Source organism: Lelliottia sp. CFBP8978 (assembly GCF_034046055.2).
Lineage (GTDB): Bacteria > Pseudomonadota > Gammaproteobacteria > Enterobacterales > Enterobacteriaceae > Enterobacter.
In genome coordinates this window covers 517,123-574,793 of record NZ_CM188253.1, presented here as the reverse complement: position 1 = coordinate 574,793, position 57,671 = coordinate 517,123, and the positions used below count along the sequence as shown (strand labels likewise).

Annotated in this window: 49 protein-coding genes and 1 tRNA gene (2 of these 50 only partly in view); 34 read left to right on the top strand and 16 right to left on the bottom strand. The window is 53.4% G+C overall.

Going from position 1 to position 57,671, the window contains the following annotated elements; genetic code table 11:
- From SOM82_RS02660 to SOM82_RS02650, 3 genes are all read left to right on the top strand, one after another.
- Positions 1-2,548, top strand: the 3' portion of a protein-coding gene (locus tag SOM82_RS02660) for a conjugative transfer ATPase (RefSeq protein ID WP_320460850.1). Its footprint begins 107 nt before the window's first position; the window shows 2,548 of its 2,655 coding nt (coding positions 108-2,655); its start codon lies beyond the left edge, outside the window; its stop codon occupies positions 2,546-2,548.
- Between the two features lie 282 nt (positions 2,549-2,830).
- Positions 2,831-3,880 (top strand): SIR2 family protein, encoded by a 1,050-nt coding sequence (locus SOM82_RS02655; RefSeq protein WP_223861294.1) that lies wholly within the window; start codon positions 2,831-2,833, stop codon positions 3,878-3,880.
- Positions 3,880-4,908 (top strand): DUF262 domain-containing protein, encoded by a 1,029-nt coding sequence (locus SOM82_RS02650; protein WP_150342299.1) that lies wholly within the window; start codon positions 3,880-3,882, stop codon positions 4,906-4,908. The genes SOM82_RS02655 and SOM82_RS02650 overlap by 1 nt, the downstream gene beginning before the upstream one ends.
- Before the next feature lie 565 nt (positions 4,909-5,473).
- On the opposite strand, the gene SOM82_RS02645 is transcribed toward SOM82_RS02650, so the two are convergent.
- The 3 genes from SOM82_RS02645 to SOM82_RS02635 all read right to left on the bottom strand — a co-directional run bounded on the left by SOM82_RS02645 (position 5,474) and on the right by SOM82_RS02635 (position 7,649).
- On the bottom strand, positions 5,474-6,775 hold the full coding sequence (locus tag SOM82_RS02645; protein WP_320460824.1) for a hypothetical protein: 1,302 nt from the start codon (positions 6,773-6,775) through the stop codon (positions 5,474-5,476).
- A 124-nt stretch (positions 6,776-6,899) separates the two neighbouring features.
- Positions 6,900-7,226 carry a helix-turn-helix domain-containing protein gene (locus tag SOM82_RS02640; protein WP_320460823.1) on the bottom strand — a complete coding sequence of 109 codons (327 nt, stop codon included), beginning with the start codon at positions 7,224-7,226 and terminating at the stop codon, positions 6,900-6,902.
- Between the two features lie 78 nt (positions 7,227-7,304).
- Positions 7,305-7,649 (bottom strand): helix-turn-helix domain-containing protein, encoded by a 345-nt coding sequence (locus SOM82_RS02635; protein WP_320460822.1) that lies wholly within the window; start codon positions 7,647-7,649, stop codon positions 7,305-7,307.
- 77 nt (positions 7,650-7,726) lie between these two features.
- Here SOM82_RS02635 and SOM82_RS02630 point away from each other — a divergent pair, with 77 nt between their 5' ends.
- The 9 genes from SOM82_RS02630 (at position 7,727) to SOM82_RS02590 (ending at position 15,312) form a co-directional block, all read left to right on the top strand.
- Entirely contained in the window at positions 7,727-8,023 is a 297-nt protein-coding gene (locus SOM82_RS02630) for a helix-turn-helix domain-containing protein (RefSeq protein ID WP_320460821.1), read from the top strand.
- Between the two features lie 139 nt (positions 8,024-8,162).
- Positions 8,163-8,696 carry a PTS glucitol/sorbitol transporter subunit IIC gene (gene srlA / locus SOM82_RS02625; RefSeq protein ID WP_320460820.1) on the top strand — a complete coding sequence of 178 codons (534 nt, stop codon included), beginning with the start codon at positions 8,163-8,165 and terminating at the stop codon, positions 8,694-8,696.
- Positions 8,693-9,067 carry a PTS glucitol/sorbitol transporter subunit IIA gene (locus SOM82_RS02620; RefSeq protein WP_320460819.1) on the top strand — a complete coding sequence of 125 codons (375 nt, stop codon included), beginning with the start codon at positions 8,693-8,695 and terminating at the stop codon, positions 9,065-9,067. Before srlA ends, SOM82_RS02620 begins: the two co-directional genes overlap by 4 nt.
- Complete coding sequence (gene srlE / locus SOM82_RS02615; protein ID WP_320460818.1) at positions 9,064-10,065, top strand: PTS glucitol/sorbitol transporter subunit IIB; 1,002 nt, start codon at positions 9,064-9,066, stop codon at positions 10,063-10,065. The genes SOM82_RS02620 and srlE overlap by 4 nt, the downstream gene beginning before the upstream one ends.
- 11 nt (positions 10,066-10,076) lie before the next feature.
- The gene (locus SOM82_RS02610) at positions 10,077-11,093 is read left to right on the top strand and encodes a Gfo/Idh/MocA family protein (protein WP_320460817.1); all 1,017 of its coding nucleotides are present in this window, start codon (positions 10,077-10,079) and stop codon (positions 11,091-11,093) included.
- A gap of 184 nt (positions 11,094-11,277) precedes the next feature.
- A complete protein-coding gene (locus tag SOM82_RS02605; RefSeq protein WP_320460816.1) occupies positions 11,278-12,213 on the top strand; it encodes a TIGR03756 family integrating conjugative element protein in 936 nt (311 codons plus the stop codon).
- Between the two features lie 2 nt (positions 12,214-12,215).
- The gene (locus tag SOM82_RS02600; RefSeq protein WP_320460815.1) at positions 12,216-13,583 is read left to right on the top strand and encodes an integrating conjugative element protein; all 1,368 of its coding nucleotides are present in this window, start codon (positions 12,216-12,218) and stop codon (positions 13,581-13,583) included.
- Positions 13,580-13,837 carry a hypothetical protein gene (locus SOM82_RS02595; RefSeq protein WP_320460814.1) on the top strand — a complete coding sequence of 86 codons (258 nt, stop codon included), beginning with the start codon at positions 13,580-13,582 and terminating at the stop codon, positions 13,835-13,837. Before SOM82_RS02600 ends, SOM82_RS02595 begins: the two co-directional genes overlap by 4 nt.
- Positions 13,834-15,312, top strand: a complete 1,479-nt coding sequence (locus tag SOM82_RS02590) for a conjugal transfer protein TraG N-terminal domain-containing protein (protein WP_320460813.1) — start codon at positions 13,834-13,836, stop codon at positions 15,310-15,312. The genes SOM82_RS02595 and SOM82_RS02590 overlap by 4 nt, the downstream gene beginning before the upstream one ends.
- 23 nt (positions 15,313-15,335) lie before the next feature.
- Here the strand turns inward: SOM82_RS02590 and SOM82_RS02585 are convergent, their stop codons facing one another.
- The 5 genes from SOM82_RS02585 to SOM82_RS02565 all read right to left on the bottom strand — a co-directional run bounded on the left by SOM82_RS02585 (position 15,336) and on the right by SOM82_RS02565 (position 24,114).
- The gene (locus SOM82_RS02585; RefSeq protein WP_074729446.1) at positions 15,336-16,043 is read right to left on the bottom strand and encodes a M48 family metallopeptidase; all 708 of its coding nucleotides are present in this window, start codon (positions 16,041-16,043) and stop codon (positions 15,336-15,338) included.
- A complete protein-coding gene (locus SOM82_RS02580) occupies positions 16,040-19,306 on the bottom strand; it encodes a type I restriction endonuclease subunit R (RefSeq protein WP_320460812.1) in 3,267 nt (1,088 codons plus the stop codon). The genes SOM82_RS02585 and SOM82_RS02580 overlap by 4 nt, the downstream gene beginning before the upstream one ends.
- Entirely contained in the window at positions 19,299-20,573 is a 1,275-nt protein-coding gene (locus SOM82_RS02575) for a restriction endonuclease subunit S (protein ID WP_320460811.1), read from the bottom strand. The genes SOM82_RS02580 and SOM82_RS02575 overlap by 8 nt, the downstream gene beginning before the upstream one ends.
- Positions 20,566-23,106 carry a type I restriction-modification system subunit M gene (locus SOM82_RS02570; RefSeq protein WP_320460810.1) on the bottom strand — a complete coding sequence of 847 codons (2,541 nt, stop codon included), beginning with the start codon at positions 23,104-23,106 and terminating at the stop codon, positions 20,566-20,568. The genes SOM82_RS02575 and SOM82_RS02570 overlap by 8 nt, the downstream gene beginning before the upstream one ends.
- Positions 23,107-23,193: 87 nt before the next feature.
- A complete protein-coding gene (locus SOM82_RS02565) occupies positions 23,194-24,114 on the bottom strand; it encodes a COG2958 family protein (RefSeq protein WP_320460809.1) in 921 nt (306 codons plus the stop codon).
- A 412-nt stretch (positions 24,115-24,526) separates the two neighbouring features.
- On the opposite strand from SOM82_RS02565, the gene SOM82_RS02560 reads away from it, so the two are divergent.
- The 4 genes from SOM82_RS02560 to SOM82_RS02545 all read left to right on the top strand — a co-directional run bounded on the left by SOM82_RS02560 (position 24,527) and on the right by SOM82_RS02545 (position 28,650).
- Positions 24,527-24,814 carry a hypothetical protein gene (locus SOM82_RS02560; RefSeq protein WP_320460808.1) on the top strand — a complete coding sequence of 96 codons (288 nt, stop codon included), beginning with the start codon at positions 24,527-24,529 and terminating at the stop codon, positions 24,812-24,814.
- 85 nt (positions 24,815-24,899) lie between these two features.
- Positions 24,900-25,811 (top strand): ArdC family protein, encoded by a 912-nt coding sequence (locus SOM82_RS02555; protein ID WP_320460807.1) that lies wholly within the window; start codon positions 24,900-24,902, stop codon positions 25,809-25,811.
- A 303-nt stretch (positions 25,812-26,114) separates the two neighbouring features.
- Entirely contained in the window at positions 26,115-27,734 is a 1,620-nt protein-coding gene (gene mobH, locus SOM82_RS02550) for a MobH family relaxase (protein ID WP_320460806.1), read from the top strand.
- Positions 27,724-28,650 carry a tyrosine-type recombinase/integrase gene (locus SOM82_RS02545; protein ID WP_320460805.1) on the top strand — a complete coding sequence of 309 codons (927 nt, stop codon included), beginning with the start codon at positions 27,724-27,726 and terminating at the stop codon, positions 28,648-28,650. Before mobH ends, SOM82_RS02545 begins: the two co-directional genes overlap by 11 nt.
- 149 nt (positions 28,651-28,799) lie before the next feature.
- Here SOM82_RS02545 and SOM82_RS02540 read toward each other — a convergent pair.
- The 4 genes from SOM82_RS02540 to rraB form a co-directional block, all read right to left on the bottom strand.
- Positions 28,800-28,884 (bottom strand) — tRNA-Leu (locus tag SOM82_RS02540).
- Between the two features lie 106 nt (positions 28,885-28,990).
- Positions 28,991-29,722 carry a topoisomerase II gene (locus tag SOM82_RS02535; RefSeq protein ID WP_320460804.1) on the bottom strand — a complete coding sequence of 244 codons (732 nt, stop codon included), beginning with the start codon at positions 29,720-29,722 and terminating at the stop codon, positions 28,991-28,993.
- Positions 29,723-29,810: 88 nt separating this feature from the next.
- The gene (gene miaE, locus SOM82_RS02530) at positions 29,811-30,602 is read right to left on the bottom strand and encodes a tRNA isopentenyl-2-thiomethyl-A-37 hydroxylase MiaE (RefSeq protein ID WP_320460803.1); all 792 of its coding nucleotides are present in this window, start codon (positions 30,600-30,602) and stop codon (positions 29,811-29,813) included.
- A 170-nt stretch (positions 30,603-30,772) separates the two neighbouring features.
- Positions 30,773-31,198 carry a ribonuclease E inhibitor RraB gene (gene rraB, locus SOM82_RS02525; RefSeq protein WP_154127031.1) on the bottom strand — a complete coding sequence of 142 codons (426 nt, stop codon included), beginning with the start codon at positions 31,196-31,198 and terminating at the stop codon, positions 30,773-30,775.
- Here rraB and argL point away from each other — a divergent pair.
- Together argL and argF (SOM82_RS02515) are read left to right on the top strand one after the other, a co-directional pair.
- Positions 31,098-31,394: a putative translational regulatory protein ArgL gene (gene argL, locus SOM82_RS02520; RefSeq protein WP_414672120.1), complete on the top strand. Its 297-nt coding sequence runs from the start codon at positions 31,098-31,100 to the stop codon at positions 31,392-31,394. The two genes, rraB and argL, sit on opposite strands and share 101 nt — an antisense overlap.
- Positions 31,364-32,368 (top strand): ornithine carbamoyltransferase, encoded by a 1,005-nt coding sequence (argF, locus tag SOM82_RS02515; RefSeq protein WP_320460802.1) that lies wholly within the window; start codon positions 31,364-31,366, stop codon positions 32,366-32,368. The genes argL and argF (SOM82_RS02515) overlap by 31 nt, the downstream gene beginning before the upstream one ends.
- Positions 32,369-32,788: 420 nt before the next feature.
- Here argF (SOM82_RS02515) and SOM82_RS02510 read toward each other — a convergent pair whose 3' ends face one another.
- Positions 32,789-33,241 carry a YhcH/YjgK/YiaL family protein gene (locus SOM82_RS02510; RefSeq protein ID WP_320460801.1) on the bottom strand — a complete coding sequence of 151 codons (453 nt, stop codon included), beginning with the start codon at positions 33,239-33,241 and terminating at the stop codon, positions 32,789-32,791.
- A gap of 674 nt (positions 33,242-33,915) precedes the next feature.
- Here SOM82_RS02510 and arcA point away from each other — a divergent pair.
- The 9 genes from arcA to SOM82_RS02465 all read left to right on the top strand — a co-directional run bounded on the left by arcA (position 33,916) and on the right by SOM82_RS02465 (position 41,866).
- On the top strand, positions 33,916-35,136 hold the full coding sequence (arcA, locus tag SOM82_RS02505; RefSeq protein WP_320460800.1) for an arginine deiminase: 1,221 nt from the start codon (positions 33,916-33,918) through the stop codon (positions 35,134-35,136).
- Between the two features lie 10 nt (positions 35,137-35,146).
- Positions 35,147-36,058 carry a carbamate kinase gene (arcC, locus tag SOM82_RS02500; RefSeq protein WP_320460799.1) on the top strand — a complete coding sequence of 304 codons (912 nt, stop codon included), beginning with the start codon at positions 35,147-35,149 and terminating at the stop codon, positions 36,056-36,058.
- A 557-nt stretch (positions 36,059-36,615) separates the two neighbouring features.
- Positions 36,616-37,620 carry an ornithine carbamoyltransferase gene (gene argF, locus SOM82_RS02495; protein ID WP_320460798.1) on the top strand — a complete coding sequence of 335 codons (1,005 nt, stop codon included), beginning with the start codon at positions 36,616-36,618 and terminating at the stop codon, positions 37,618-37,620.
- Between the two features lie 46 nt (positions 37,621-37,666).
- A complete protein-coding gene (locus SOM82_RS02490; protein ID WP_320460797.1) occupies positions 37,667-39,070 on the top strand; it encodes a YfcC family protein in 1,404 nt (467 codons plus the stop codon).
- 85 nt (positions 39,071-39,155) lie between these two features.
- Positions 39,156-39,635 carry an arginine repressor gene (locus SOM82_RS02485; RefSeq protein WP_154127024.1) on the top strand — a complete coding sequence of 160 codons (480 nt, stop codon included), beginning with the start codon at positions 39,156-39,158 and terminating at the stop codon, positions 39,633-39,635.
- A 100-nt stretch (positions 39,636-39,735) separates the two neighbouring features.
- Positions 39,736-39,840, top strand: a complete 105-nt coding sequence (locus SOM82_RS02480; protein ID WP_154127023.1) for a pyrBI operon leader peptide — start codon at positions 39,736-39,738, stop codon at positions 39,838-39,840.
- Positions 39,841-39,874: 34 nt separating this feature from the next.
- Complete coding sequence (gene pyrB / locus SOM82_RS02475; RefSeq protein WP_154127022.1) at positions 39,875-40,807, top strand: aspartate carbamoyltransferase; 933 nt, start codon at positions 39,875-39,877, stop codon at positions 40,805-40,807.
- A gap of 12 nt (positions 40,808-40,819) precedes the next feature.
- Entirely contained in the window at positions 40,820-41,281 is a 462-nt protein-coding gene (gene pyrI / locus SOM82_RS02470) for an aspartate carbamoyltransferase regulatory subunit (protein WP_320460796.1), read from the top strand.
- 198 nt (positions 41,282-41,479) lie between these two features.
- Positions 41,480-41,866 carry an enamine/imine deaminase gene (locus SOM82_RS02465; protein WP_100777818.1) on the top strand — a complete coding sequence of 129 codons (387 nt, stop codon included), beginning with the start codon at positions 41,480-41,482 and terminating at the stop codon, positions 41,864-41,866.
- Positions 41,867-42,138: 272 nt separating this feature from the next.
- Here SOM82_RS02465 and SOM82_RS02460 read toward each other — a convergent pair whose 3' ends face one another.
- A complete protein-coding gene (locus SOM82_RS02460; RefSeq protein WP_320460795.1) occupies positions 42,139-44,523 on the bottom strand; it encodes a beta-N-acetylhexosaminidase in 2,385 nt (794 codons plus the stop codon).
- A 213-nt stretch (positions 44,524-44,736) separates the two neighbouring features.
- Here SOM82_RS02460 and SOM82_RS02455 point away from each other — a divergent pair, with 213 nt between their 5' ends.
- Both SOM82_RS02455 and SOM82_RS02450 read left to right on the top strand, forming a co-directional pair.
- Positions 44,737-45,000, top strand: coding sequence for a type II toxin-antitoxin system Phd/YefM family antitoxin (locus SOM82_RS02455; RefSeq protein WP_320460794.1), 264 nt, complete (start codon positions 44,737-44,739; stop codon positions 44,998-45,000).
- On the top strand, positions 44,997-45,257 hold the full coding sequence (locus SOM82_RS02450) for a Txe/YoeB family addiction module toxin (RefSeq protein WP_320460793.1): 261 nt from the start codon (positions 44,997-44,999) through the stop codon (positions 45,255-45,257). Before SOM82_RS02455 ends, SOM82_RS02450 begins: the two co-directional genes overlap by 4 nt.
- Before the next feature lie 68 nt (positions 45,258-45,325).
- On the opposite strand, the gene mgtA is transcribed toward SOM82_RS02450, so the two are convergent.
- Entirely contained in the window at positions 45,326-48,034 is a 2,709-nt protein-coding gene (gene mgtA / locus SOM82_RS02445) for a magnesium-translocating P-type ATPase (RefSeq protein WP_320460792.1), read from the bottom strand.
- 428 nt (positions 48,035-48,462) lie between these two features.
- Between mgtA and treR the strand changes: the two genes are divergently transcribed.
- The 5 genes from treR to nrdG all read left to right on the top strand — a co-directional run bounded on the left by treR (position 48,463) and on the right by nrdG (position 56,105).
- Entirely contained in the window at positions 48,463-49,410 is a 948-nt protein-coding gene (gene treR, locus SOM82_RS02440; protein ID WP_154127017.1) for a trehalose operon repressor TreR, read from the top strand.
- A 125-nt stretch (positions 49,411-49,535) separates the two neighbouring features.
- Positions 49,536-50,954, top strand: a complete 1,419-nt coding sequence (gene treB / locus SOM82_RS02435; RefSeq protein WP_320460849.1) for a PTS trehalose transporter subunit IIBC — start codon at positions 49,536-49,538, stop codon at positions 50,952-50,954.
- 51 nt (positions 50,955-51,005) lie between these two features.
- Positions 51,006-52,661: an alpha,alpha-phosphotrehalase gene (gene treC, locus SOM82_RS02430; protein ID WP_320460791.1), complete on the top strand. Its 1,656-nt coding sequence runs from the start codon at positions 51,006-51,008 to the stop codon at positions 52,659-52,661.
- Between the two features lie 374 nt (positions 52,662-53,035).
- A complete protein-coding gene (nrdD, locus tag SOM82_RS02425) occupies positions 53,036-55,174 on the top strand; it encodes an anaerobic ribonucleoside-triphosphate reductase (protein WP_154127014.1) in 2,139 nt (712 codons plus the stop codon).
- Between the two features lie 466 nt (positions 55,175-55,640).
- Positions 55,641-56,105, top strand: a complete 465-nt coding sequence (nrdG, locus tag SOM82_RS02420) for an anaerobic ribonucleoside-triphosphate reductase-activating protein (RefSeq protein WP_320460790.1) — start codon at positions 55,641-55,643, stop codon at positions 56,103-56,105.
- 32 nt (positions 56,106-56,137) lie between these two features.
- On the opposite strand, the gene SOM82_RS02415 is transcribed toward nrdG, so the two are convergent.
- Positions 56,138-57,671: the 3' portion of a BglG family transcription antiterminator gene (locus SOM82_RS02415; RefSeq protein WP_320460789.1), read on the bottom strand. Its footprint extends 377 nt past the window's final position; only the last 1,534 of its 1,911 coding nucleotides appear in the window; its start codon lies off the right edge, out of view — the gene reads right to left on this strand; its stop codon occupies positions 56,138-56,140.

Sequence of the window (57,671 nt, the reverse complement as noted above, 5' to 3'; positions counted from 1 at the left end):
AACGCTGCTGCTGGATGACGGACGCTCGGTCGGCGCGGTGTATGACATCACGCCGTTTGGCACCGAAGGCCGCTCCCCGGCACGGCTGGAAGAACTGCGCGATATCCTGAAAGACGCGCTCCAGGACAGCTTCACGGAATATGACCGCCATCCGTGGGTGGTGCAGTTTTACTGCCAGGATGAGGACAATACCGCAGGCTGGCTGGCCGCGCTGCATGACTACGCCGTTCCTGAAGCGAAGGATTCCGATTTTACCCGCGCCTGGCTGAACGAGATGGAGCGCCACCTGCACGCGGTTTCCCGCCCGGAAGGCTACTTTCTGGACGATGCCGTCAGCCATACCCGCTGGCGTGCTCAGCAACGCCACACCCGGATGGTGGTCTACCGCTGGCTACCCAATAAATCCCGCGATCCGCTGGAAGACTCCCCGGAAGAGGCGCTGAACACCGTCTGTGAACGAATGATCTCCGCGTTGGCGGGCGCGGGTATTCACGCCCGCAGGCTGGAATGTGAAGCCATTCGCCACTGGCTGCTGCGCTGGTTTAATCCCGCCCCGCAGATGGCAGACTCACCCCAGAAGTTCTGGCAACAGATGGCGCAGCAGGATGACACGCCGGAGCTATACGACTTTGCCGAGAGCCTGCTGTGCGGTGAACCCCGGTCGCAGGCCGCACAGGGAACATGGCTGTTCGACCAGCGTCCGCATAAGATAGTCGTGCTGGACAGGCTGCGCAAATCGCCCACCGTCGGCCATATGACCGGAGAGTCTGCACGCGGTGACGGTGTTAACGCGCTGTTCGACCTGCTGCCGGAAGGGGTCATTATGGCGCTGACCATCGTCGTCTGGCCGCAGGATCGGCTGGAGGAACATTTAAGCCGCCTCAGCGACCGCGCCATCGGCGAGAGCGTCGAATCGGAGTACACCAAAAAAGACTGCCAGGAGGTGCGTCACTGGCTGAAGGACGGGCACAAACTCTACCGTAGCACACTGGCGTTTTACCTCTCCGCTCCGAATAACGGCGAACTGACCAGGCGTGTGCGTAGCCTGAATAGCCTGCTACTGAATGCAGGTATGGTTCCGGTGCAGGAGAATGACGAGCTCGCCCCGCTCAGTTCGTGGCTGCGCTGGTTGCCGATGTGCTTCGACCCGGCGCGGGACAAGCGCCAGCTTTATACCCGCTTCAGCTTTGTTCAACACCTCGCCAACCTGCTGCCGCTGTTTGGCCGCGAGAGCGGCACCGGGCATCCGGGTGTCAGCTATTTCAACCGGGGCGGCGGGATGCTGTGCTGGGACCCGCTCAACCGCGAGGACCGCGCCCAGAACGGCCACCTGTTGCTGCTCGGCCCGACCGGCGCAGGCAAATCCGCCACGCTGAACGCCAAAATCGCGCAGCTAATGGCGCTGCACCGCCCGCGCCTGTTTATCGTCGAGGCGGGTAACTCCTTTGGGCTGATGGCCGATTACGCCCGCGAACATGGCCTGACGGTAAATAAAATCAGCCTGAAGCCCAGTTCTGGCATCACGCTGCCGCTGTTTGCCGATGCCTGGAAACTGGCGGAAAGCGATGTACCGTCAGCAGAACCAGATGATGACGATCCCGAAGAGAGCGATAACGAGCAGCGCGACCTGTTGGGCGAGATGGAAATCACGGCCCGCCTGATGATCACCGGCGGCGAGCTGAAAGAGGACGCCCGCCTGACACGCTCTGATCGGGCATTAATTCGCGAAGCGATTCTGTACGCGGCCCGACTCACCGCTCGCGAGAAAAGACAAACGCTGACCCAGGATATCCGCGATGCCCTGTTCACGCTGGCACAGGATGCGGCGCTACCGGAATCCCGCCGTAACCGGCTGTGGGAGATGGGTGAAGCGATGAATATGTTCTGTTCCGGGTTTGAAGGAGAACTGTTTAACCGCGAGGGAGAGGCATGGCCGGAAGCGGATATCACTCTGGTGGACCTGGCGATGTTTGCCCGCGAAGGATACGAAGCACAACTGGCGATCGCCTATATCTCGCTGATTAACCACATCAACAACCTTGGCGAACGTGACCAGCATCTGGCCCGGCCCATCGTAAATATTACCGACGAAGCGCATATCATCACCGTCAACCCGCTGCTGGCGCGGTTTCTGACTAAGGGCTCGAAGATGTGGCGCAAGCTGGGGATTTGGTTGTGGCTGGCAACGCAGAACCTGAGCGACTTTCCGGATGACGCGAGAAAGCTGCTCAATATGATTGAGTGGTGGGAATTGCTGGTGATGCCGCCCGAGGAGGTCGAACAAGTCAGCCGCTTTAAATCTTTGACGCAGGAACAGCGCCAGCTCCTGCTCAGCGCGACTAAATCACCGGGGAAATACACCGAAGGCGTAGTGCTTTCGCCGCGTGTGGAAGCGCTATTCCGCGTGGTATCCCCTGCCCTGTGGCTGGCGTTGGGAATGACGGAGAAACACGAGAAGGCGGAGCGAATGCGGATTATGAAGGACTCTGGGTGTAGTGAGCTGGAGGCGGCGATGAGGGTGGCGGAAAGGTGTTTTTCCAGCGGTTGACGTAATCCTCTCTGAGTATAACCAGGACTGATGGGCCGTTCAGTGCCAGACATTCATAGCAAATAAACCTACACACTGATTGCTATACGCTCTAGTTGTTTAGGACACTTGTTCAGTTTAGTTTGGACTGACCCCACCCCGGTAGACGATCCTGCCCTATCACTGGGTGCTCAGGGTCAACATTAATAGCAGAAAACAACTAGAAATAAAAATTAAAAAGTTTTATTCTGTATTAATGACTATTTTTGTTTACACTTAACATGTTTGTAAGGATACCCTTTTTTGAGCAACGAACAAAAAAAGAAAGTTGGGTTAATGCTTGGGAACGGATTCACTATTGACCTGCTTAGCAAAATGGGCAAGCTTGATATAATTGATCCTTCAGATCTTTTTAAATATGGCGATATGGTTAAGTGGCCCGCTACTGGTGAGCCCGGTTTTCTTTCTGCTCGATATTGCCCCAATTTATGGCGATTAGGGGCAAGACCAGGGCTAAACCGAACTGCATCATATCAAATAATTGAAGAGTTAATAACCGTAATAAATTTATATGCCACTCTACCTCCAGAAACAGTAAAGAAGAAAAATCAGGCAAGTCATACCCCATTGTCAAATATTTATATTTATGCTTATCAAGAATTAGTTTCATACTTAAGGGAGCTTTTCATCGATTACAATGAAAAGGTTTCTTCTGAAGATCTACGTAAGCTGGAAAGTGGCTGGCGGGACTATTTGATGAAACTGGATAAAAATGACAATATAGAACGGGTTGATATTATAACTTATAACTATGACATTTATCTTGAGCGCCTTCTTGACTTACTTAACATCAGATTTGACATCCCAAACATATCAGACGGAAATGCGAAATTTAAAATATACAAGCCGCATGGTTCTATTAGTTTTCTCTATGATGGATATATGTCTAAGGATAACTACAATATCCAAAAGGAGTTGTCTTTAAATAATGGGGATATATCAAAGTTCGAATGTCGACATGAAGACTTGAGCCTATATATGCCATTGATTCCAATAATACCACCAGCAGGAGAAGCACATCGTTATGCCCAAAACTGGGCTAACTCTATTAAAGAGTCTGTTGAAGCAACTATGGAATCATATAACCCAAACGATGATTTCTTCATTTGTGGCATTTCATATTGGCATGTTGATCGAGCAGAAATTGATGCAATAATACGTAAAACCAATAGTGACGTTAATGTCAGGATGATCAATCCAGGAAACGTCGATGGTTTAAGTGCTATACTTGGAATGGTATTTAATAGTTATGTTCATCATTCGTCATCTGAAGTTTTAAAGGAGCTTGCCTAATGGAAATTTTAAAGCGGGATTCAAACAGCATAAATATTGCCTCCTTTTGGGAGGGTTTTTCATTAGGCAAATTTAATTTTGACCCACCTTATCAGAGAGATAGCGTTTGGGATGAAGAAAAACAATCTTTCTTTATAGATAGTATACTACGTAACTATCCAATCCCTCCTATATTTCTCCACCAAAAAATTGATGATGACACTGGAAAAATCACCTTTGAAGTTGTTGACGGAAAACAAAGGCTCACGGCAATTGTTAATTTTATTAATGGTCGAATAACATCTGCAAGTGAGGAAGAAGATGATGAGTTGACAGGTGTGTTTTTTTCCGATCTATCAACCTCTAAATATGCAGAAGTTAAAAAATTATTTTGGCGATATCAGATGCCAATAGAGTACATCGATACTGAAGACGAAAGAATAATTGATAGCATTTTCGATAGGTTGAACAGAAATGGTGAGCGACTTAACGGGCAAGAGTTAAGGAATGCCAAATATCACGATACTGATTTTTATAAAAAAATCGTTGAATACTCACAGCGTGAATATTGGCAAAGATTGCTCGAGCACGTTGATAAAAAGAGAATGGAAGATAAAGAGTTTGTTTCTGAGTTGATATTCACGATCCTTGAGAATGAAGTATTTGGTGCAACTCAAGAAATAATTGATGGTCTTTACGAGAAATATTGCAGAAAGAATGGCGATGAAACAAATGAAGCATTCTTAATTTTTGAAAGAACAACTGATTATATGGTAGCCATGAATATTAATTTCAAAAACCATAAAGCAAGTGGCGTTAGTCATTTATATGGCATCTTCAGTTATGCCCTTTATTGTAATACCAATAATATTCCTGTAGAAGAGGCATCAGATAAACTTTCCTCCTTCTTGGACAGTTTGTGGGAAAAAGATATACAACATAATGCAGATTTAAGAAGAGAATATAGAAAAACAATGAGTTCGAGTACCAAAAGTAAAACTCAGCGCTCTCGTAGAATTGAGGTTCTTCTGAATTTACTTCGAGATTAAATTATACAAAAGCAGGAGTTAATTTCATTCCTGCTTTCTCAACTATCTTTCATAATTATTTCTTTAAAGATGGAATAATACCTTAACCAGATAAGCCTAACCCACCATAATTAGGCATAGAGATATACCAATATGGCCCATGTTCGTAATCCTCTGCCTCCGGCAAACACAAATAGCAGTAACCGTAAGCCGCAAGCTAGCCGAATCCATTATACCTAGGTTTAAGTGTCTGGACTAAAGTGAGCGCAAGTATCGTCTCGAAGGATGCATTGACACTGTGTTAATGGCAAAGTTCGTGCAAAATCAGTGGACAAAAAGAGTAAGCGGTTACAGATAAGTTATCTTCACCTACAATGGCTAATGTGTGTTGAATTACTTTTTTAATCTGATAGCGTAATTTTTATAAATGAGAATTGTGACTTGCTCTCCAACTATTAAAAGTAGAGGATTAATTATTAACGTAATCAGTTGTAAAAAACAGTGAACTTCCGCTGCGCTCTTAGCCGACTATCAATCAGAGTATTAATAACAAGATTCACAAATTTATCGAAGGTAGAAAAAACCGTTATTTATTACCTAACCGCTCCTGTGGCGTTTCCCACTTCAACAACCGTTCAACCGCCGTATCCCCCGATAAGAATTGCCGGGCCAGTTGCAGGCGTTCCATTACCTGATCCTTCTGCTGCTCATCCAGACTCGCCGCATCCTGCTCTGCTTCACGGAAAAATTGTTCCAGCCGTTTGTCTTCAGCCCACTGGGCCATAATAGATTTTAGTTCGGCACGGCTGGCGTTATAGGCTTCCTCTTCCCGACGTATTTTCTCTTTTTCCAGATAGATGGCGTGCTCCCGCTCACGCTGAATCCGCCATTTCTCGGCTTTGATTCGAGCTTCTTCTAACTGCTTTGAAATCAGCGGAACAGCATCCTGCATAGCCGCAATCATCTTCGGGATCTGGCTTATCAAACCACACTGTTTGGTTTGCCGGAACTGTATATTCCACTGCGCATCCGGGTACGGTGAGTAGAGCTGCAGAAGAAATCGCCCTGTCGGAAGGGAATGTTTCGAGACACGGAGATGGAGATAAAATTCTGCGTTTTTCCCCCTACTCCATCTCGCCATTTTTTCATCACGAACGTAGCGGTCTTTGACCAGTTTAGCCGGAACGTACTCCGTCATTTCCGCGAGATTAAAAGCAAAATGCATATCACCCATACAGATAATACTCGCGCTGAAAGGTCGCCATAAATTTTCCCAGCGAAAGCCCCCCTCCTTAGGATCCTCCCTGATGTAGATTTCAGCACGATGAAAATCTTCGCCTCTGGCAGCCAGCCTTACCCGATAGCCCTGCTTTGCCAGGGCATCAAAGAACCGGCTCAGAAATTTTATGGCGCTTTCAAAGCCAGTATCGGAAACATTGAGATCCAGCAGCTTCTTTTTAGTAGGCTTGTAGTAACCATCTCTGGTAATCGTCGACACCGGAAAGTACGTTTTGAGATCGTTGATCAGTCCGTATGCGTTCCCGGAACCGGGGAACAACTTCTTCGTTACCACAGACGCTGGTTTTGCTAACACCGTGGCCGGAGATTTTACTGATGGACTATCTTTTTTACCCCCCTTCCCCCCTGTACTCGATTTCAGAGCGGGTAAAAGCGGGATAGCAGGCGCGGTCCCTTTCTCCAGCGCTTTCCAGTAACCCGTAAGTGGTCTGGGGATCTGTAATTCAGCGCACCTTTTGGCCAGCCCTTCAATACTGATATTACAGATAGAAGCGATACGTTCTGCTGGCTCGCGCCAGACCAGGAGGTACAACGCTTCCCGATCATCAGGTAAAGTTTTAATAATACTGGCTTGCTGACTCTCTGACATGGCATTCCCCCTTTGCAAAGAACATTATCAGAGAATCTGGTTGGCAGGTGATTGAACGGAATCACTTTTTTTAAAATGAAGATTTAAGAATGAATATAATAATGAGTCAAAGCATGATGCTTTCTTAGCTAGCTGCGCGGAGCCTCGCATAGTCCATTAGCTCCTCACGTTGCTTACTTGATAATGACAAAAATATCAGCATTAACTCAGCTAAATCATCATCTTCTGCGTAAAAATAGGCCAACGGAACACGTAAAACCTCTGATAGCCTCCGTACAATATCAGTATTAGGTTCATGCACTCCCTTTTCATAGCGATTGATACGTGTACTCGCGACAAATTCATCTATACCTGCCGCAATCCCCAAACGTTTCTGAGAAAGTCCACTGGCTAACCGAGCCTGTTTAAGGCGTCGGCAAAAAATATCGTTGTAATGATTAGTCGTTTCCATGACTACGAGAATCGTAGTTTTCGCTTGCCGCAGATACTACGATTAACGTAGTATCTAGGAATGAGAATAGTGATGGTTTCAGGCATCTTCATCAGATGAGATACTTAGCATCTGCCGAGACATGTTCAGTAATCGCAACTGCGAGTCTGATGAAAGCATGGCAAAGTTGAGGATCAGCTCTGCAAGAGTCTCATCTGAAGTGAAAAGCCATGGCAAAGGGACATTCAGCACTTCCGCAATTCGTGCCATCGTCTCCATATCTGGTTCATACACCCCTTTCTCATAACGATTAAGACGAGTACTCGCACCAGAATGGTTAACCGCCGCAGCGATCCCTACGGCAGCTTGGGAAATACCTAATCGCTGTCGGGCTTCTTTCAATCGTTGGGTGAAGACATCCCGTTGTCTTAGTCGTCTTTTCATAACTACGAGATTCGTAGTTTTTTAACGATCTGAATACTACGAAAAACGTAGTGTTAGGATTTGAAGAGGTAACAGGAATGACGAAACAAGACTGGCACCCAGCCGACATTATTGCCGCCCTGCACAAACGCGGCACCAGCCTGGCGGCGCTCTCGCGTGAAGCGGGGCTGGCGTCTTCCACGCTGGCAAACGCTCTTACACGCCCATGGCCCAAAGGCGAGTGGCTGATTGCTACCGCATTAAATGTCCATCCGGCCACTATCTGGCCCACCCGTTACAGCGGCCAGGAGGAGTACCGCCTGCCAAAACAACCGTTGCCGGGCATGAAAATCGCCGTATCAGCATCCGGTTTTCCGGTTCCGGAGGAACGTTAACGCCCTGTTCCCGGAATCGTTTTTTCGTCTTCAGACAGGGCATTGTCATCGTGCCACTAAGAGGAGTTTTTTATGCATACCAAAATCCAGGATGTATCTCTGCAACCCGCTGTAATACGCCTTCAGACAGGAGGAGCCCATGTTCATTATCTCCCTTGCTGAAGGTTTTATTCATCTGTTCCAGGCCGCCGGTAAGATCTTTCTCGATATGATGAGCGGCATTATCCCCATGCTCATCACCCTGCTGCTGGCAATTAACTTTCTGATGAAACTGACCGGTGAGGCCCGTATGCAGCGCGTGGCGGCACTGTTTGGCCGCTCACGCATTCTTACGTATGGCGTCCTGCCGGTACTCGGCTGGTTCTTTATGAGCAGCCCCGGTGCACTCACGCTTGGCAAGCTGTTACCGGAAAAAAGCAAGCCCGGCTATGAGGATGCCCTCGGTACTACCGCCCATCCACTAACCAGTTTGTTTCCCCACGTGGTGCCGTCAGAGCTGTTTGTCTGGCTCGGGGTGGCTGCAGGGTTAAAAGCCCTTAATCTTCCGGTCACCGAACTGGCACTGCGCTATATCGCCGCCGCCATCGTTATCGGCCTGCTCCGGGGCATCATCACCGAGTATCTGTTTCTGCGTCTTAGCCGCAACGATAACAGCGGGAGGACGACGCCATGATTATCTACAATGCGCGTATCGTGCGAACAGGCCCGTTCGTGGCGGACGGGCTGGCAGATAATATGCTGATTACCTTTGATGCCGCAGGGCCTGCGGACTGCCTGGACTACGCCCTGGTGTTATCCCCCGTGTTTAAGCATCCCACTCTGCAGATACTTCCCGGCGATCGGCTGCAGGTGGCCGGGGAGGAATATCTGATTACCGCTATTGGCCGCGAGGCACAGCACAATCTGTATGAACTAGGCCATCTGACCCTGTTGATTGACGCCAGTCTTTTCGCCCGTCATGCCGGTTGCCTGCATCTCTCCGGCACCTGCCCGGTCCTGTCTGACTTACAGGGTAATCTGGTTATTGCGGAGGCCGTAACATGAATATCCTTCATATTCCTCCCGGCCCCGGCGGCTACGGTAAGGGCCTGTGGCTGCCCATTAGCAGCGGCAAAAAGGTGCTGTCACTCACCGGGCGGGAAATCCACCCGCTCGCCATCGAAATCGGCGCGCTCACCCAGTCGGAAGTGGTGAACGGTTTCTCCTGTGTGCCATCAGATGAAGAACTGCTCTGCGTGGTGATTAACTGCGGCGGCTCCCTGCGCTGCGGGCTATACCCGAAGAAACATATCCCGACCATCAACGTGCTGCCCACCGGCAAGGCCGGGCCGCTGGCGGCGTATATCACGGAGGATAACTACGTTTCAGGCGTTACGCTGGCGCAGATGCAACAGCCTGAAATGCAGCAGAATGATGACCGTTATGGCTCGCCGTCAGTCGGGGGGACTACGACAGAGCGAGGGAGTACCGCAACAGGGCCTGAACATCAGGCACCAGAACAGGGTATGGCCCGACTGGTGCGCCTGGTGGAGAAAACCGGTACTGCGACGGGCCAGGTCATTGCCCTGCTGTTTGCCGCCAGCCGCGAGGCGGTGGATGTCTCTCTGCGCAACGTCATTCCATTTATGGCCTTTGTCTCGGTGCTGATTGCGGTGGTACAGGAAACTGCCCTGGGCAGCCTTATTGCGCACGCCCTGACGCCGCTCGCCAATTCGCTGTGGGGACTGGTGCTGCTGTCTTTTATCTGCGGCATTCCGTTTCTGTCGCCGGTGCTCGGCCCGGGGGCCGCTATCTCGCAGGTTATCGGCGTGATGATAGGCACCCAGATTGGCGCAGGCAATATTTCCCCGGCCTTTGCGCTGCCCGCCCTGTTCGCCATCAACGTCCAGGTGGGCTGTGATTTCGTGCCGGTAGGGCTGTCGATGCAGGAGGCGAAACCGGAAACTATCGCCAAAGGCGTGCCTGCGTTCCTGCTGTCCCGCCAGCTAACCGGGCCGCTGGCGGTCATTATCGGCTGGGCATTTTCCCTCGGACTTTTTTAAAGGTGACCATCATGAACAAAATCAAAACCGCCGTGGTGGGCGTTGGCATCTACGGCAGACACCATCTTAATGCTTACTTAAATAACCCCGATGTCGAACTGATTGCCGTCTGCGATTCTGATCCAGAACGCTGCGATAGCGTGGCAAATGAACTGAATTTGCCGGGTTACGCCAGCCTCCGGGCGCTGCTGGATAAGGAGGATGTTAACGTTATTTCCATCGCCACCTCCGATCCGTACCATAAAGAACCCGCTTTGCAGGCTATCGCGAAGGGCAAACATGTGCTGATTGAGAAGCCGCTGGCGACCTCGGTTACTGACTGCAGGGATATTATTGATGCTGCCGAACGGCACGGTGTGATCGTTGGCGTTGATTTTCACAAACGCTGGGATCCGGCAACAATCCGCGTACGCATGGCTACGCAGGAAGCCAGCGCCGGGAATATCATCCGGGGCTATATCAGCATGGATGATGTGATTGCCGTTCCTGCTACATGGCTTGGCTGGTCGGCACAGAGTTCGCCGGTGTGGTTTCTTGGCTCTCACTGCTTCGATCTGGTGCGCTATATCAGCGGACAAGAGGTGAAATCGGTCTACGCCGTCGGGCAGAAGCGCCTGCTGGCCGAGCGGGGCATTGATACCTGGGACAGTGTGCAGAGCACCCTGCTAATGGAGGATGGCAGCTCATGGGTGGTGGAAAACGGCTGGGTACTGCCGGACGGCTTCCCGAAAGATAACGACGGGCGCATCGCGATAGTCTGCGACAACGCTTATATACGGTCCAACTCGCAGGATCGCGGGCTGGAGATCGCCACACCGGAACGGACGAAAACGCCGAACAGCTATTTTATTACCTATCGGGATAACGTCGCCAGCGGCTTTGGTATTGACCCGATTAACGACTTTATCAAAGCAGTAAAAAACGGAACGCCTTATACGGCAACAGCAAACGACGGATTACAGGCCAGTCGGATTTGCGAGGCGGTACACAATAGCCTGGAGAGCGGCAAGCCCGTCGCGCTGTGCTGATATTCGGGCTAATACGTTACCCGTGGGCCGTTTATCCTTACGGCTCGCGTCGCCAGTACAACGTTTAAGCTGGCCACGGGTGAGATAACGGTCTGAAATTATTCACAGCCAGTATTCAATTTCATAAGGCCTGAGCGGTAAAAAAACCTTACACCTGCGGTATTACCCGTTACCGCAGGTGCTTATGTTTATCCCTCTTCAACGGCTTTTGATTGTGCTGGTGCTGAGCTCGCTGCCGGCTCGGGCCATTACCACACCTGAAATCGCCGCCTCTGCCCTGTCACCTGCATGCGTGAAATATCAGGTTGTCGGCGTCTGCTACTGGCTGTACTGCACACCGTTTGGCTGCACGGTCCGCACTTCGGTAAAGGTACGTCATTTCCGCCCGGACCTGGTGATATCGGCCTACAGCGCTACCGGGCAAAATCCATGGGTGGAAATGTCGCCGTTAAGCCCACCACTAACCGGCCTCGCCGAAGCGGGCGGTGACACCTATCCCCGCGCCGTTGGCCAGCACCGCAAAATAAGATTTAAAAATGCCGATGCGATTGGCTTCCCTGCTGGTGATGCGCTGGCAAATTTCTTCTCGCAGTTCGGTTACATCTGCGCCCCGTCGTCACAACCTTTTATCCCGTACTTTCTCAGCACTCTGGATTCGCTTGCCTGGCGTAGCGGCGTGCCGGAGATGTTTTATCCACAGGCATTAACACCGGGACTGCGTGAAGTGCGTAAAGACGGCGATATGTGGGGCAATATCTATCCGCGAAGTGGGGCGCTCAGCCAGACGCACGATTATAAGGCGGGCGCGGTAATCGCCCAACGCGCCGCCGATCTGGTAACCCGCAGCGGGCAATCTCATATCTATCTGCCGTTGATCGCGTCCCCCCATGATGGCTACTGGCCGCCGGGTCCGGTGATGGAAGGCGACAGCGGTAATCACCAGTGGCAAATGCTGGTTCCCAAAAAATCCGCCTCCTGCCACAACTTCCCGGATGGCTCCGTCACGGACACTTACGCCGACAAGCTGGCGGAAGATGGCGCGTATGTCTGGACGCTGTGGCGCCCCTATAAATGCTGCCCGCGGCGCGGGCAGACCTTTCTTGGCAGCAGCGGAGGTTAATTATGCGCCCGATAGTGTGTCTTTTATTTGTCGCCTTTCTCGCCCCGGCAGCTGACAAATATCAATACAAGCAGCAGGGGGCGATCAGCGACTGGATGTATTACCGCATCGGCGGCGGCGCGGCCATCTCTCCCCCGCCAACCCGGCGCAGCACCTTCCCCCTGACGACTGGCGTTAGCTGGAACAGCGATCTGATGTGCGGCAATTTCGATATTGGCACCACGGTGCGCAATCAGCTCAATGGGGTTACAAACGGCTTTCAGCAACTGATGGGCGACGTTATCGAAAGTGCTACCGGCGCGGTCGCCAGCCTGCCCGCAATGGTGATCCAGCGGGCTAATCCTCAACTTTACGATCTGCTGACCAACGGTGTGCTTCAGGGGCGGCTCGACTTCGATAAGTCACTATTGAGCTGCCAGAAGATGGCAGAGAAAATGACCGATTACGCGCTCGGCCCGGCGTGGACACAAAGCGCACAGGCAGAGAACTATCAGGGAATTGCCGCCAGCGAAAAAGACGCCGTTCGCGCTGAACAGCGCGCCGCTAAAGAAGCGGCGGAGAAGGGTAAGCGCTGGGTGGGCGGCCAACGCCGCGGCGGCAAGGGCCAGCCGCCTATCAAACTGGTACGTGATACTACGATTGCAGGCTACAACCTCCTCAACAACCGCAGCGCAACCAGTACAAATACCGTTTCCGCCAGCGACTGCCAGGGGGAATTATGCCAGGTCTGGAGTAAACCCGACGACGCGGCGAAATGGCTGACGCGGGTGGTGGGCGAGCAGACCATTAACGTCGCTCCGGATAACGATCGGTCCGGCAACCCGGACCAGCAAAGCGGTGCCCAATCCGGCGTTGGGCTGACACCGCTGATTCAGGAAGAGCAGGAAAAAATCGAGCCGCTGATTATCGATATGGTTAACCGCAGCCAGCCGGTTAATGACAATACGTTAGCGCAGGCCAGCGGTGGGGCATTGCACCTGACGCGCGGGGTGATTGAAGCCTTGCGCGACGATCCTGACTCAGCGGTACTGATCCAGCGGCTTTCCGGTGAACTGGCGCTCTCTCGCGTGATGGAGCAAGCGTTAATGGCCCGGCGCACGCTGCTGGCAGGGATGCGTGAACCCAATATTTCAGGCGAAAAAGAAGCGCAAATTGCGCTGACCCAGACCACCGCCCAGCTCGACCAGGAACTGTCGCAGCTTAAGCTGGAACTGGATATGCGCCAGGCACTGGCAGATAACGCGGCGCTCACGATCCTTGAGCGCCAGACGATACGGGCGAAGACCAAAGGTCAGGCTGTCGGCGTGGAGGACGACACCGACAAACGGGTGAACGATCTGAACAAAGCCAGCGGGGAAGCGTCGCCATGAAGCGGCTGATGCTCTCCGGCATGATGCTGCTGGTCTGTATGGCGGTGATGTTTTATCTGGCTGCTGACAATACACCACAGATTAACCGCAGCGATCTGCTGCTCTGGCGTGTAATGCTGTACGCCGTGATCTGCGGAGTGGGCTGGCATTTGTATGACCGCTTTCCACCGTATCGCCCGGCGCTCCGTCGCATCACGCTGTGGTTTATTGTGCTGATTGCACTCAATGAGAGTGTACCGGAGGTATTCCGGTGACGACCAATAGCTACCTGGAATACTTTCTGACGCTGCTCGGTTGGGTGGTCAATAACGGGCTGTGGAATGCGATCGGCGCCACCGGGTTATTCGCCCTGCCACTGCTGATTAAGCTGCTGGCACTGTGGCTACAGGCCAGAAGTCAGGGGGCCGATGAAGGTAACAAAGCCGCGCTGTCGCTGATATGGACCGAGCACCTGATGTACACCTCGCTGCTGGTCATTATGTTCACCTGTATGCCGATGCTGAACATCGATCTCGATACCATCAAATATGACACCACGCGCTCGAAGCAGTGCGGAATGTCAGTACCGCAACCCACCGATACCGGCTATCAGCCGATTATTAACTCCCTGGACGGCAAAACCGCCGCCGTCCCGGTCTGGTGGTACTTTATTCATACGATCGGCAAAGGCATTACCGCCGCGACGGTCGCTACCCTTCCCTGCCAGCCTGACCTGAGGCAGGTCCGCTTTGAAGTGCAGCACACCCGGATTAAGGATCCGACGCTGGCTCAGGAATTGCGGGATTTCGTTGAGGAGTGTTATGCCCCCTCCCGCGCCCGGCTAAAATCCCGCGCTGGAGAGCTGGACGATGACAGCAGTGACGATACCGCCTGGCTGGGATCGTCATACTTTCTCAACACGGCAGGATATTACGATACCGACCATGCGCTTTCTCCACGCAGTGCCTGGCCGTATAGCGCATCACGCGATGCCGGGCTGGCCGATACGGGCGCGGGCGGCTACCCCACCTGCAAACAGTGGTGGGCCGACGACACCGTTGGGCTGAAGGCCCGACTCCTGCAACTCCCGGCCCCGGATATCTGGACGGCGTTTAAAAAAATCGGCCAGCCGCAGACAGTTTATGAAGAGGCAGTACTGCGCTCGCTGGTCAGTGAACGCAATATGCAGGTATCGCAGAACGGGCGTGTTTATCCCGGTTATGGCGGCAATGTCGATGGCACACTCATCAATGCCGCCACACGACTGACCTCCAGCGCCGGAAATATTCTCGGTAGCATAGCCGCGTTCCCGGCATTCGACAGCGTGCGTCAGGCACTGCCGATGGTTCAGGCGCTGCTGCAAATGGCGCTGGTGATTTGTATTCCGCTGATAACGCTCTGTTCGGCGTGGGATGTAAAGGTGGTGATGACGCTGACGTTTGTGCAGTTTGCTCTGTTCTTCCTCACCTTCTGGTGGGAACTGGCCCGGTGGCTCGATAGCTGGCTACTGGATGTTCTCTACAACAGCGATACTCACAGTAGCTGGAATCTGGCCGGGATCCAGAATACGCAGGATGATGTGATTATCAATCTGGTTATGGGCGCGATGTTTCTGGTGTTGCCGACATTCTGGCTGGGAGCAATGACGTGGGCTGGAGCGAGGGTTGGCGTGGCGGTGAATGGATCGCTAGCGGGTGGGGTTAAGGTGGCGCAGGATGGTGGGGGGAAGGCTGGGGGGCGGTTGGTGTGATTTCTCCCATAATTCAGCTCAAACTATAGATCCAGGCTAGCGCCATGTTTACGCAGCCACTCCTTACGCTCTCGCCAGTCAGGCATGACTTTATCAACTTCATTCCAGAAAGCGTCCGTATGATTACGATGGTGAAAATGGCATAGTTCATGAACCACGATGTAATCTATGATCTTCGCTGGGGCCATCATACATTTCCAGTGGAAATTCAGCGTACCGCTATGACCGCAACTGGCCCAGCGATATCCCATTTCCTTCACCCGGATCGTTTCTGCTTTCACTCCGACTTTAGGCGCAAAAAACAAAGTGCGTTCTCTGATGCGCTGCTGGCCTTTAGTTATATAAAAGTCTTCAAACGCGCCTTTCGCTGCAGCTATGCCGCCTTTTTCAATAAGCTGCCGATTAAGGCAAAATCGCCCATCTCTAAGAAGTAGCGGCAAATGCTGATCGGAAACCAGAGATAAGCGATACATGCTTCCCAGATAGAGAAAGGTCTCGCCGTTTACCCATTCACGCGCCACCGTAGTGGCATTAAGATCTTTCCACTCCGCCAGGTTGCGATAGATCCACATGCGTTTCTGAAAAACAACGGTATCCGCCTGTTCAGGGGTGAAGTGTACTGGCGGGCGAACAATGACCTGACCGTCTCTTTCGATGACGATATCCGTTGTACGCCGGGTGGTACCTGGCGCGAGATGATAGTCGATGTCCTTCACCCGTCGATGCATCATGGTTTTTTGCTCTCCACTGAGTTCTGGAGTAACGCATTATGTCGATTTTTTGCCAGTTTCATAATTTCTACCGCAATTCGTTCTCTTGCCTGTTTTAATTCAGGAACTCCGGTTAGCGTCAGAGCCGTTTTGATCTCACTGCGCGTTTTCTTTTGCTTGCTGCTGTTATGCCAGTAATCAATGCTGCCGATGCTTTGTTGCAGAAGTTCAACAATTGCTTCCATCAGCGCTTTAATTTTGGGTTTTACTGAAACGGGTATTTCTCCGCCCGGGAACGCTTCATGAGCAATATGTTCATAAAACGTAATGGCCTCCCGGCTCATCCCCTCTTCCCCATCCTGGCGCCCGATAATCGCAACATTACGCAGTTTCTCTAACTCTTCCGCCAGCTTCTTCCATTGATCCTGATACAGGTCGATCAATTGTTCCACTTTTTCCGAAAGACTCTTATAAAAAGCTGGATCTTCATCATGGTGAACAGTGCAATGCTTACGAATTGCATGCTCCATTTCGCTGGCTTTCGCCTCATCATTGCCGTTGGTATGCTGATTTAGCTGTTCAATGAAGTTATCTGAGAGCAATTCAACGGGAGGAACCGTAGGGTTAATCCCCAGACTGATGAGGTGCTGATTAATCAGTTCGCGTACCTTCTGGCCGGCATCCCCCAGATCCAGCGAATCGTCTTTATAACGCTCTTTCGTCACTCGTTGGATATATCCCAGACGCTTTGCCGGGATACGGTAAATCTGGCCCGCACTATGCGGCAGGATGATATCCAGACTGCTGAGGAATTTTTTCAGGTACACATCAAAATCCGCCCGTTGCTTCTCGTCTTTCAGCAAACGGACAGCATCGTTCACTACGGCAGCTTCTGCTGCTATGTCGGGTAATCGCCCCTCAAGGAAATCTTGGATGCCATTAACCTGGTGATACGAGAATAAACTCAACAAGCGCTGATAGCGCTCCTGCAGCACCGGAACCTCTGAATTGATATTTTTTAATCCTTCGGCTAGCTCTTGGTGCTCATCGCTGGCTGCATAAAGAGTTAATGCCTCGGTAAGATGGTGAGTAAGGCCGATATAATCCACAACAAAACCACGTTGTTTCCCTTTTTTCACCCGGTTTGTACGGGCAATTGCCTGTAATAACGTATGCTCGCGGATTTTTTTATCCAGGTACATGACCTGCTCAATCGGTGCATCAAAACCGGTTAATAACATGTCACAGACAACCAGGAAGGCGATTCCTGTATAAGGTTTATCAGGGTCATCAAATGCAAATGGCTTACAGAAATTTTCTACCGCATTCCAGGCACGGGCTTGCTTGCGTGTTTCGGTAATAAATGCCGCTTCGTTGGTGCCATCACTGGATATCACGACCGCAGCTTTGAGGAACTTGATCCGATTAATTAATGCGTGGTCAGGTACGTCCATAGATTCAAGCTCATCCACTTTCTCTTTTAATGCCTGATGGATAGCCTTCTGGTAACGGACTGCCGCCAGTTTGGAGTGACACACCACCTGAGCTTTAAAGCCATTAGGAAAAATATGCTCCAGATAGTGTTTCACCATATCGCTCGCAATAGCTGCAATACGTTGCTCTGCTTCCAGAATATCGCCTGTGGCGCCATACTTTTTCTTAATAGCGTCTAATTCTTCTTCCGTTCGGTCTTTAAAGAGATTCTCAAACTGCGTTTCAAAGCCATGTTTATCGTTCAGCGCGGCATCAGCAGTCCTGCCTTCGTAAAGGATCTGCAATGTGGTGCCATCTTCAACGGCATCCATCAACTTGTATTTATCGATATATTCGCCAAAGCGTTTGACGGTACGTTTCTCACCGTGGCGTTCTGTAATCAGCGGCGTTCCGGTGAAGGCAATGCGGGCCGCATTGGGGAAGGCCTCAAAAATATTACTGCCCAGATCTGAACTCTGAGTACGGTGTGCTTCATCGATCATTAACACAATTCGCGAAGAGGTATTCACTACGCCAAATGTTTTGCCCGTTGGAATAGCCTGGTAGGTTCCTAGCGCTTTAGCAACGGATACGGGGAGGCTTTCCTGCGCGACCAGGAACTTATGCGCCATCACCATATTGATATCGGAAGTGTTGGTGGCTAACTCTTTTCGTAGCGTATTGTTGCTTTCAATCACATTGACTCGTCCACCGATCAGTTGTGCCGTCGCGGTTAGCTGCTCCTCCAGATCGAGACGATCGTTGATCAATATGATTTTATAATCGTGAAGATCGTTTGAAACGCGCAGCATTCTGGCAACAAAAACCATCGTCAGGCTTTTGCCCGACCCCTGGGTATGCCAGACTACACCACTTTTTTCTTCTGTGGTTTTACCTTCACGTAAACGCTGTAAGATCTTATTAGCAGCGCGAAACTGCTGATAACGGCAGACAACCTTGATGCGCGGGCCAGCATCGGTATCCATAAATACAGAGCATGTACGCAGGATGGATAACAGATTCGCTTTATTTAACATGCCATTGATTAGCTGTTGCTGTGCGTTCATATCGCTGGCAACATTGTCTTCCTGCGGCCATTGTGTCTTCCAGGGATAAAAATGCTCTTCCCCGGAAGTAATCGTGCCGTAATCCGCTTCAACGCCTGTTGTTCTGACCGCAAATAAATTACTGTGAAATAAACGTAGCTCCCCCTCTTTTAATCCCTGCAGCGCTGTTGCTTTACGATTGTTCATATAACGCTGGAGCTGAATATATGCTTCAGCCATTGGATTAGAACAGGTTGGACCACCTTTTTTACACTCCACCACAATCAGCGGAATACCATTAATAAATAAAACAATATCGGGAATGATAAATTGTTTTACGCAACCCGGGGTATCAATCCGGAACTGGTTTATCGCCAGAAAGTGGTTATTTTCCGGGCGTTCGAAATCGATTAATTTAACTATAGGATCAGACTCACCGGTGGCATTATTAATATCCACCTGTGTTTTAAACAGTAGCTTTTGGATCGCCTCATTAGCTTCCAGTAAAGTACGGTTGGATTGTCGCAGGATCTGCTCTTGCAGATCCTGTAACTGTTTGTCAGTTAACCATGTTTTTCCGTCTGATTCGGCATTTAAGTGCGCTACTGCGTTAGTAAAAATCTGCGGCAGCAGCCACTGGCGGAAGCTGCTGCGCATACTTTTAGTCGGATCGGAGGGAATGTCCTGTCCCTGGTCAATAATCGTCCAGCCCAGTGATTGAAGCTGCTGTAAGAAGGGTTGTTCAACTTCCGTGTATTCAGACATGGGGGACCTCCGTACCCTCTTGACGTGTTACAGTAACTTTACCCGTAAGCAAATCGTGCAAAAGTCCAGCTTTTATACGCTCTAATTTAGCTAATTCATGTTCAAATGCATGTATCTTTTCAGCGATTTTATCTAACAGTCTATTTATCTGAGCTTGCTCATCCATGCTACATAAAGGAATGTTTATTCCTTTGATAAACTCAACACCCAGTGTGGGTACTCCTAAGTTAGTGTTCATTTCATGTGATATACCATCCAAAAACCAATTAGAGCGAGCCAACCAGAGCAGCCAACTTGCATCTACTTTATTGTTCAGTGGTTTCATAATAACAACAGTATGGCTGAATACTTTTTTATCTGAACCATATCTTCTGGCTAAACCCAATCTTCCTTTTCTGGCAAAAATGACATCGAGTGAAGAAAATTGACACCTGTTATTTTGCAATTGATACACAAACTCCGAGACTTTCTTTGACTTACTATAATCAAAATCATCACTGCCAAAAAAGTTCTCTGTCGAACAAATTGGATATCCATCCTCACTTTCATTTGGATATCTATGACTGGGATTAGGATCAATGACATTAACAACATTCCCAAACGGAATAACACTCCATTCATTTGGAATCCATCCAATCGAGGTCTTTTTATATAAGTCAGGAGATTGGGTTCTGCAAGGGCGCAATTTACCATCGCTATTCACACCACGGGTAAAAAGATCATGCATCATACCTGTTCGTATTTTGTGATATTTCTTTATTAACTTTTCTGTTTCTTCTATTGAAGAATCCAGCGCACTTAAAATATGAGCTATTTTATTCTGAATGAATAACTCAGGAATCTTGATCTTGAATTTACTTAGCTCTCCTCGTCTGATATGTTTCATAGTCGAGCCATGTGATCCTCCAGATATAGAATCCATGTTGTAATCTAATACATAGTAAATAAATTTTTTATCAAATCCAGTTTTTTCATCAACCCGGAACAAGTGTTGATTCAATACTGCTGGTCCATGTTTCCAGATCACAACTTTTAATGTTGCACTCCAAGAAAAAATTAGATCTCCATCTTTAATGGCATTAATTGACGGATAATTCCCATTAAAATAGTCATAAGAGCCATCCGGGTTATTCAGTTGCTCAATACGAATAATTTTGGTTCCTTCTTCAGCCCAATCTGTAGGCTTAAAAGCATAACCATTATGGTAATTCGCAATATCAGCTAAACTATATGTTGACCAATTTTCAAAATTAAATTGTTCAATCATATCCTAACTCCGTCAATAAAATCTGTAACTGTTGAAAGGCCTTGTCTCTTTCAGCTTCAATTTCTCTCGCAGTTACTGCATATTTAATCCACAGATTTTCAATAGCAGCGACACAAGCTTTCTGTTCTGCTCTTAGATAGCGATTATAAGCGTTTAACAATAATTGTTTTAATCTCGCAACAATAACCACACGAGCTTCATCCTGTGAGATCTTCTCACGCGCGCTTAAAACCAGCTCATCGCGCTTATTTCCTATAGTTTTAATAACTTTCTTCAGCTCTTTAGCTTCATCTTCCAGCACCTTATGACGCTTCAACTGTGCTTCGATTTGGGAAACCTTTTCCAGATACTCTTCGGTACTCCCCATTCCCGGATCGCGTTTGCACAGTTTCACCATACCTTTAGCGTCTTTCAGCTTCGCTTTCAGGTCTTTCACCTGTTCAGAGGTCATCACACCAGTATCATCGGTATCTTCAAAGTCCTCGTCATCCGCCGCGGCAAATAACGCCTGCAGCTCGGCTAAACGGGCCTGTGCATTAGCCTGCTCTTCCAGTACCTCAGGGAACTGGCTTTGCAGAATATCCTCGTCCGGGATCAGTTCTGCCCCCCAACCACTGGCAGCAATAGACTTGAAGTCCGCCTTCAGGTAATTCACATAGCTGGCGAATGCGCCACGAACCTGGAATGACGTTAACAAATTTTGCTGGGCAAATGCGTCATGAATGCTGTCCATCAACTGGCTGCGCATTACATAAACGTTACGTGGCCGGGCCTGTTGATTGGCTGCATCAGGGGCTAGCGCTTCAACAATCGGCAGATTCTGCTCCCACCACGCATCCAGTTGCGCCATAAACGCCTGATTCGCTTGTAGTACACCTGCATGTCGGTTAACAAACTCAGCAATATCACGCTTCTCCGCCAAAGACGGGGAGAAATTCATATACTCAGCATCACGGGGCGCAAAAATATCTGCGCGTAACCCGGCATAGTTTTGCCAGAAATGACCAAGGCTTTCGATTTCCAACAGCGGAATACCGCCGTGTAAATGCGCACGAACATCATGGGGTTCTGGCGGCGGCGCATTGTCCACGTAGCGACGAATATTACAGTTGTAATCTTCTTTGATAATCTCATCAGTTGGGACAACGCGCGCATAGCCCGGGATCGTTTTTCCCTTGCGATATGCGTTAATAATTTTATCAATATCCTCCGGACGTAGATGATTCTGTGCTTTATCTTCGCTGTATTCCCGATCGGCGTTGATAAACAGAACTGACTTACGTTTCGCAGCACCTTCTTTATTCATCACTAAAATACAGGCTGGTATCCCCGTACCGTAGAACAGGTTGCTGGGTAAACCGATGATAGCTTCCAGATAACCATGATCGATAAAGTATTTACGCGCTTCGCGTTCATCACCACTGCGGAACAACACACCATGAGGCATAACGGTCGCCATACGCCCATCATGTTTCAGCACAGACAACATATGCTGAACAAACATCAGGTCCGCTTTCTTGCCTTTCTCTGGCAGCCAGACGGCAAAACGACCGGGGTGTTTAATATCCTTCTTGATATAGTTCTGGCTGAACGGCGGGTTAGCCACCACGCGATCAAAACGTCTTAACTCGCCCTTTTCATCCAGATGCTGTGGTTCACGCAGGGTGTCTTCCTGACGAATATCAGCATGCGAAATTCCATGCAGCAACATGTTCATTTTGCAGATAGACCAAGTGGTACCTATCTTTTCCTGACCGTAGAGCGCGATTTCATCCGCATCACCGCCTTTTTCACGCAGGTAGTCACGCATCTGAATCAACATGCCGCCCGAGCCAACGGTCGGGTCATAAACGCTCATGCCCTCTTCAGGATCGCAGATCTCAACACAGATCCGCACGACTTCCGCCGGGGTATAAAACTCTCCAGCCTTTTTACCTGCGGAGTCAGCAAAGAATTTAATCAACCATTCATATGCCGCTCCCAACAGATCGGGGAATTCGAAGTCTTCATCTTTAAGCGGAATTTTCTCGAAGTTCAGCACAAAATCAGCCAGGGTATCGTCATCCAGAGTTCGCTGACCTATCTTGCGGTTGAAGTTGATGCCTTTCAGTACATCCTGTAAAACGTCGATATTGGCTTCTTCAATGGCTTCAAGTGCTTTATTTAATGCGCTGCCAACCCCAACTTTCACATGCTTCAGGGCTGGTCGGATGACCGCTTTTTTAGTGCCATCCTTCTCTTCTACAATCTCTTCCCATGATTCATTCCAACGAGCACGCGGGGGTACATAGAAATACTTTCCTGAGTAGTTGTCAGGATCTTCAAGCGCCAGTTCAATGTCTAGTTTGGACATCCCTTGATCTTCAAACTGCTTACGTAGCTCAGCCTGACGCTGATCGAACAGGTCACTGGCACGCTTAAGGAACAACATGCCAAAAATATATTCTTTGTATTCACTGGCATCCATGCTGCCACGTAGGTCATCACAAGCGCGGAGCAGCAATGTTTCTAGCTGGGTAAGGGTTAATTTCATGTGTTTCTCAGAATACTGCCTCGTTAACTACGGTCTTACGTGCTTGTAAACCATAGCCTCATAAATTTATTGTTTAACTGCTATGAATTATTTGTTCCACAACGTCTTATGAATCTTTCCTGTCTGGTGGTATTCCCCCACCAGTTCAATAAAATCTTTAAAATCCCGATTCTCTTCCACCAGACGGTTTACTGACTGCCAGTCGACGCTGGTGCGCTCGCGAGCCGGGATCAACGTCTGGCTGTTACTGAAGTCATGTGGATCGAGGAGGATCACACCAATACCATGCAGCGCACAGAGCATCTGCAACTCACGCTCCACACTACGCTGCTTATCTTCGTTAATTTCAGTCGCCACCAAATAGCCGAAATGCGCCCAACTGGAGTTGCTGACCGCCTGGAAGAAACATTCACGCACGTTGCTACGGTTTAGCTGCTTTTTCACCTCAAAAGACCACAGCCGTGTTAAACGTCCTTCACTATGACGAACGCAGTTTTGCACCACATCGTCCCATTCTTTATCCAGAGGCTCCAGTGCGACGATATCGGGATAAAGCCAATGGTTGCCACCCAACCCTTTGTTATTGCTGGAGCGCTTTTCGTCAATACGACGGCACAGTAACCCTTCTTCCTGCGAGAGGTAATCAATCAGGATCGGATACAAGGAGTGCTCAGTAAGGCTGACAGTTTCAACCGTTGGCTCGGGTGCCACATTGGAATCTGTCTTTTCAACCACAGATTCCCCCCAGTAAAACAGGCGCGGCCTTGGCTTATCACGCGTCATCACCTGTGGACACATCGCCTTCGCTTTAACGGTCCGGCTGCCACCCACCTCTGCGGTAATCTGGCTCAAAAAGTCTTCATCGCTGGTAAAACGCGGATTTTTACGCTTTTCAGCCAGCTCGGCACTGTAATGATCGATAATTTTCTGCGCCAGTTGGCGGGCAGTGAACTGCTGGCCAGGATTAGCCTGTAACACGTTGATTATCATCTGGGGACGACTGGTCATATGCCTTCCTGCGTTTGTACGCAAGGCTTTGCGTATCAGCTTTTAAGCGATGCGTGATTTACAACTCCTGTGGATGAGCTCAGTTTACCTTTCAGTGTTACAGACATAAAGCATCGATTAAATCCTCAACCTGGCACTGAAGGCCAGACCGGACTCCAGAGCAACAATCCCCGAACTTTCGCTCTGATAAGAGTGATGCTTGATTATTTTTTATACCGCATTAATCTGTACAAAGTTCCAGCGCAACCAGAGCCTTCAGGTTGCCACCCTCCTAGGTGAGGCTCGCCTTTTCGTCCGCTCCGTATCATCCTCGCGGACAGCGCTTAGCGCCTGATACATCCTCTACCCCACCATGCAGGGAATCCCTCCCTGTCGGGCGGTGTTTCACTGCTTTCATCACTGGAGAAACACTATGCTCACTTCACCTGAAGCAAAATCCTTATCGTTGTCTGTCTCATCTGAGGCCTGGGAAAAGGTAGTCAGTTTTCCACCCGATCCCACACAGGAAGACGACCGCCTCGAGAACCTGATTGTCGCCACCATGCTGACATTCAAAAGCGCTGGCCCAGATCGTAAGAGTATCAATTTCGGTCTGTACTGCCTGCCCGCTGACGGCAGCAGCAATGTACCGCTGATGACGCCACTGCGCTTAACGCTTGAAGATAACCATCTTTCGGTTACTGCCCTTCATACCTGCTGATTGCCTCAGCATCCTTTACTCCCCGTGCCGGGCGACTCCCGACCGGGAGCGCTGTACCCGGCTTCTTTATCATGAGGTTACACTTATGAACAGAAGCAACGATCTTTACCAGAAAATCACCGATGAAATTATCGCCGCGCTGGAGAAAGGCGTGATCCCCTGGGTTCGCCCGTGGCGGGAAGGGGAACCGGTGGTGCCGATGAATGCCTTATCCGGGCGGTTTTATCATGGCATCAACATTCCTCTGCTCTGGAACAGCGCAGAACGACAGGGATATGAGAGCGATCGCTGGCTGACCTTCACACAAATTCGCAATGCGGGTGGTAATGTTCGCAAAGGCGAAAAATCTACACTGGCCGTTTTTTATCTGCCCCAGCAGCGCGAGGTTGTGGACAACAACGGGAACGCGGTTTTTGATGCTGACGGCAATCCTAAAGTGACATCTTACGCCGTGGTACGCGAGTTCCGGCTGTTCAACATTCAGCAATGCGAAGGACTGCCGGAAGCCTTCTCGCAACCTGTCGTGATGGTCAATGATCCCATCGTCGCCGCTGAGCAGGTTGTCCGGCAAAGCGCGGTGACGATCACTCACCGACGCCAGAACCGGGCGTATTACTCGCCAGGGCGCGACTGCATCATCATGCCGCATCCTGAGCAGTTCACGTCGCGTGAAGATTATTACGGCACGCTACTACATGAACTGACGCATGCCACCGGGCACGCTTCACGGCTGAACCGGGACGGCATCACCGGTAGAGAACACACCTTTGGCGATCCGACGTATAGTTTCGAAGAGCTCATTGCCGAAATGGGATCTGCCTTCCTGTGCGCCCATGTCGGCATTCAGGCGAAACTACAACATGACAGCTACATCGCCTCGTGGCTGAAGGTGTTGCAGCAGGACAAACGGGCGATTTTCCGCGCCAGCGGATTAGCTCGTAATGCCTGCGAGTACCTGCTTGAACGAGCGCAGCAGCCGTTAGCGCTGAGCGCATGACCTTCATATCAACGGTGGAGCATCCCTGCTCTGCCGTTTTCTCCACTCCGATAAATTTGCGCGCCCCAATAAACAATTTCCCCCCGAACCTGACGGCACCAAAAGGCAAAATCCAAAAGGTTAAGGGGAAGAGAGTGAAGGGGTAACGGGCTTACCCGGAAAAGGGTCTTCCCTTCGTCTTTCGAGTTGCAGGTGCGTTGGCTTTCCTCGCTCACCCCAGTCACTTACTTATGTAAGCTCTTGGGGATTCACTGCGTCTCCGCCTTCCTGCACCTCAAAATCCATTGGGAATAAAGGGCCATTATGCGGATATGGCTGACGCGCAAAAAATCAGAGACCATACCATCCGACGGCAAACCGAACGCCACGGAGGGATGGCTGCATCCTGAATCCGCGCAAACACTACTGGCTGGTTCATCACGCCAGCAACTGATCCAGTTTATTCGCCAAAGCACCGCACTCCCTGCCTCACTGTTTGAACACTTCTGGTTAACGCCGCTCCACCGTTTCGCGGAAATGGCGCAGTCGTTTCCGGCCTCGGAAAACCACCACCACGCCCACGCAGGCGGTTTGCTCGATCACAGCCTCGAAGCTGCCTGTTATGCCGCACGGCTGCGGCAGAGTTATCTTTTTCCGCCTGATGCAGCGCCGGAAGATCAGGCTGCTCAGTCCGAACGCTGGACAACGGTCATCATCTACGCCGCGCTGTTGCACGATCTGGGCAAACTCATCACCGACATCGAAGTGGAAGATATTAGCGGACAACGCTGGTTTCCGTGGCATGGTCCGCTGACCCAGCCTTATCGGTTCCGTTATCTGCCGCAACGTGATTATCTGCGCCATCCGGCTGCGGCAGCTCTTCTGCTCACCCAACTACTCCCACCGGAAAGCCTCGACTGGCTCGCCACCGATGCCGCTGCATTATCCACCCTACTCCACTGCCTGAACGGACAGTATCAGTATGCCGGGCTGGCGGGTGACCTGGTGCAGAAAGCCGACCGGGCATCGGTGGCATTTAATATCGGCGGCGATCCGATCAAGGCCATCCATCGTCCGCAAACCTCGCTGCCGCAGCAAATTATCACTGCCTTACGCGACCTGCTGGCAAATGAGTTCCGACTCAACAACCCGAATGGTGGCTCTGACGGCTGGCTGACAGAAGAAGCGCTGTGGCTGGTCAGTAAGAACACTGCCGATGCTGTCCGTGGCTGGTTGCTGCGCCAGGGTATTGACGCCGTACCACAGCATAACGTGCGGCTGTTCGACGAGATGCAGGCTCACCAGTTACTCATTCCCTGTGAGGATAAAGCCATCTGGTATTGCCGGATTGAGGCCAGCGGCGGCTGGAGCAGTGAACTGACGTTGCTGCGCTTTTCCCCTTCGCTGATTTGGGAAGATCCACAACAGCGGCCCGCCACCTTCGGCGGAACCGTCACACCGATAACGGGGATCCGAAATGAGACAGAAGCTGTAATTGAAACAAACACCGAAGTAGAACAACTATCCCCCCACCCCGAACAGGACGATGTACCACTGTCAGGCGAAGCCTTCTGGCAGTGGCTGGTTCGTAATGTTCAGGCTCAACATCTGGAAGTCAATGAACCTAACGCCCGGATCCTCACCGTCGCCGGGACGGCGTTTCTGGTAACGCCCGGCATTTTCAAACTCTGGTTGGACGCCTGCGGCCAGAATGTACCTGCGGAGCGCTGGCGGGAAGTACAGAAGGCATTTCAGAACCTGAATCTTCACCGAAAACGAAAAAACGGCCTCAACATCTGGCATTGCGCCGTTGTCGGCCCACGCCGTTGTTCACGTCTGAAGGGATATCTGCTTGACGATCCCACGCCGCTTTTTGGAGATGACGTTCCCTTTAATAACCCTCATCTCTTGCTCAGTGAAGGAGAAGACACCCATGACTTTTGAACAGCTCCTGGAAGAGTATTTTTTTGCCCGTCTGCTGCGCCCTGATACCCAGAGCTGCTATCGCACGGCGGTAAATCAGTTTACCCACTGGCGCAACGTACTACCCGCCGAAGTCACACCGCATATGGTACTGGAGTGGCGTCATTACCTGCTAAATGTGCGCTGTATCAAGCCTGTGGGCTGGAATCACTACATGCGCCATATGCGAGCTTTATATAACTTCGCGATTGAACAGGGGCTACTGGAGCAGTTTATCAATCCGTTCCAGAAAACATCGCTGCGGGAATCTCGTAAGAAAAAGAAAACCCTGACCCGCGAGCAAATCCTCGCTTCCCGAAAAGTGCTGAACCAATTTATTGAACGGGAGAAAATGCAGCGCGGCTATCGTTCGCCTTTACATCCGGCATGGTTTTGGCTGACCGTGGTCGAAACCTTCAACTACACCGCTATCCGGCTGAATCAGCTTATTCACCTGCGGGTCAGGGATATCGATCTGGTCCATGACACGTTGTTTATTCAGAGCGAAGGCAGCAAAAGTCATGATGAACATATCGTTCCCATTGCCTCCCGGCTGCGGCCCTATCTGGAGCATCTGCTTGAAGAAGTGAAAACAAAGGGAATACGGGCTGACGATCAGTTGTTCAACATCAATCGTTTCAGTCGGAGGACGCTGCGACAGGGTAAACCGATGACAGAAAACCAGGTGAGTTATTTCTTTGCCAAACTCAGCGATGCCTGCCACAGCCGTTTTTCATCACACCGCTACCGTCATACCGTTGCCACAGAATTGATGCAGAAACCGGAGCAAAACTTGTATGTCACGCAGAAACTACTCGGCCACCGCGATATTAAGGTGACGCTCAGCTATATTGAACACAATGTCGAGATGCTCAGAAGTTGCGTGGAGAGAGATTGACAAAACAGGGAGTGAGTGAAAAGATCCGGCCCGAGGCTTTATAAACAAAAAAAGCCGGAGATGCGGCCATTTTGTAGTTGCCGTCAACGTCCAGCTTCATTGTACAACGTACTGATTGTTGTAGATTTTCCAATTATCACAATCGCTTTTGGTGCCGAAGGCCGGACTCGAACCGGCACGTATTTCTACGGTTGATTTTGAATCAACTGCGTCTACCGATTTCGCCACTTCGGCACTGAAGGGGTATGCGGAAACGTTGTGGATTATACCTGTCACGCGCCGCCTTGCAAGCGGCAGCGCGTGGTTCGTGCGCTAAGTGTCGAAAAAAACAGCGTAATGCCTATTCCAGCTCAGAAACAGCCAGTCGGATCACCCCTGCGGCGTGGCTTTCTGGCAGCTTCAACACCTTCGCCCACATCTCCTGCACCATGTCGCACGACACTTTCTCTTTACCCGCCGCTTTATCAGGCGCCTGCAACAGCTGGATGTCCTCGCCATACTTCGCGGCAAGCTCTTTCATAATCGGGCGCACATCGGCGATAGCGGTCTCGCGTTCCTGCGCCGTGACGGTGTGTTTGTTCTCGCCCCAGGCCGCTCGCATCATGTCGGCGTCAGCCTTGACGCGGCGCTGCATCATGTTTTTATCCAGAACACGCAGCGGATTGATACCGCCCTTCACCTCCGGGTAGAGAAAACGGAAACACGCGTCGTCACTCACCTTCTGGATGGCGGCGGTCTGTTCCATATTCGCCCGCATATAGTCCACCACATTCGCATCCGGCGCGGTTTGCAGACGCGACATCTGCAGATGCAGGATCTGCGGTTGTACGACGTCGATAATCTCCTGTTCGGAATCCCCCTCTTTTTGCATCGCGAGGATCTGGCTACGGATACGTTGCTGGAACGCGGGTTCTTGCTCTTTCAGCACCTGCCAGGCGGGAATGCTGTTGAGCGTGGTATCGAGTCGATTTTCAGGCGTTTGCTGCAGGCGCTGTTTGTCGTAATAGACCCAGAACGCCACCGCGGCGGCCAGGACGGCAACAATGACAATAGGTTTCCAGTGTCTTCTCATCTCGCATCCTTTTGAGCCCGATCCATCGGGCTGTTTGATTTGTCATTTTAAACCCGGGCCATGCCCGGATTTAAACTGGCTCCCACCCTTACGCCTGATGGGAATGGCCCGATAGGTCGAATGACACCGGCACGCCGCTGTGAAAGCGAAACTCATCATCCGGTGTTGAGATAAGTGTGGCTTCAATTTCGCCAAAAAGCTGTACGCGAGATGAGATATCGTTGTCGCTAACCCGTTGGGCCAGTGTCAGATAGTCCTGGTAATGACGCGCTTCCGAGCGCAGCAGCGAAAGATAAAACTTCTGCAGATCGTCATCGAGGAACGGAGCCAGCGCGGCGAAACGCTCGCAGGAGCGCGCTTCGATGTACGCCCCGCAGATGAGCTTGTCGATAAGCGTCAGCGGTTCGTGAGTGCGCACTTCCTTCAGCATGCCCTTGGCGTAGCGGCTGGCGGTGATTTTGACGTAAGGAATGTTGCGCGCCAGCATCGCCTCACGCACCTGCCAGAAGTGGTGCAGCTCTTCTTTGATCAGCAGGACCATACTGTCGATAAGCGCCTGGCCCCACGGGTCGTCGGTTTTGGGCATCACGCTTTTACCAATCTGCTTATGCAGGGCCACAAAATCGGGTTCCGGCCCGTCGCGAAAGGTGAACGCTTCGTAGGGTTTGAGCCACTCAAGCAGCGCGTCGGCACCGCTTTTATCGGCAACATATTTTCGCACTAACAGGAGCGCGGTCTGCGCGGCTTTGAGTTCGCACACCATATGGTCAGTGAGCAGGAGCGGCAGATTTGCCGGATCGCGGGCTTTCTCAATCCATGCTTGCGGGGTCGGACAGTGAAGGAAGTTAAGAACGGGAGCGAGTATCTGCGGGTAATCCATGATGAAACCTTACAAAGCGGCAGCCGAAGCTGCCGCAATACACTTTATCCTTCATGCTGCCTCTTCGTTGGCGGCCCTCGCTCCCCCAGGTCACTTACCTGTGTAAGCTTGCTGGGATTCACTCAGTTGCCGCCTCGACGCAGCGTGAATGATTTTGTGTATTTTATTAATCAGTGACGCACGCCGTCGTCGTCTTCATCGACGAAGTCTTCATCATCTTCGTCGTCGCCTTCTTCGCCGTTAGGATCTTCGTAGTACGTGCCCCAGCCGTCGTATTCCACTTCAAACTTCTCAGCCAGGTCCATCAGCTGCTCAACCTGCGCGTCTATCAGTTCAGCTTTCAGCGCGCCTTCGCTCAGGATATCGCAGCAGATGACGGTTTCGCCCTCTTCCACTTCCAGCTCTTCCGGCTCGGTCACTTCGTAACCCATTTTGAACGCTTCTACCGCCAGCTTCTCCAGCGATTCAAAGTCATCTGCAGAGAAATGGTGCTCGATGGTGTACAGCGCATCCGGATCGCTACCGTCTTCCAGCAGTTCTTCAATGATCAGGCGCGTCTCTTCGCGTTGCTCTTCCAGCAGTTCTGGGTTTGCCATGGCTCGTTCCTCTTTAAAGTTCGGCAGATACTTCTATTTTCACACACGGACGTGTTTGCCTCCACCTAATGTAAGAAAGATTTATGAAACAGGGTTGCAAGTGAATATTAATACATATAAAGTGAATTTTAATTCAATAAGTGGCCTTTGCCATGTGAGGATAAAATGTCTGAACTGTATAAAAAACACTTTCTGAAATTGCTCGACTTTACCCCTGCACAACTCAACGCTTTGCTGTCACTTGCCGCGCAACTCAAAGCCGATAAAAAAAATGGCAAGGAAGTACAAACGCTTACTGGCAAAAACATCGCGCTCATCTTCGAAAAAGACTCAACCCGCACACGATGCTCTTTCGAAGTTGCCGCTTATGACCAGGGCGCTCGCGTCACCTATCTCGGCCCAAGCGGTAGCCAGATTGGGCATAAAGAGTCAATTAAGGATACTGCACGCGTGCTTGGACGCATGTACGACGGGATTCAGTACCGGGGCCACGGTCAGGAAGTGGTCGAAACGCTGGCGGAATATGCAGGCGTACCGGTATGGAATGGCCTGACCAACGAGTTCCATCCCACGCAGCTGCTGGCCGATCTGTTAACCATGCAGGAACACCTGCCGGGTCAATCCTTTAAAGAGATGACGCTGGTGTATGCGGGTGACGCGCGCAATAACATGGGCAATTCGATGCTTGAAGCGGCGGCGCTGGTCGGGCTGGATCTGCGTCTGGTGGCCCCAAAAGCCTGCTGGCCGGAAGAGAGTCTGGTTGCGGAGTGCAGCGCGCTGGCGTTGCAGAACGGCGGCAAAATCACCCTGACGGAAGATGTGATCACCGGAGTGAAAGGCGCGGACTTCATCTATACCGACGTGTGGGTATCGATGGGCGAGCCAAAAGAGAAGTGGGCGGAGCGTATCGCCCTGCTGCGTAACTATCAGGTGAACTGTGAAATGATGGCCCTGACGGGCAATCCGAACGTCAAGTTCCTGCACTGTCTGCCGGCGTTCCATGATGATCAAACCACGCTCGGCAAGCAAATGGCGAAAGAGTTCGATCTGCACGGCGGCATGGAAGTGACTGATAAGGTGTTCGAGTCGGCGGCGAGTATCGTGTTTGACCAGGCGGAAAACCGGATGCACACCATTAAAGCGGTGATGGTGGCCACGCTTGGGGAGTGATAATCCCCTCACCCTAACCCTCTCCCCAGAGGGGAGAGGGGACTGCTCCGAACCGTCTATAACTTCTCGCCCCTTTGGGGAGAAAAGACTGCTCCGGACCGTCTATACTCTCCTCGCCCCTTTGAGGAGAGGAGACTGCTCCGGACCGTCTATACCCCCTAGCCCCTTTGGGAAGGGACTGCTCCAAACCGGCTACACCCCCTCGCCCCTTTGGGGAGAGGAGACTGCTCCGAACCGTCTATACTCTCCTCGCCCCTTTGAGGAGAGGAGACTGCTCCGGACCGTCTATACCCCCTCGCCCCTTTGGGAAGGAGACTGCTCCGGACCGTCTATATCCCTCGCCACTTTGGGGAGAGAAGACTGCTCCGGACCGTCTATACCCCCTAGCCCCTTTGGGGAGAGGGCCGGGGTGAGGGGAAATTACTCCACCAGCATCTTCACAACCACTTTACGTACCTGCGCAGGCGCGCCCACCGCGCACAGCGGTTTATGCACTTCGCCCGGATAAAACACGACAAAATCCCCTTCGCTCAGCACCACGGTTTTCTCCTGCTCGCCTTCTGGCAGGAACGCGATGTCTTTGTCCGCCAGCCAGTCGGTCTCCGGCGTGCCGTGCGGCAACGTACTGAAAGTCATCCCTTCCTGGCCTTTTAAGACAATCTGAATGTCCAGATAACGGGCGTGGTACTCCGCGCGGCGCTCGGCAAACGGCTGGGTCATATCTTCAGAGACCAGATAAAACAGGTTATTGCCGTCGATATCGTGTTTGCCCACCGTGGTGGCATCCGTAACGTGCGCTTTGACGTGCTCAATCGCCAGACGCAGCTCTTCCGGCAGCCAGGATTGTAAGTGATGAATATTGCCAACGATCATGATTAAACCCTCAATATAAAACGATGTTTCATTTTCAGCTTTTATACGAGAATTATCGCTGCCCTACCACCCTTTTTTGCGCCATCTTTGCGGCAGCGCATGTTTATCGGAAAAGCTGTTAAATAGTTGTTAAAGCGTCTCAGGCAACTATGCACTGATTATGCATAAAGAGAGAGGCAGGTTTTCACGTCTTAAGTACAAGATCATGATTTTCATGTATTAAATTTAAAACCCGTGGCCCAGTCACACTTTACCAACCTTTTTAATCTCAGTTAATCTGGATAGTTATTTTTTAATTTTAGTTAAACCCCAAATAACTAAGGTCTGTTTCTGCATAATCATGCCATCTAAAAATATTTAACCTTAAAAATCATAATGTTATATATTTTTAGTCATTTATTAAAATATACAAATCAATAACAATCACAAATATCTCCGGCCAGATATGCTTAGTCATTCATTGCCTGATAATAACTAAATAATCATTATCTGATACGAGTCATGCAATATAAAACAAAGCCGACAATATCCGATTTCACGTGAGCCACATCACAAAATACAATTCTTAACCGCCTACTATGAGCCGTGAAAACAATTGAGCTTAAAGGGCTATGAATTAAATACACTTCATAGCACAGCCCTTTTTATTCTGAAAAAAAGTTAAAGGAATAATTATGGAAAAGCATTACGTCGGTTCTGAAATTGGTCAATTGCGTAGCGTTATGCTACATCGCCCGAATTTAAGTCTGAAACGCCTGACGCCATCGAACTGTCAGGAGCTGTTATTCGATGATGTTTTGTCAGTGGAACGCGCGGGTGAAGAGCATGACATTTTCGCGAACACGCTGCGTGAGCAGGGTGTGGAAGTCCTGCTGTTAACCGATCTCATTACTCAAACGCTTGATATTGCAGACGCTAAAGCCTGGCTGCTGGAAACCCAAATCTCTGATTATCGCCTTGGTCCCGCCTTTGCCAACGACGTTCGCGGCTGGCTGGCCGATATGCCCCATCGTGAGCTGGCGCGTCGCTTAAGCGGTGGTTTGACCTACGGAGAAATACCCGCGTTTATTACAAATATGGTTGTCGATACCCATACGGCGAATGATTTTATTATGAAACCGTTGCCCAACCATTTATTTACCCGCGATACCTCATGCTGGATATATAACGGTGTTTCCATTAACCCGATGGCTAAACCGGCGCGTCAACGTGAAACCAATAACCTGCGCGCAATATATCGCTGGCATCCGGCATTTGCAGACGGTGATTTTATTAAATATTTCGGTGATGAAAATATTAATTACGATCACGCGACATTAGAGGGCGGAGACGTATTAGTGATTGGTCGCGGCGCGGTATTAATCGGCATGTCTGAACGCACCACGCCACAGGGCGTCGAGTTCCTGGCGCAAAGCCTGTTTAAACATCGCCAGGCCGAACGCGTGATTGCCGTCGAGCTGCCGAAACACCGCTCCTGTATGCACCTCGACACCGTCATGACCCACATAGACGTCGATACCTTCTCCGTCTATCCGGAAGTGGTGCGCAAAGACGCCCAGTGCTGGACGCTCACCCCGGACGGCCGCGGCGGCCTGCTGCGCACTCAGGAAACCGATCTGCTACACGCTATCGAAAAAGCATTAGGCATCAGTCAGGTGCGCCTTATCACCACCGGCGGCGACGCCTTCGAAGCCGAACGCGAGCAGTGGAACGACGCTAACAACGTGCTGACCATTCGCCCCGGCGTGGTGATCGGCTACGAACGCAACATCTGGACCAACGAGAAATACGACAAAGCCGGGATCACCGTGCTGCCCATTCCGGGCGACGAACTGGGACGCGGCCGCGGCGGTGCGCGCTGCATGAGCTGCCCGCTGGAACGCGACGGAATTTAAAGGAGCCATCATGGAAAGAAAACCCACTCTGGTCGTGGCGCTGGGCGGCAACGCGCTGCTCAAACGCGGCGAGCCGCTGGAAGCGGACATTCAGCGCCAGAACATCGAGCTGGCGGCCCGCACTATCGCCGGACTTACCGAACAGTGGCGCGTGGTGCTGGTCCACGGCAACGGGCCGCAGGTCGGGCTACTGGCACTGCAAAACAGCGCTTACGACAAAGTCACACCTTATCCGCTCGATATTCTCGGCGCCGAGAGTCAGGGAATGATCGGCTACATGCTCCAGCAGGCGCTGAAGAATTTCCTGCCACAGCGCGAGGTGAGCGTGCTGCTCACTCAGGTGGAAGTTGACCCCGCCGATCCGGCGTTTCGCAACCCGACCAAATACATCGGCCCGGTGTACAGCGAACAGCAGGCCAGGGCGCTACAGGCGGAAAAAGGCTGGGTGTGCAAGGCCGACGGAAAGTTCTTCCGTCGCGTTGTGCCCTCGCCGCAGCCGAAACGTATCGTCGAGCGCGACGCCATTACCGCCCTGATTGAGCGCGATCATCTGGTGATTTGCAACGGCGGTGGCGGCGTACCGGTGGTGGAAAACGCCAACGGCTATCACGGCATTGAAGCGGTAATCGACAAAGATCTCTCCGCCGCCCTGCTGGCCCGCCAGATTGAGGCCGATGCGCTGCTCATTCTGACCGATGCCGACGCGGTATATCTCAACTGGGGCAAACCGACCCAACGCCCGCTGGCACAAGTCACGCCCGAACAGCTCAAAGGCATGCCGTTTGATGCCGGCTCAATGGGCCCGAAAGTCGCCGCCTGCCGTGAGTTTGTCGAGACCTGCAAAGGCATCGCCGGGATCGGCGCACTGGCCGATGGCGCCGCGATCCTCGCCGGGGAGAAAGGAACGTTGATTCGCAATTGATTTCGCCTTTTCCCCTCACCCCTGCCCTCTCCCCACAGGGGAGAGGGAGAACAGCAGATCCGTACTGTCCCCTCTCCCTTATGGAAGAGGGAGAACACCGGATCCAGGCAGCCTCTCTCCCTTATGGAAAGAGGGAGAACACCGGATCCAGGCAGTCTCCTCTCCCTTATGGAGTGAGAGAGAACACCGGCTCCGGGCAGTCCCCACTTCCTTATGGGGAGAGAGAACACCGGCTCCGGGCAGTCCCCTCTCCCTTATGGGGAGAGAGAACACCGACTCCGGGCAGTCCCCTCTCCCTTATGGGGAGAGAGAACACCGACTCCGGGCAGTCCCCTCTCCCTTATGGGGAGAGAGAACACCGACTCCGGGCAGTCCCCTCTCCCTTATGGGGAGAGAGAACACCGGATCCGGGCAGTCCCCACTTCCTTATGGGGAGAGAGAACAACAACTCCGGACAGTCCCCTCTCCCCTATGGGGAGAGGGTTAGGGTGAGGGGTGACAGGTGAGGGGTAAGAGGCAAGCACCGCTAACAGCTTAAATTTAACAAGGATCACCACATGACTATCAATCTGAAAAATCGCAACTTCCTCAAACTGCTGGACTACACCCCGGCAGAAATCCAGTACCTGATCGATCTGGCCATCGACCTGAAAGCCGCCAAAAAAGCCGGGCGCGAAAAACAAACGCTAGTCGGCAAAAACATCGCGCTGATTTTCGAAAAAACCTCCACCCGCACGCGTTGCGCGTTTGAAGTGGGCGCCTTCGATCAGGGCGCGCAGGTCACCTATCTCGGCCCAAGCGGATCGCAGATCGGCCACAAAGAGTCGATGAAAGACACCGCCCGCGTGCTGGGCCGCATGTATGACGGCATCGAGTATCGCGGCTATGGCCAGGCAATCGTCGAAGAGCTGGGCGAATACGCAGGCGTGCCGGTGTGGAACGGGCTGACCGACGAATTCCACCCGACGCAAATCCTCGCCGATCTGATGACCATGCTCGAACACGCGCCAGGCAAAACCCTGCCGGAATTGAGTTTTGCCTATCTGGGCGACGCGCGGAACAACATGGGCAACTCGCTGATGGTCGGCGCGGCGAAGATGGGCATGGATATCCGCCTGGTGGCGCCGAAATCCTTCTGGCCGGAAGCCGGGCTGGTTGAGCAGTGCAGGGCCATCGCCAAAGAGACCGGCGCGCGCATCACTCTCACTGACGACGTGAATGAAGGGGTTCACGGTACCGATTTCCTCTACACCGACGTCTGGGTGTCGATGGGCGAACCGAAAGAGGCCTGGGCAGAGCGTGTGAGCCTGATGAAACCGTATCAGATCAACGGCGAGGTCATGAAAGCCACCGGCAATCCGAACGTGAAATTCATGCACTGCCTGCCCGCGTTCCACAACGAACACACCAAAGTGGGCCGCGAGATCGAAATGGCCTACGGCCTGAAAGGGCTGGAGGTGACGGAAGAGGTCTTCGAATCCCCGAACTCTATCGTCTTCGACGAAGCAGAAAACCGCATGCACACCATTAAAGCGGTCATGGTGGCGACACTCGGCGACTAATCACCGCCCGGCGCGCCGCTGGGTGCGCCGGGGCAAGGAGAACATCATGGGCAAGTTCAAATTTCCTTCCGCTTACACCATTCTCTTTTTCCTGATCGCCGTGGTGGCGGCCCTGAGCTGGATTGTTCCGGCTGGCCAATATCAGATGGCGATGAACGCCACGCTCGGCAAAGAAGTGCCCATTGCCGGAACTTACGCGCACGTCGCCGCACATCCGCAGGGAATTATCTCGGTACTGATGGCACCGATCGCCGGGCTGTACGATCCGGTCTCCGGCCAGGCGGGTGCGATCGACGTGGCGCTGTTTATCCTGATCATCGGCGGCTTTCTGGGGATCGTCACCAAAACCGGAGCGATTGACGCCGGGATCGAACGCGTCACCACCCGGCTGCGCGGGCGCGAAGAGTGGATGATCCCGATCCTGATGGCGCTGTTCGCCGCCGGCGGGACCATTTACGGCATGGCGGAAGAGTCGCTGCCGTTCTACACGCTGTTAGTACCGGTGATGCTGGCCGCCCGTTTCGATCCGGTGGTCGCCGCCTCCACGGTGCTGCTCGGCGCGGGGATCGGAACCTTAGGATCGACCATTAATCCGTTTGCCACGGTCATCGCCGCTAACGCCGCTGGCATTCCGTTCACCCACGGGATCGCCCTGCGCGTCGCCCTGCTGGCGATCGGCTGGATCATCTGCGTGTGGTGGGTGATGCGCTACGCCCGCAAGGTTCGCCTGGATCCGTCCCTGTCGATCGTCGCCGACAAAGAGGCAGAAAACCGTGCGCATTTCCTCGGTGATAAAGGCGAGCAGTCGCTGGAATTTACCCCGGTGCGTAAAGTGATTCTGGTGATTTTCGCTCTCGCCTTCGCGGTGATGATCTACGGCGTGGCAGTGCTCGGCTGGTGGATGGCAGAGATCTCCGCGGTCTTCCTCGCCAGCGCCATTATTGTCGGCCTGATCGCCCGCATGAGCGAAGAGGAGCTGACCTCAACATTTATCAACGGCGCGCGGGATTTGCTGGGCGTCGCGCTGATTATCGGCATCGCGCGCGGTATCGTAGTGATCATGGATAAAGGCATGATTACGCACACGATTTTGCACAGTGCGGAAGATCTTGTGACCGGGTTGTCGTCCGTTGCGTTTATTAACGTGATGTACTGGCTGGAAGTGGTGCTCTCTTTTCTTGTGCCTTCTTCATCCGGCCTGGCCGTTCTGACGATGCCGATCATGGCACCGCTCGCCGATTTCGCTAACGTCAACCGCGACCTGGTGGTGACGGCGTATCAGTCTGCATCCGGTATCGTCAATCTGGTCACCCCAACGTCTGCCGTCGTGATGGGCGGACTGGCGATCGCTCATGTGCCTTACGTGCGCTATCTGAAGTGGGTCGCTCCCCTGCTGGGGATCCTGACGATTGTCATCATGGCGGCGCTGAGCCTGGGTGCATTGTTGTAATTTGCCGGATGGCGCTGTGCTTATCCGGACTCCGGTTCGGTGCGGCGCCACCGGACATTTTTGGCCACTCGTATGGGATGTAGATATGACGGAATATGGAGATTACTCCCCAAAAGAACAGCTTCAGCTCGCGGTCTGCCAGAGCCTGATTAGCGAAAACAGTTACCTTTCCCAGGAAGAAATACGCCGCGATTTGCAGGATCGGGGTTTTGACAGCATCAGCCAGTCGAGCGTCTCCCGGCTGCTGAAGTTGCTTGGCGTCATAAAAATTCGCAATGCCAAGGGCCAAAAGATTTATTCGATGAATCCGCAGTTGCGCCCCGCCCCCGATGCCGCCCGTTCGATCTCCGAAATGGTGGTCAGCGTGGAGCACAACAGCGAGTTTATCCTTATTCATACCGTCGCCGGATACGGGCGCGCCGTGGCGCGAATTCTGGATTATCACCAGTTACCGGAAATTTTAGGTGTAGTGGCCGGAAGCAGTATTGTCTGGGTCGCACCCCGCGTGGTGAAGCGCACGGCGCTGGTTCATAAGCAAATTAATTATTTACTCAGAACGCATTAATATTCAAATAGAACCGTTTGCACTGAGTAAAGTGTGCATTAATCGCTTGATCAGAAAATCGAGCTGAGTATAATGCCCGACAATTTGCCGGGAGGAAGTCATGGTCAAGCGTGTACGACATACAGTCCTACCGCGTCTGAAAACAGACGCTGGCCTGCCGTTTTTCTTCCCGTTGATAACCCTATTCCCAGAGCCCCTCATTTGAGGGGCTTTTTTTTGCCCGGCGTCAGGAGATAAACATGAATCCGCTTTATCAAAAACACATCATTTCCATCAATGACCTCAGCCGCGAAGAGCTGGAACTGGTTCTGGATACCGCGGCAAAACTGAAGGCCAACCCACAGCCCGAGCTGCTGAAGCACAAAGTGATCGCGAGCTGCTTCTTTGAAGCCTCCACCCGCACCCGTCTGTCGTTCGAGACCTCCATGCACCGCCTCGGCGCGAGCGTGGTCGGCTTCTCCGACAGCAGCAACACGTCGCTGGGCAAAAAAGGCGAGACGCTGGCGGATACCATCTCCGTTATCAGCACCTACGTGGACGCGATTGTGATGCGCCATCCGCAGGAAGGCGCGGCGCGTCTGGCGACCGAGTTCTCCGGCGGTATTCCGGTGCTGAACGCCGGTGACGGTGCGAACCAGCATCCGACGCAGACCCTGCTGGATCTGTTCACCATCCAGGAAACGCAGGGGCGTCTGGAAAATCTGCACATCGCCATGGTCGGGGATCTGAAATATGGCCGCACCGTCCACTCGCTGGCCCAGGCGCTGGCGAAATTTAACGGCAACCGCTTCTACTTTATCGCCCCGGCGGCGCTGGCGATGCCGCAGTACATTCTCGATATGCTCGACGAAAAAGGCATCCAGTGGAGCCAGCACGCCAGCATTGAGGAAGTGATGGGTGAAGTGGACGTGCTGTACATGACGCGCGTGCAGAAAGAGCGTCTGGATCCGTCCGAGTACGCCAACGTCAAAGCCCAGTTCATCCTGCGCGCCAGCGACCTCGAAGGCGCACGCCCGAACATGAAAGTGCTGCACCCGCTGCCGCGTATCGACGAAATCGCCACCGACGTGGATAAGACGCCGCACGCCTGGTATTTCCAGCAGGCCGGCAACGGTATTTTCGCTCGCCAGGCGTTACTGGCACTGGTTCTGAATCGCGAATTCGCTCTGTAAGGGGAAATGACAATGACACATGATAATAAACTCCAGGTTGAAGCCATCAAGCGTGGCACCGTGATTGACCATATCCCTGCGCAGGTGGGCTTTAAGCTGCTGACGCTGTTCAAGCTGACCGAAACCGACCAGCGCATCACTATTGGCCTGAACCTGCCGTCCGGCGAGATGGGCCGCAAAGACCTGATCAAAATCGAGAACACGTTTCTGACCGACGAGCAGGTCAACCAGCTCTCCCTGTACGCGCCGGATGCGACGGTGAACCGCATCGACGATTACGAAGTGGTGGGCAAATCGCGCCCGAACTTACCGGAACGCATCGAGCACGTACTGGTCTGTCCGAACAGCAACTGCATCAGTCACGCTGAGCCGGTGTCGTCCAGTTTTGCCGTGAAAAAACGGGCGAGCGACATCGCGCTCAAGTGCAAATACTGCGAAAAAGAGTTTTCTCATTATGTGGTGCTGGCCAACTAACTGAGGCTGATAATGAGATCCCGGCCTCCTGTTACACGAAATTATTCGCGCCGCATCAAGACGGCAAGTCCAAATCCCCCCGGAAGCACAGGAAACTATGTGACCGGGGTATGAGGACGCGGCCAACGAAGAGGCGGCGTGTAGGATGATGTGTATAATGGCCGGGAACTTTTTATCAGCTGTTATCCTGGAGAAAACATGAGCAAAGTACTTGCGACGGAAAATGCACCAGCGGCTATCGGGCCTTACGTTCAGGGCGTCGATCTCGGCAGCATGATCATCACTTCCGGTCAGATCCCGGTGAACCCGAAAACCGGCGAAGTGCCGGAAGATGTGGCGGCGCAGGCGCGTCAGTCGCTGGAAAACGTGAAAGCGATCGTGGAATCCGCGGGCCTGAAAGTGGGTGATATCGTCAAAACGACTGTTTTCGTGAAAGATTTGAACGATTTCGCGACCGTTAACGCCACTTATGAAGCGTTCTTCAACGAGCACGACGCAACCTTCCCGGCGCGTTCTTGTGTGGAAGTCGCGCGTCTGCCGAAAGACGTGAAGATTGAGATTGAGGCGATTGCGGTTCGTCGCTAAGCCTCTCGCCCTCTTGAGCCGTATGTTCCTCATCTGTTACTAGCTTTCACGATCTTCTCCCTCTCCATTCAGGGAGAGGGCGGGGGTGAGGGGGAGAATGCGGCTCTGCGGGTTGTTCCGTTCACCTTATGTTCGTAATGCTTCATAACCTGTGAACGAGACAAGGGGGCCGCGCAGCCCCTTGTCTCGTTCACAGGTCATTTAGCAACTATATTCTGCTGAACATAAGGTGAACGGAACCCCCTCCAGTGCCCAACGAATCCCAACAGTCCTTACTGATTCCGCGTCGCCCTGAGCAACTTTTCCAGCGGATAAACCGCTGCAATCACCACTTCATCCTGAATCTTCGCGGCATTATCCAGCTCGGTCTGAATCGAGGCGATCTCCTTATCGTCCAGCGTTCCCTGACGCGCCACCAGATCGGTCAGGCGCAGGCCAATCGACGCCAGTTTGTCCACCTCCTGAATCACCGGTTTAATAGCTTTCAGCTGATAGTTGCTTTCACTCAGCGCCAGCGCGTCGCTGGTGTTGTTTTGCCAGCGGGTAAAGACGTGGCGCAGCGCCTCGGCGCTTTCGCTATCTTCCGCATCGCTGATTAAGCGCTCGGCCCATTTATCCATCTGACGAACGGTCTGGCTCTCCGCACCCAGCGCATCGGCGTAGCGATTCAGCGGCTCAAACTGATGATAATTTCCGGCCTGGAATTTCAGATGTTGACGGGTGTAATACTGCGCAGGTTCCACGGCCTGGGCGAGAATTTGCAGAGGCAGTGTATCGGCGTTATTCGCCAGACGCGTAAACGCCCGCTGCTGCTGGCTATGCTGTTGCAGCCCGACCGATACCGTCGTCCAGCTGTCCATCGCCTGCAAACGGGTGTACATGTTGTCGACATCATTGACGTCCTGCGCCGACCACAGGCGCTCCGCCACAGCAAACGCGCGCGGCCAAAGTTTGATATCCAGCACCGGCGCAACCACGTTTTCCGCCCACAGCGCCGCTTCGCCGCCGAGCAGGTTGGCCTGCCGATCGGTATCCGGCACCGTCGGCTGGATCCCTTTCGGCACATCGTTGAGGCGCGCGCCGGAAATCGGATAGCGCGCGTTCCCCACCAGGAAATAGCCCCGGAGTTTATCGTTTTCGACATTGACTACCGGACGCGTTTCCCCCATCCAGGTATCGACGGTGAAAGTCACCTGATTGTCGTCGCGCCACTCGATGTTATTCACCGCGCGGCGGGATTTGCCGCTGAAATCAATAAACCCACGCCAGCCGGTGACGCTTTTCACCAGGGTAAAACTGCCCTCGACCGGTTTGCCTTTCAGACGCGGCATAGTGAAGGTCCAGCTCTGCGCGCTGTCGTTATCGGCAAGGATATCCACCCCGTTTAAACCCTGCGGCACGATTTCGTTGCGATAGTGATAGGCCGTACTCTGCGGCTGATCGAGGTAAAAACCGGTGGAAAGAATGCCCTTGTAGCCGTGCTTCGCCACTTCGCCGAGCGCGTCCTGCCCCTGCCAGGACTGGATCAGAATGCTTTTCGGCAGGTCGGGATGATAGATCTCGTCCCAGCCAACCATCTGGCGATGGTGTTTTTCAAGAATGGTTTCCAGTTTGCGGTTGAAATACGCCTGCAGCGCGTGGCTGTCAGCCAGCTTGTTGTCGCGCATAAACTGCTGAATGGCGGCGCTGTTTTTCCACTGCGTATCGTCAACTTCATCGCCACCGATGTGCAGATACGGATCGGGGAAGATCGCCGCCAGTTCGCTAACCATCGCGTCGGCAAACGCATAAGTCGCGTCTTTTGTCGGATCCAGTACCGGCTTCAGTACGCCCCAGTGGCGCTCCATTTCATACGGGCCAGGTGCGCTCATCAGTTCCGGATACGCCACGGCAATGGCTGACGCATGGCCCGGCATGTCAATTTCGGGAACCACGCGAATACCCCGCGCGGTGGCGTAGCGCACCACCTCACGCATCTGCTCCGGCGTGTAGAACAGCCCGTCGCTGGCGAGCTGGGTCAGTTTAGGATAGCGCTTCGAGCTAAACCGCCAGCCCTGATCGTCCGTCAGATGCCAGTGCAGCACGTTCAGCTTCGCCGCCGCCATGCCGTCGATCTGGCGCTTGATATCCTCCAGCGGGACAAAATGGCGCGCCGAATCGAGCAGCAGCCCGCGCCACGGGAAGCGCGGGGCGTCGTCAATCGACACCCACGGAATCGAGGTGTTTTCCGCGCCATTCTGCATCAGCTGGAGCAACGTTTCCATCGCCCGCAGCGCGCCAAAGCGCGTGTTGGCGGAAATGTTCACCCCGTTCGCATCGACGGTGAGTTTGTAGCTTTCATCGCTGTCCGGCAGCGGCTGCGGCTTCACTTTTTTAGCGATGGTCATGGTGATGGTGGGCTTTTCGGGTTTGTCGGCCTGCGGCTGGAGCGTCCAGCCCGTCTGCAGCGCGATGCGCTGGCGCAGACGGTTCGCCGCATCGCCCAGATCGTCGCCGCTGATGCTGATGGAGAGGTTATCGCTAAGGATCAGTGCGCCCTGTGTCGCGGGACGTTCAACGTGAGCGGGCCAGGGCATCAGCGGCAGATCGCCAGCCGGAGCGGCAAAGGCCGAAGTGCCGAGCATCAGCCCGGCGGTTAAGAGACTGTACCGTAACATGAATGTTCCTTATCTGACGGGCCAAATTAAGGCAAAACATTCTGTTAACATGCGCTCAATTTGTCGTCAAGCGAATGGCACGACGGAGATCACAGGTTGTTGAATTTGGGAGGAAAGCCATTTGGCGCAGGGCATGAATCAAAACGTGTTGCGCGCCATACGGATATGTACAATACTACGTACATACGTAAATCTGTACATACCGGAGGCAACATGCGAACAGTCACTAGCACTGAATTGCGCCAAACCTTAGCTCCCGTGCTCGACGAGGTGAGCGCCAGCCGCGCCCCCATGATGATTACGCGCCAGGGCGCTGAAAACGTGGTGATGATTGCAGAATCTGAGTGGGAAGCCATTCAGGAAACGCTACACCTGTTTGGAAACCCGGCAAACGCAGCGCATTTGATGGAAAGTATTGCGCAGGCAGAACGTGGCGAGGTATCGGGATTCGACCTGAACAGCGGGACGTTTAAATGAAAGTCGTTTTCACCGACAAGGCGAAAACTGACTTTCAATACTGGGCTGATACCAGCATAAAGACGCGTGACAAAATTATTGAGCTGTTACGCAATACGGTAGAAACACCGTTTAAAGGCCTGGGAAAGCCGGAAGCGCTGAAACACAATAAACCACTTTGGTCACGTAGAATCACGCAGGAACACCGCTTAGTGTACTGGGTGGAGGATGACACCATCACAGTGGTTGCCTGTCGATTCCATTACATAAACGTATAAAAAAACCGGCGCTGACCGGTTTTTTTATTGCCTTAGTATCCCAGGTCCGGCTGTGCCGGATATAAAACTTACTGCCAGCCGTAACGACGGCTATAGAATCCTTTCACCATCTGCGTCAGCACCATGTAGCCCGTCAGAATCGCCACCAGCCACGGGAAGTAGCTCAGCGGGAGCGCCTGCAGATGCAGATAGCCCGCCAGCGGTGAGAACGGCAGCGCGATACCCAGCACCATGACCACTCCGGTCATGATGATCAGCGGCCAGGCGGCGCGGCTCTGGATAAACGGAATACGGCGCGTGCGGATCATATGCACAATCAGGGTTTGCGACAGCAGCCCGACCACGAACCAGCCGGACTGGAACAGGGTCTGATGTTCCGGCGTATTGGCATGGAACACAAACCACATCAGGCAGAACGTTAAAATATCGAAGATCGAGCTGATCGGCCCAAAGAACAGCATAAAGCGCCCGAGATCGGACGGATTCCAGCGCTGCGGCTTCTGGATCTGCTCGTCGTCCACGTTATCAAACGGGATCGCCACCTGGGAGACGTCGTACATCAGGTTCTGAATCAGCAGATGCAGCGGCAGCATCGGCAGGAACGGCAGAAATGCGCTCGCCACCAGCACGCTGAAGACGTTACCAAAGTTCGAGCTGGCGGTCATTTTGATGTATTTTAGCATGTTGGCGAAGGTACGACGCCCTTCGATCACGCCCTGCTCCAGCACCATCAGGCTCTTTTCCAGCAGGATGATATCCGCCGCTTCACGCGCGATGTCTACCGCGCCATCGACGGAAATGCCGATATCCGCCGCCCGTAGCGCAGGCGCGTCGTTGATACCATCGCCCATAAAGCCGACAACATGCCCTTCGCGGCGCAACAGGGAAACAATGCGCTCTTTGTGCATCGGCGTCAGGCGCGCAAACAGCGTGGTGGTTTTGCCAAGCTGCGCCAGTTCATCGTCAGAGAGCGTTTCAATATCGCTGCCCGTGACAATCACACCCGCATCCAGCCCCACTTCATGACACACTTTCGCCGCCACCAGCTCGCTGTCGCCGGTGAGGATTTTCACGGTGATGCCGCTGGCTTTTAGCGCCTTCAGCGCGGGCGCGGTGGTCTCTTTCGGAGGATCGAGGAACGCAATATAACCTTCGAGAATCAGATCGGACTCATCAACGCGATGGTAATCCCCTTCGCGCCCCGGCAGGAATTTGCTGGCGACCGCGACCACGCGCAGCCCCTGACGGTTCAGGTTATCGGTCACGCGTTTGATGCGGCGCAGCATGGTGTCATCCAGCGGAACGATATCGCCGTTATGGCGCACCTGGGTGGACACATTCAGGATCTCCTGCAACGCCCCTTTGCAGATCAGCTGGTGAACATTCGCCTGTTCGCTGACCACGACCGACATGCGGCGGCGCTCGAAATCGAACGGGATCTCATCCACTTTTTGCCAGCGCGTCGAGAGCGTGCGGGCCGAATCTTCATCCACACCTTCCAGCACCGCCACATCCAGCAGGTTTTTCAGCCCGGTCTGGTAATGGCTGTTCAGCCACGCGGTATGCAGCACGCGCTCGCTCACCTTGCCCGAGACATCGGTATGATTCTCCAGCACAATTTTATCCTGCGTCAGCGTGCCGGTTTTGTCGGTGCACAGAATATCCATCGCGCCAAAGTTCTGAATGGCGTCGAGGTGTTTCACAATCACCTTCTGTCTGGAGAGTTTCACCGCCCCGCGCGCCAGCGTGGAGGTGACAATCATCGGCAGCATTTCCGGCGTTAAGCCGACCGCCACGGAGAGGGCGAACAGCGCCGCTTCCCACCAGTCGCCTTTGGTATAGCCGTTGATCAGCAGGACAATCGGCGTCATCACCATCATAAAGCGGATCAGCAGCATGCTGACGCGGCCAATCCCTTTCTGGAACGCGTTGGGTTCACTCTCTTGCTCACTGACGCGTCCGGCAAGCTGGCCGAACCAGGTGTTGCCGCCGGTGGCAATCACTATCGCCTGCGCCGTCCCGCTCACCACGGTGGTCCCCATAAAGCACAGGGTGTCGCATTCCAGCGGGTTTGTTTGATCGGGATCGCGGCTGCGCGCCACCTTCTCGACCGGCAGGGATTCCCCGGTCAGCGAGGCCTGCGCCACAAACAGATCGCGCGCCTGAATAACGCGTAAATCGGCAGGGATCATGTCTCCGGCGGCCAGTTTAATGATGTCGCCCACCACCAGCTGATCGATAGGCAACTCCAGCCAGGCGTTTTCCCCTTTCTCATTGATGACGCGCTGCACCGTCGCCGTGTTGCTGACCATCGCTTTCAGGGCGTCGGCGGCCCGGGTAGAGCGCGCCTCCTGAATGAAATTCAGCAGCGTGGAAATTGCCACCATCAGCGCAATCACCCCGGCGGCGAACAGATCTTCGGTGGCGTAGGAAATGATCCCGAGCACCGTCAGCAGCAGGTTAAAAGGGTTGCGATAACAGAGCCACAAATGCACCCACCACGGCGCAGGCTTTTGCGCCGGGATCTGGTTGTCGCCGTGCCCGGCGCGGGTTTTCTCCACTTCGGCGGCGTTCAGTCCTTCCGGATGACCGCCAAAGGCGCGCCAGACTTCGTTCTCGTCCATCGCGGCAGCCTTCAGGCACTGCGCCGTTAGCGTCGCCGGAATGGCGGCGCCCGCCAGATTTTTAGCATGGGGTAAAGGGTCGCGCTGAACAAGGCGGCGCGGCAGGTGGCGGTTCAGCTGCGCCAGCAGCTGACGGGTGATATTTTTCAGCATAAAAACTCTCCCGCATCCGTTAAGACGGACGCAGTTTTTCCTTCAGGCAGGGCAAGGCCGTACCTGAATGGCACTTAATTTTTCATAGCAGAAACGTGGTGGCCCTGAATACTTCTGGTAGCAAGAAGTATGACGGGTTGCGTTGCTGCCTCACATCACCGGTGAGACAGCACAGGCTGGCTTACCGGAACGAACGGGTTCTCCCTCGCGAGAGAGGGGCGGGATCGGGATCCATACAGCCTCCGGTAAGTAAAAAAGAGTCCGTCAACGCGCAGTATCCTGTTTTAACCATACCGTTTGTGACGCTTCAGACGGTATGATACGCCCCGGCAACTAAACCAGACGTAAACCAGATTTTGCCCATTGCTAAACCGCCCGGTCGCAGTAGGCTCAATTGATAACTTTGTCGCAGTTACAGGGAATAACGGATGCAGAATCGCCTGACCATTAAAGACATAGCGCGTTTAAGCGGCGTAGGGAAATCGACCGTGTCGCGGGTCCTGAATAACGAAAGCGGTGTCAGCGAGCGCACGCGTGAGCGTGTCGAGGCGGTGATGAATCAGCACGGTTTTTCCCCTTCCCGTTCCGCGCGCGCCATGCGCGGGCAGAGCGACAAAGTGGTCGCCATTATTGTGTCTCGTCTCGACTCTTTGTCGGAAAACCTGGCAGTGCAAACCATGCTGCCCGTGTTTTACGAGCAGGGTTACGATCCGATAATGATGGAAAGCCAGTTTTCCACGCAGATGGTTGAAGAGCATCTTGGCATGCTGAAGCGGCGGAATATCGACGGCGTGATCCTGTTTGGCTTTACCGGCATTAAAGACGAGATGCTTAAACCGTGGCAAGCGTCGCTGGTGCTGCTGGCACGCGATGCGAGCGGTTTTGCCTCCGTTTGCTATGACGACGAAGGGGCGATCCTGACGCTGATGCAGCGCCTGTACGATCAGGGGCATCGCCATATCAGCTTCCTCGGCGTTCCGCACAGTGATGTCACCACCGGTAAACGTCGCCACGAGGCTTATCTCGCCTTCTGCAAACAGCACACCCTTTCAGCCGTCGCCGCCCTGCCGGGTCTGGCGATGAAACAGGGCTACGATCAGGTGGCGAATGTGCTGACGCCGCAAACTACCGCACTCATCTGCGCCACAGATACCCTCGCGCTCGGCGCCAGCAAGTATTTGCAGGAACAGCGCATCGACACTATCCAGCTTGCCAGCGTGGGCAGCACGCCGCTGATGAAGTTCCTGCATCCGGAAATTATCACCGTCGATCCTGGCTATGGCGAAGCGGGCCGTCAGGCCGCGACACAGCTGATTGAACAGATTAACGGGCGCATCGAGCCCCGTCAGATCGTCATTCCAGCCCACCTCTCTTAACCCTCATAAAACGGATTATTGTGATCCTCGCCCGAAAACGGGAACGTTCCCGTTTTCGCCGTTTCGCTGAAAGAGTAGGCTTGCGTCCAGGTCATTACCCTTCACATCTGTCATGAGGCTTCATGATGAGCAAAGTTAAACAAAACGAGATCGACCAGCTGATCGTCCTGGTGGGCGGACGCGAGAATATCGCCACCGTCAGCCATTGCATTACCCGCCTGCGCTTTGTGCTGAACGATCCGGCCAAAGCGAACCCAAAAGGCATCGAAGAACTGTCGATGGTCAAAGGCTGTTTCACCAATGCCGGGCAGTTCCAGGTGGTGATTGGCACCGATGTGGGCGATTACTATCAGGCGTTGCTGGCCACCACCGGCCACTCTTCAGCAGACAAGGAGCAGGCCAAAAAAGCGGCGCGCCAGAACATGAAATGGCACGAGCAGCTGATTTCCCACTTCGCGGAAATCTTCTTCCCGCTGCTGCCCGCGCTGATCAGCGGCGGTTTGATTCTCGGCTTCCGTAACGTGATCGGCGATGTGCCGATGAGCGACGGCAAAACGCTGGCGCAGATGTATCCGGCGCTGCAAAGCATCTATGACTTCCTGTGGCTGATTGGCGAGGCGATCTTCTTCTATCTGCCGGTGGGGATCTGCTGGTCGGCGGTGCGCAAAATGGGTGGGACGCCGATCCTCGGTATCGTGCTCGGCGTGACGCTGGTCTCTCCGCAGTTAATGAACGCTTACTTACTGGGACAACAGGTGCCGGAAGTGTGGAACTTCGGCCTGTTTACTATCGCTAAAGTAGGTTACCAGGCACAGGTGATCCCGGCTCTGCTGGCCGGTCTGGCGCTGGGCTTTATTGAAACGCGTCTGAAACGTATCGTGCCGGATTACCTCTATCTGGTGGTTGTGCCCGTATGTTCACTGATTCTGGCCGTGTTCCTCGCCCACGCCTTTATCGGTCCGTTTGGCCGCATGATTGGCGATGGCGTCGCCTTCGCGGTGCGTCACCTGATGACCGGCAGCTTTGCCCCGATTGGCGCCGCGCTGTTTGGCTTCCTGTATGCGCCGCTGGTGATTACCGGCGTGCATCAGACCACGCTGGCCATCGACATGCAGATGATTCAAAGCCTCGGCGGTACGCCGGTCTGGCCGATTATCGCCCTGTCGAACATTGCTCAGGCGTCGGCGGTAACGGGCATCATCATTGTCAGCCGTAAGCACAATGAACGGGAAATCTCGGTTCCGGCGGCCATCTCCGCTTACCTCGGCGTGACCGAACCGGCGATGTACGGCATCAACCTGAAATACCGCTTCCCGATGCTGTGCGCGATGATCGGTTCAGGACTGGCCGGGTTGTTGTGTGGTCTGAACGGCGTGATGGCGAACGGCATTGGGGTCGGCGGCCTGCCGGGCATTTTGTCCATTCAGCCGACCTTCTGGCAGGTGTTCTCCCTGGCGATGGCGGTGGCGATTATCGTCCCGATGGCGCTGACCACAGTTATCTACCAGCGCAAATTCCGTCAGGGCACGCTGCAGATTGTTTAACTTCTTCTTTCGGGGCGCAGTTGCGCCCCTTCGCATTTGCAGGAACGAACTATGAATACCCTTCCTCACTGGTGGCAGAACGGCGTCATCTATCAGATTTACCCAAAGAGTTTCCAGGACACCACCGGCCGCGGCACGGGAGATTTACGCGGCGTCACGCAGCGCCTGGACTATCTGAAAACCCTCGGCGTGGACGCCATCTGGCTGACGCCGTTCTATATCTCTCCGCAGGTGGACAACGGTTACGACGTGGCGAACTACACCGCCATCGATCCGGCCTACGGCACGCTGGATGATTTTGACGAACTGGTGAAACAGGCCCATGCGCGCGGCATCCGTCTGGTGCTCGATATGGTGCTCAACCACACCTCCACGCAGCACGCGTGGTTCCGCGAGTCATTAAATAAAGAGAGTCCGTATCGTCAGTTTTATATCTGGCGCGACGGCACGCCGGACGCGCCGCCGAACAACTGGCGCTCTAAATTTGGCGGCAACGCCTGGCGCTGGCACGCCGAAAGCGAACAGTATTATTTGCATCTCTTCGCCCCGGAACAGGCCGATCTCAACTGGGAAAACCCGCAGGTCCGCAGCGATCTGAAAAAAGTGTGTGAGTTCTGGGCCGATCGCGGCGTGGACGGTCTGCGTCTCGACGTGATTAACCTGATCTCCAAAGAGCAGGATTTCCCGAACGATGAAACCGGCGATGGCCGCCGTTTCTATACCGACGGCCCGCGCGCCCATGAATATTTGCAGGAGATGAGCCGGGACATTTTCACCCCGCGCAACCTGATGACCGTGGGCGAGATGTCCTCCACCTCGCTGGAGAACTGCCAGCAATACGCCGCGCTCGACGGGCGCGAACTGTCGATGACGTTTAACTTCCACCATCTGAAGGTGGATTATCCGGGCGGTGAAAAATGGACGCTGGCGAAACCGGATTATATCGCCCTGAAAGCCCTGTTCCGCCACTGGCAGCAAGGAATGCACAATGTGGCGTGGAACGCGCTGTTCTGGTGTAACCACGATCAGCCGCGCATCGTTTCGCGCTTTGGCGACGAGGGCGAATACCGTACCACCTCCGCCAAAATGCTGGCGATGGTGCTACACGGGATGCAGGGCACGCCGTATATCTATCAGGGTGAAGAGATCGGCATGACCAACCCGCACTTCAACCGCATTACCGATTACCGGGACGTTGAGAGCCACAACATGTTTGCCGAACAGCGGGCAATCGGCCGTGACGCCGACGAACTGCTGGCGATTCTGGCCAGTAAATCACGCGATAACAGCCGCACGCCGATGCAGTGGGATGCCACCCCGAACGGCGGATTCACGGCAGGCGAGCCGTGGATCGATCTCTGCGATAACGTTGAGACCCTCAACGTTGACGCGGCGCTTAACGATCCGGATTCCGTTTTTTATACCTACCAGGCGCTTATTCGACTGCGCAAAACGCTGCCGGTGCTCACCTGGGGCGATTATCAGGATCTTTTGCCCGAGCATCCGTCCCTGTGGTGCTACCGCCGTCAGTGGCAGGGGCAGACGCTGATGGTCGTCGCTAACCTCAGCGGTCAGTGCCAGCCCTGGCAGCCGCACGCGGTAGAGGGCAACTGGCGCGTCGCGATGGGCAACTACGCCGAAGTCGCCAGCCAACCCGCCGCGATGACGCTACGCCCGTTTGAAGCGGTGTGGTGGCTACAGGAGTAATAAAAATGCCGGGCGGCGCAGCGCTTGCCCGGCATTAGTTATCTGTTTTAGTTGAATAATTAATCAATTTTTATCTGCCACAATTTACATTCATTGAAGCGCCCGCCGTTTGTACTCTCGTCTTTTTACTTTGTTCTGAATCAAAAAAAACGCAAACATCTTTGATGCAAATCACTACATATAGAACTTAAAATGCACGCCGACCCAACATATTGTATTTATCGTCTACTATTCCAACAAGACAACGGCGACAACGCCGGCCGGAATTGTGGATAACAAGCGTCGGGAACGAGGGAAGTGACTGAGGCATCGGGACTTGCGTCCTGGACAACCTTCCCCACCTCTGTGGATAACCTGTTTTTAATGGAGTGATCATGACACCGCATGTGATGAAACGAGATGGCTGCAAAGTGCCATTTAAGTCAGAGCGCATCAAAGAAGCCATTTTGCGTGCAGCTAAAGCAGCGGGAGTCGATGACGCAGATTACTGCGCCACCGTCGCAGAAATTGTCAGCCAGCAGATGAATGAGCGCAGCCAGGTGGATATCAATGAGATCCAGACGGCGGTTGAAAATCAGCTGATGTCTGGCCCTTATAAACAGCTGGCGCGCGCCTATATCGAGTATCGTCACGACCGTGACATCCAGCGTGAAAAGCGCGGTCGCCTGAATCAGGAGATCCGGGGTCTGGTCGAGCAGACCAACTCTGCGCTGCTCAATGAAAACGCCAATAAAGACAGCAAAGTGATCCCGACGCAGCGCGATCTGCTGGCCGGGATCGTCGCCAAGCATTATGCCCGCCAGCATCTGCTGCCGCGCGACGTGGTGCAGGCGCACGAACGCGGTGAGATCCACTACCACGATCTCGACTACTCCCCGTTCTTCCCGATGTTCAACTGTATGCTGATCGATCTGAAAGGCATGCTGACCCACGGCTTTAAAATGGGTAACGCCGAGATCGAGCCGCCAAAATCCATCTCCACCGCCACGGCGGTAACGGCACAAATTATTGCTCAGGTGGCGAGCCATATTTACGGCGGCACCACCATCAACCGTATTGACGAAGTGCTGGCCCCGTTCGTGACCGAAAGCTTTAACAAGCACCGTAGCGTGGCGCAAGAGTGGCAGATCCCGGACGCCGACGGCTACGCCCACTCGCGCACCGAGAAAGAGTGCTACGACGCGTTCCAGTCGCTCGAATATGAAGTGAACACGCTGCACACCGCTAACGGCCAGACGCCGTTCGTGACCTTCGGCTTTGGCCTGGGCACCAGCTGGGAATCGCGTTTGATTCAGCAGTCGATTCTGCGCAACCGTATTTCCGGTCTGGGTAAAAATCGCAAAACTGCCGTGTTCCCGAAACTGGTTTTCGCCATTCGCGACGGGCTGAACCACAAGTTTGGCGATGCGAACTACGACATCAAACAGCTGGCGCTGGAGTGCGCAAGTAAGCGCATGTATCCGGACATTCTGAACTATGACCAGGTGGTCAAAGTGACCGGCTCGTTCAAAACGCCGATGGGCTGTCGCAGCTTCCTCGGGGTTTATGAAGATGAAAACGGCGAGCAAATCCACGACGGGCGTAACAACCTGGGCGTGATCAGCCTCAACCTGCCGCGCATCGCGCTGGAAGCAAAAGGCAACGAAGAGGCATTCTGGGCGCTTCTGGATGAGCGCCTGGTGCTGGCGCGTAAAGCGCTGATGACCCGCATCGCGCGTCTGGAAGGGGTGAAAGCCCGCGTCGCACCGATCCTGTATATGGAAGGGGCCTGCGGCGTCCGCCTGAAAGCGGACGACGACGTGTCGGAGATCTTCAAAAACGGTCGCGCGTCGATTTCCCTGGGCTACATTGGCATTCACGAAACCATTAACGCTCTGTTTGGCGATCAGCACGTCTATGACAGCGAAGCGCTGCGTGCCAAAGGTATCGCCATCGTCCAGCATCTGCGCGATGCGGTTGACCAGTGGAAAGATGAAACCGGCTACGGTTTTAGCCTGTACAGCACGCCGAGCGAAAACCTGTGCGATCGTTTCTGTCGTCTGGATACCGCCGAGTTTGGCGTGGTGAACGGCGTGACCGACAAAGGCTACTACACCAACAGCTTCCACCTCGACGTCGAGAAAAAGGTCAATCCGTACGACAAGATCGACTTCGAAGCGGCTTACCCTCCGGTAGCGAGCGGTGGCTTTATCTGTTACGGCGAATACCCGAACATTCAGCACAACCTGAAAGCGCTGGAAGACGTGTGGGATTACAGCTATCAACATGTGCCGTATTACGGTACTAACACGCCGATCGACGAGTGCTACGAGTGCGGTTTCACCGGCGAGTTCGAATGCACCAGCAAGGGCTTTACCTGCCCGAAATGCGGTAACCACGACGCCGCGCGCGTTTCCGTCACCCGCCGCGTGTGTGGTTATCTCGGCAGCCCGGACGCCCGTCCGTTCAACGCCGGTAAACAGGAAGAAGTGAAGCGCCGCGTGAAGCATCTGGGGAATGGGCAGATCGGGTAAACCGTCACGCGATTTTTCCCCTCACCCCGGCCCTCTCCCCAAAGGGGCGAGGGGGAAAAGACGGCTCCCGACAGTTCCCTCTCCCCAAAGGGGAGAGGGAACCGCCTAGTGTAGTTTTCGTGCTCCCTCGTCCGGCGCGGTTTTCGTGCTCCCTCGCCCGGTGCGGTTTTCGTGCTCTCTCGCCCGGTGCGGTTTTCGTGCTCTCTCGCCCGGTGCAGTTTGCGTACTCTCTCGCCCGGTGCGGTTTTCGTGCTCTCTCGCCCGGTGCGGTTTTCGTGCTCTCTCGCCCGGTGCAGTTTGCGTACTCTCTCGCCCGGCGCGGTTTTCGTGCTCTCTCGCCCGGTGCAGTTTGCGTACTCTCTCGCCCGGCGCGGTTTGCGTACTCTCTCGCCCGGCGCGGTTTTCTCCCTCTCCCTGTGGGAGAGGGCCGGGGTGAGGGCATCAGCGTGCTCAGTGGAAAACAAAAATGAACTACCACCAATATTACCCCGTCGACATCGTCAACGGTCCCGGCACACGCTGCACCCTGTTTGTATCCGGGTGCGTTCATGAATGCCCTGGCTGCTATAACAAAAGCACCTGGCGGCTGAACTCCGGCGAACCGTTTACTGAAGAGATGGAAAACCGGATCATCAGCGATCTGAACGACACGCGTATTCAGCGTCAGGGGATCTCCCTCTCCGGCGGCGATCCGCTGCATCCGCAGAACGTCGCGGATATTCTTCGTCTGGTGAAACGCATTCGCAAGGAGTGTACCGGCAAGGATATCTGGGTATGGACCGGCTACAAGCTTGAGGAGCTGAACGACGCACAGATGGAAATCGTCGATCTGATTAACGTGCTGGTGGACGGTAAATTCGTGCAGGATTTGAAAGACCCGGAGCTGATCTGGCGCGGCAGCAGCAACCAGGTTGTCCATCATTTGCGATAAACCGTAGGCGGAGACGTTCTCCGCCCATCGCCTCAAAAACGACTCAAACTCTCCATCGCCACCGTTTTAAATTCTGCAAAATCACGACAGCCGCACAGGCGCGTCATCGCCCGCTCGCGCAGGAAAGTGACAAAAATATCGTAAATCGCCATCGCCTCTTCGTACTCGCTTTTGCTGATCGCCAGCAGGAAAATGACGTGCGCCGTTTCATCGCCCCATTTTATCCCCTGCGGGGCGAGGACGGTATAGACCACCGTTTTTTGCGCCAACAAACCGAGCGAGTGCGGCAGCGCGATGCCATCGCCGAGCATGGTGCTGACAATCGCCTCACGCTCGACCACCGAGTCGAGAAACTCCGCGTCGACAAATCCTTCCTCACGCAGTTGCCCGCACAGTTCCTGGAACAACGTTTGCCGATCCATATTTGAATCAATTACGCGGAAATGGTCAGCGTCGAAATATTTTTCCAGCATCCACGGGCGCGTTCTGTCCACCAGCACCAGCTTGCCGATCTGCTCCAGCTGATAGTCGGTCGGGAACGGGGCGATGAGGACCACCGGCTTGGCCTTTTCGCTGATACGCGCGGTGGAGATCACGAAATCCTCACCGATGCTATCCGCCAGCTCGTATTCGCGCAGCGTAACGGTACGCGTCACCTCCACCTGCGGGTATTTACGTTGCAGCACCGCTTCAATCATGCGCGCCATCGCGTTTCCGGCATCACACACCAACAGCACCCGCGGCTGACGCTGATAGCCGACGTTGTAATGGCGCTCCAGCCCGACGCCAATATGCAGCACCAGAAAACCAATCTCGTTTTCGCTGATCACATACGGCGTATATTTCCCCCACCCGGAAACCGCCGCCAGCGTCATATCCCACGCCATCGGATAGTGTTGTTTGATGTTATCCAGCAGCGGATTGGGGATCATGATTTGGTAACGCACGCGGGTGATCATGGTTTTAATATGCGTCAGCAAATCCGCGTGCAGCTGCGCATCGTTCAGCAGGTTGTAGTTATAGTGCGTGTTGATGTAGCGCAGGATGTAATTGACCAGCGCTTCATCGTCGTCGGCGTTAATCGCGCTCGGGGCAATCTCCTGAATCTGGCGGGCGGCAATGTGGACACACAGCCAGTTTTCCTCCGACGGTGAGAGCACTTTGTCGGCGAGACGTGAAATGGCGGCGGCGATATCCCGCGCCGCGCCGCGCACATTATCTTCCACATCTTCGGCGTTAAATTCCGGCAGCGGATAGCCTTCGCTGACGCGGCGTACCGCCACCGCGCAGTAGAGCCGTACAAACAGTTCCCCTTCATCAGTAAGACGAATGTGATGACGGGTGAGCGTGTCATGCAAAACAGCCACCAGCTGTTCCGGCACGCCCGCGTTCAGGGCAATTTCTGTGACCAGCGGATTAAGACTGTCCTGCTGGGCCAGCTCCCACAGCAAATCGGTCAGACAGGCGCGGACCGACATCTCGCTGCCAAACAGTTTCATGCCGTGACGCGGGCGCGTCTCCAGCGTCAGGTTGTAACGCTGGAACCCCTCTCGCACTTCCACCATA

Excerpts from the sequence above, each read along its gene's own strand:
- nrdD (WP_154127014.1), top strand. The coding sequence starts at position 53,036 with ATGACACCGCATGTGATGAAACGAGATGGCTGCAAAGTGCCATTTAAG.
- SOM82_RS02645 (WP_320460824.1), bottom strand. The coding sequence starts at position 6,775 with ATGTCAGAGAGTCAGCAAGCCAGTATTATTAAAACTTTACCTGATGAT.
- srlE (WP_320460818.1), top strand. The coding sequence starts at position 9,064 with ATGAATATCCTTCATATTCCTCCCGGCCCCGGCGGCTACGGTAAGGGC.
- SOM82_RS02450 (WP_320460793.1), top strand. The coding sequence starts at position 44,997 with ATGAAAGTCGTTTTCACCGACAAGGCGAAAACTGACTTTCAATACTGG.
- SOM82_RS02545 (WP_320460805.1), top strand. The coding sequence starts at position 27,724 with ATGACTTTTGAACAGCTCCTGGAAGAGTATTTTTTTGCCCGTCTGCTG.
- treR (WP_154127017.1), top strand. The coding sequence starts at position 48,463 with ATGCAGAATCGCCTGACCATTAAAGACATAGCGCGTTTAAGCGGCGTA.
- SOM82_RS02460 (WP_320460795.1), bottom strand. The coding sequence starts at position 44,523 with ATGTTACGGTACAGTCTCTTAACCGCCGGGCTGATGCTCGGCACTTCG.
- SOM82_RS02480 (WP_154127023.1), top strand. The coding sequence starts at position 39,736 with ATGGTCAAGCGTGTACGACATACAGTCCTACCGCGTCTGAAAACAGAC.
- SOM82_RS02510 (WP_320460801.1), bottom strand. The coding sequence starts at position 33,241 with ATGATCGTTGGCAATATTCATCACTTACAATCCTGGCTGCCGGAAGAG.
- SOM82_RS02650 (WP_150342299.1), top strand. The coding sequence starts at position 3,880 with ATGGAAATTTTAAAGCGGGATTCAAACAGCATAAATATTGCCTCCTTT.
- SOM82_RS02585 (WP_074729446.1), bottom strand. The coding sequence starts at position 16,043 with ATGATGCATCGACGGGTGAAGGACATCGACTATCATCTCGCGCCAGGT.
- SOM82_RS02565 (WP_320460809.1), bottom strand. The coding sequence starts at position 24,114 with ATGACCAGTCGTCCCCAGATGATAATCAACGTGTTACAGGCTAATCCT.
- argF (WP_320460798.1), top strand. The coding sequence starts at position 36,616 with ATGACTATCAATCTGAAAAATCGCAACTTCCTCAAACTGCTGGACTAC.
- argF (WP_320460802.1), top strand. The coding sequence starts at position 31,364 with ATGTCTGAACTGTATAAAAAACACTTTCTGAAATTGCTCGACTTTACC.
- SOM82_RS02560 (WP_320460808.1), top strand. The coding sequence starts at position 24,527 with ATGCTCACTTCACCTGAAGCAAAATCCTTATCGTTGTCTGTCTCATCT.
- SOM82_RS02455 (WP_320460794.1), top strand. The coding sequence starts at position 44,737 with ATGCGAACAGTCACTAGCACTGAATTGCGCCAAACCTTAGCTCCCGTG.
- SOM82_RS02595 (WP_320460814.1), top strand. The coding sequence starts at position 13,580 with ATGAAGCGGCTGATGCTCTCCGGCATGATGCTGCTGGTCTGTATGGCG.
- SOM82_RS02555 (WP_320460807.1), top strand. The coding sequence starts at position 24,900 with ATGAACAGAAGCAACGATCTTTACCAGAAAATCACCGATGAAATTATC.
- SOM82_RS02610 (WP_320460817.1), top strand. The coding sequence starts at position 10,077 with ATGAACAAAATCAAAACCGCCGTGGTGGGCGTTGGCATCTACGGCAGA.
- treC (WP_320460791.1), top strand. The coding sequence starts at position 51,006 with ATGAATACCCTTCCTCACTGGTGGCAGAACGGCGTCATCTATCAGATT.
- mobH (WP_320460806.1), top strand. The coding sequence starts at position 26,115 with ATGCGGATATGGCTGACGCGCAAAAAATCAGAGACCATACCATCCGAC.
- SOM82_RS02465 (WP_100777818.1), top strand. The coding sequence starts at position 41,480 with ATGAGCAAAGTACTTGCGACGGAAAATGCACCAGCGGCTATCGGGCCT.
- treB (WP_320460849.1), top strand. The coding sequence starts at position 49,536 with ATGAGCAAAGTTAAACAAAACGAGATCGACCAGCTGATCGTCCTGGTG.
- rraB (WP_154127031.1), bottom strand. The coding sequence starts at position 31,198 with ATGGCAAACCCAGAACTGCTGGAAGAGCAACGCGAAGAGACGCGCCTG.
- SOM82_RS02485 (WP_154127024.1), top strand. The coding sequence starts at position 39,156 with ATGACGGAATATGGAGATTACTCCCCAAAAGAACAGCTTCAGCTCGCG.
- SOM82_RS02605 (WP_320460816.1), top strand. The coding sequence starts at position 11,278 with ATGTTTATCCCTCTTCAACGGCTTTTGATTGTGCTGGTGCTGAGCTCG.
- miaE (WP_320460803.1), bottom strand. The coding sequence starts at position 30,602 with ATGGATTACCCGCAGATACTCGCTCCCGTTCTTAACTTCCTTCACTGT.
- SOM82_RS02635 (WP_320460822.1), bottom strand. The coding sequence starts at position 7,649 with ATGAAAAGACGACTAAGACAACGGGATGTCTTCACCCAACGATTGAAA.
- srlA (WP_320460820.1), top strand. The coding sequence starts at position 8,163 with ATGTTCATTATCTCCCTTGCTGAAGGTTTTATTCATCTGTTCCAGGCC.
- mgtA (WP_320460792.1), bottom strand. The coding sequence starts at position 48,034 with ATGCTGAAAAATATCACCCGTCAGCTGCTGGCGCAGCTGAACCGCCAC.
- argL (WP_414672120.1), top strand. The coding sequence starts at position 31,098 with ATGGTGTACAGCGCATCCGGATCGCTACCGTCTTCCAGCAGTTCTTCA.
- SOM82_RS02570 (WP_320460810.1), bottom strand. The coding sequence starts at position 23,106 with ATGAAATTAACCCTTACCCAGCTAGAAACATTGCTGCTCCGCGCTTGT.
- pyrI (WP_320460796.1), top strand. The coding sequence starts at position 40,820 with ATGACACATGATAATAAACTCCAGGTTGAAGCCATCAAGCGTGGCACC.
- SOM82_RS02580 (WP_320460812.1), bottom strand. The coding sequence starts at position 19,306 with ATGTCTGAATACACGGAAGTTGAACAACCCTTCTTACAGCAGCTTCAA.
- pyrB (WP_154127022.1), top strand. The coding sequence starts at position 39,875 with ATGAATCCGCTTTATCAAAAACACATCATTTCCATCAATGACCTCAGC.
- SOM82_RS02535 (WP_320460804.1), bottom strand. The coding sequence starts at position 29,722 with ATGAGAAGACACTGGAAACCTATTGTCATTGTTGCCGTCCTGGCCGCC.
- arcC (WP_320460799.1), top strand. The coding sequence starts at position 35,147 with ATGGAAAGAAAACCCACTCTGGTCGTGGCGCTGGGCGGCAACGCGCTG.
- arcA (WP_320460800.1), top strand. The coding sequence starts at position 33,916 with ATGGAAAAGCATTACGTCGGTTCTGAAATTGGTCAATTGCGTAGCGTT.
- SOM82_RS02620 (WP_320460819.1), top strand. The coding sequence starts at position 8,693 with ATGATTATCTACAATGCGCGTATCGTGCGAACAGGCCCGTTCGTGGCG.
- nrdG (WP_320460790.1), top strand. The coding sequence starts at position 55,641 with ATGAACTACCACCAATATTACCCCGTCGACATCGTCAACGGTCCCGGC.
- SOM82_RS02640 (WP_320460823.1), bottom strand. The coding sequence starts at position 7,226 with ATGGAAACGACTAATCATTACAACGATATTTTTTGCCGACGCCTTAAA.
- SOM82_RS02490 (WP_320460797.1), top strand. The coding sequence starts at position 37,667 with ATGGGCAAGTTCAAATTTCCTTCCGCTTACACCATTCTCTTTTTCCTG.
- SOM82_RS02600 (WP_320460815.1), top strand. The coding sequence starts at position 12,216 with ATGCGCCCGATAGTGTGTCTTTTATTTGTCGCCTTTCTCGCCCCGGCA.
- SOM82_RS02630 (WP_320460821.1), top strand. The coding sequence starts at position 7,727 with ATGACGAAACAAGACTGGCACCCAGCCGACATTATTGCCGCCCTGCAC.
- SOM82_RS02575 (WP_320460811.1), bottom strand. The coding sequence starts at position 20,573 with ATGATTGAACAATTTAATTTTGAAAATTGGTCAACATATAGTTTAGCT.